Below are 41887 nucleotides of genomic sequence, written 5' to 3'. Positions count from 1 at the left end.
TTTGTCAACAGCCTCAGAGATCCGTTTGGATCTCTATTTTTTTATGATTGATTGTATTGTGGCTCTTCACTGGCAACCTGTTGTTCCCGTTCTTTTAATTGCTGCACAACGGAATCCATATTTTGTGCCAACTGGCTGTATAGCTGTTTTGCCTGCCGGTTATCCGTATCCAGCGAAAAAGAACGCAAATTTGCCGCCACACTTTCTGCGCTGGCGATAGTTTGTTTCAGCTTTGTACCAACTGTCATGGGTTACCCTCCTTTTTTAAAATGTATTTTTTTAAAAAATAACTGTTTTTATGCCAAGATATTTTACTGCCAAGATTTGAACTGGACCGGTCATTTATCACCGCCCGTTGAATATGTTGTAAAGAGAAGAAATTTAAGGAGTAGTGCGATGCAAGGTCAATGGATCGTTGAGGTGCGGGAAATGATTCACCGGATCAGCAGGGAACTGCTTGGCAGGCAAAGCCCGGAAGGAACCTGGCCGTTCTGTTTTGAAAGCGGCGTCATGACGGATGCCTATTATCTGTTGCTGCATCAGGTCTTGTCATGGCCCAAAACAGCTGCACTATCCTCAATTATTGAGCGGATTCTGGACAAACAGACAGCAGACGGCACTTGGAAAACCTTTCCCGATGAGAGGGAAGGAAGTGTTTCGGCCACACTGGATGCTTCTGTCGCCTTGTTATATGCCGGCATAAGAAAACCAACTGATCCGGCCCTCAAAAAGGCGCGTGACTTTCTCCTCGCTCATGGGGGCGTCAACCGGGCAAGTTCCCTGACCAAAGTGATGCTGGCACTGTTGGGCCATCGAAGTTGGTCCCGTTTTATAAAACTGCCTGTGGAATTTTTTTTGTTGCCTGTCTGGAGTCCGGTCAATTTTTTTGACTTTGTCGGTTATACGCGTGTTCATGTCGCTCCCATTATTTTGGTATCTGATCAGGATTTTTATGTCCGTTTGCAAGGATTTCGGGAAGTGGAAGATTGGTTGCCCGCTTCCTCCCGGGCGTATATGGAACGGATGCATCCCGATTATTTCTGGACAAAGGAAGATCTGCTGCCTGCGGTTAAAACATCGGCATTGTTCAGGGAAAAGATTCATGAGCGGGCGATTCATTGGGGAGAAAATTTTCTTTTGTCGCGCATCGAAGAAGACGGAACCCTGTACAGTTACATGACCAGTACATTTTTGCTGATCTTTGCCCTGTTGTCGTTAAAATATCCGACCGGTCACCAGGTGATTCAAAAAGCGATGGACGGACTGGCCCACTTGATTTTCCCGCTGCCCGGAGGAGCACATTTGCAGGAAACGACTTCAACCATATGGGATACGTCGCTCGTCATGACCGCATTGCAGAAAGGCGGCATATTTTTCGACCATTTCGCCATTCAGAAAGGAATGAAGTACCTCCTGTCAAAACAGCACACCAAATGGGGTGACTGGCATTTTCGCAATCCTTGCGCCATCCCGGGCGGGTGGGGATTTTCCCATTCCAATACCATCAATCCTGACGTGGATGATACGGTGCAGGTCCTGGAAGCCATTGCTCCTACTGTCCGCGCTGGTTTTGCGCAGGATGAATGGAAAAGAGGTTTGCAGTGGCTGTTAAACATGCAAAATGGGGACGGGGGCTGGCCGGCATTCGAAAAAAATACGAATAAAGCCTGGCTCAGGCTGCTGCCCTATCGGGACGGAAAGACAATTTGGGGCGATCCGTCCACGGCAGACCTGACCGGGCGCGTACTATCCTTTTTGGGGTCTGAACTTAAGTGGACCATTAACCGGCCTGAAGCAAGACGGGCCTGGAGCTGGCTGTACCATCACCAGCGGGCGGATGGCTCATGGTTTGGCCGTTGGGGAATTTCATACATTTATGGAACGTGGGCAGCTTTGAAAGGCTTGGCAGCAGTGGGAGTGCCTGCTGACAACATTTGTGTGCAAAAAGGGATTCGTTTTTTGTTAAATAAACAACGGTCGGATGGGGGATGGGGAGAATCCTGTTACAGTGATGTGGAACAAAGATTTGTTTCTCTTTCTTTTTCAACTCCGGTTCAGACAGCGTGGGCGCTGGACGCTCTGATTGCTTGTCATGACCAGCCCACTCCTGCCATTGAAAAGGGAATTCTCCGCTTGCTGGAACTGATGGAAGAGCGGGAACCGGAGGTCTGGTCCTATCCGACAGGTGCGGGTCTTGCCGGCCAGTTTTATATCAATTACCACAGTTATCCATATGTTTGGCCTTTAATCACCTTGTCTCATTATCTCGATAAATATGGCTCATAGGTTTGTTGCCCGCGATGAAAAAAACCATCCACTTCTGATTGCCAGAGGTGGATGCGATGTTTAGTCAAGCGGATAAACAACCATTCCCAACAGGCCGGGGCCGGCATGCACAGAAAGGGTTGGACCGATCGAACCGATGTATAATTGGACAACATTTTCCAGGTCTTTCAACCGTCTCTTGAGCGCTTCAGCCTCTTTTTCTGCCCTGCTGTGCAAAATGCCAATCCGGGCGCGTGTTGACGCGATTTGCTGATAAATCGGGCTGATCAGTTTTTTGAGCGCCTGCTGTTTGCCACGGGCAATCGTGTGCGGGTGCAGTTTGCCATTCTCGTCAAAGGTTATAATCGGTTTCAGGTTCAGCATGGAACCCAGTGATTTGGCCACTTTTCCAATCCGGCCGCCCGCCTGAACGTATTCCAGCGTATCAAGAATAAAATAGGCTTTGATTTTGCCTTTGATTTGGCTGATTATCGACAATATTTCCTGGTAATCGGTTTTTTCCCGTATTAACCGGGCTGCTTCCAAAACGAGAAAGCCCAGCATCCAGGAAACCCCTTTGGAATCGATCACATCGATTCTCATGCCGGGAAAATCCTGTGCGCATAAACGGAAAGCGTTATGTGTTCCACTGAGCGAAGCAGAAAGGGTCAGTACGATGCAATGGGTATAGCCCTCGTTTTGCAAGTTTCTGTACAGATTGTTTATATCTTCCAGCGAAGGCATTGATGTTTTGGGAATCTCCTCATCGAGGCGATCCATAATCTGCTCGGTAGTGATATCAATGCCGTCGCGGTATTCGCCGTTCGAATAGATGATTCGAAGCGGAACGACATGAATGTTGAATTGGCCTGTCAACTCATGGGGTAAGTCACAGGTGCTGTCTGTGACCAGTGCAATCTTCATTACATAGCCTCCTTAAATACTTACAGTATACGGTTAACCGTTTTTTGATTGCAAGGGAATTATCAATTGATAATAAAATATAACAAATTTGTAATAAATTTGTCCACCCGGCATCTTCCCGGCGATCCGGGTGGACAGCGGACAATCAGGGAGACAGCAGAGAGAAGGGAGGAGAAGGAATCTCTTCCAGCGACTGTCCATTCTTGTAATACAATGAAGGAGACAGAAGAATAAAAAAGATATGTGTATTTTTAAAACCGTTTTCATTTAAAAGCTGATTAAGTTTTTCAGCCAGCCGGTCATGTATTTTTTTACTGCGGGGAAACATCATGATCTCCAGTGAACGGGGAGAATGGGTGATTGGCTCAACTGAAAGCAGTTCAATTTTAACTTTTTCTTCAGAAACCTGTGCCATATTGGCAAAATGAGTTACAATTTGCGGTGCCAACCGTTCCAGTGCATGTTTGGGAAATCCTTTGAACCGAAGATAAGGCATGATTCATTTCCTTTCTAAAAAAAGTTTGTCCGAACATCCGGACAGATCATTTCTTTCAATAAAATTGCTGGCGAAAATATAACGATTTGAAAAGATCTGGTTGCCAAAACGGGTTTATTTCTGCTTGCTTATGATACTTCGATTTTGTTTTAACATATTTTTAAACACTTTGCCTCTACCGTAGTTGGAGAGAAACAATGAAATATCAATCCTGGCTGGCCCCAAATATCATAACATACAAGTTGTTTTTATTTTATTTTAGAATAAAAACAAACAAATTGTAAAAACTTGGAGAAACCTTCTTTTTGGACCCGCTTGCAGCTTTGTTTCCAATTGTTTCAGACACGGGCCGGAGGAAATCCAGACAACTGTTCGGTCAGCCTGGTGACACTTGCTTGATTTTTCCCGCGAAAACGTGCGAAGATTAATAGAAAGTCTGGAGGCAGACAGGAGGCTTTGTCATGTCTGATCGCAATCTTGTGCAGCCTCAACTGTTGGAAATACTGCGAAATGCATTTCGTTCCAACAGGCTGGCTCATGCCTATATTTTCTATGGTCCCAAAGATACCGGCAAGAGAGAACTGGCTTTGGAACTGGCGAAGACTGTTAACTGTGAACGGCAGGAGGGATCCGCCTGCGGTAAGTGCTCTTCCTGTATCCAGATTGAGCAGGGGAATCATCCGGATGTTGTTATGATCCGTCCCGACGGGAACGTCATCAAGATCGCCCAGCTCAGGCAATTGCAATCACGGTTTCGTTACAGCGCTCCGGAAGGGGTAACCAGAGTGGCTGTGCTGGAAGAAGCAGACAAGATGAGGGCTGAAGCGGCTAACAGTTTGTTGAAGTTTCTGGAAGAGCCGTACCCGGCCATGATGGTCATATTGATTACGGAGAGATTGGCCGACATTCTCTCTACTATCAGATCCCGTTGCCAATTGGTACGTTTTCCTGAACTTTCCCCCTCGGCCAAAGCAGCCAGGTATTTGAAAATGGGGATTCCGGAACATCTGGCGCGCCTGTTTGCCAATTTGCCGTACCGGTTTGATGTGAAGAAAGAAGAGTTGGACCGGATTGATTTGGCATATCAGAAGGTGATGGAGTGGGGAAGCCAGATCCTTTCGTCAAGCCCTGAGGCTATCATCACGCTGTCAGAACCATGGTTTGTTGAAGAAGTGCAGGCAGAGCGGACCCATTTCCTGCTGGATATTCTGCTCCTGTTTTATCGGGACTTGCTGCTCTATCCGTTAAAAGGGGAAACGGAGATTTTCCACGATTCCAGCGTGGGACCGATCAGCGCAAAGCAACCATCAGAGCGAATTGTCATGGCAATGGACAATGTCCTGATTGCCCGCCGACTTTTGGGCAAATCCCAGCTCAGTTGGCAGGGAATTCTGGAACAAATGATCCTGTCCATTCAGCAGAACCGGTTAAGCATGGAAAATGGCTGGCAGTTGATTCCTTTGTCAAAAGTCTGATCAGCAGGATCGATGATTTTTTCAGTAAAAAACCGAACTTGTAAAAAGTTCGGTTTTTGCATTTATTGAAGGTTTCCCCTTTTTTTGGAACGATTGGTCAACAATTCGGGATAAACCAGCTGGCAGGCACGCAAGGCAACTTGCAAGGTCAGCTTGTTTTCGGTTGACAGGAAATGGTCTCCCAATAATTCTTTCAGCTTCCGCAAACGGTAATACAAGGACTGGCGCACAATATACAAATGTTCCGCAGCCGCTTTCTTGGAACAGTCGTGATCCAGGTAAACTTTTAACGTATACAGCAAATCGCTGTTTTTCTGCCGGTCGTATTCGATAACCGATCCGAGATGCTGGCTGATGTATGATTTTAACTGGCTGTCTTCTTTCAGGTTCAGGATTAACTGGAATATTCCCAGTTCATCATAGAAGACAAATGCATCATCCTGACGGTCGTTGAGATCAAGCACCTGGTCGGCTTCCCTGAAACTCTGGTTAATGAAAGCGAAGCCCGTGTAGCGTTGCCCCACACCTGCGTTGAATAACGGATGGTCCTGGCGCTTTTTCCGGCTGGTACTTCGAATCTGTTCAAGCAACTGTCTGACCCTTTGTTTCCAGCTGATTTGGGAATTGAGATCGAAGGCAATGATTGCAATCTGCTCATGATTACGGGTAATCAAGGGAAAAAAACGGTACTGTTCAAATGCGGAACGGATAATAACGGGAAAATCGTACCGGATATATTCCGGCGTTTCCAGCGGAGTTTCCTGTTCTTCGCCGATCGGCCTGTTCCATTCAATCAAGGTGACAAAACTTTGCCTGTTGTTCAAGTCATTGTAATCGGCATGCAAATGTTTGCGGATTTGTGATTCATCCAGCCGATTGTGGAGCAGGTTGTTCACCCAGGCATTCTCCGAGTGCAGGCGCCGTTCTTCCATATATTTTTTGCGGATCAGGTCCTGGGCAATCGCCAGCGCTGACCAGTCCAGAATCAGGTATTCATACCGGGTCGGTTTCCGGCTGCAGATCATGCCGATATAGGCCAGAGTTTGCCCCATGGCGCGGATGGGCTGCAGGAGAACATATTGTTCTTCAAATGACCAGGAGTGGGCCGGAGTAAGTTCGGGATCTTTCTCATCAAATGTGGCCAGCCTGTTTTCAAGAAACCTGGACAAAGAAGTTTTTTCCTTTGGATGGTCATCGGGGAAAAGGGAAAGTTTTCCCTTGCCGGATATATAAATAATTGGTGAACTGGTTTTATTGTAAAGCATTTTCAAAATATTGGCAGTTCCTTTGGGCTCCAGGCTCAACCGGTGAAATTCCCGCGACAGGGTTTCCAGGTTTTGCAACAGTTGCACATGCTGGTTGATAATCACAGCGTGCAAATCCTGTGTAATATCTACAAAACGAATCTGGTTGGGAAATGCGATTAACGGGAAATCATGCTGGTTTGCGATTTGGATCAATTCATCGGGAATCTCATGAAAATAATATCCCAGTTCGAGACATAAGCAAGATGCGTTCAGGTGAATCAATTTTTTCAGATAATGGGCAGGCGACACGGAAGACGATTTAAAGTTGATGCCCGTAGCCAGGATCATTTCTTCCCCGTTAATCAGTGTATCAAATTCGGAAACCTCCAAAATATGAACCCACCTTACCCTCCGATGCAATCCGTTATGCCCGGCTATTACTTTTGCACGTGCGAATGTGGGACGGTTCAAAATTTCTTTCAAGGTAAGAAAAGATTCAAAAGCCAATGGGATTCACCTTCTGTTGTATAAAATGGTAGCTGGAGTGTAAAATAAACACAAACAATTTTTGACAAATTGTCTAATGGAAGCGCTTTATAAATACTTTATACTTAATTTGTACTAATTACAATCATTAGATAAAAAGGTGATCATCAATGATAATTGGCGTACCCAAAGAGATAAAAAACAATGAAAATCGGGTCGGAATGACACCGGCAGCTGTAGCTTCTTACGTCAGCCATGGACACGAAGTCCGGGTGGAAACCCATGCCGGTGAAGGAAGCGGATTTTTGGATCATGATTATCTGGAAGCCGGGGCCAAAATTGTAGGTTCTGCCCGGGAAGCCTGGTCTGCAGAGATGGTTGTAAAAGTAAAAGAACCGTTGCCGGAAGAATACCAATATTTCCGTGAAGGACTGATTCTGTATACCTATCTGCACCTGGCAGCAGAACCGGAGTTGACAGAAGCTTTACTCAAAAACAGGGTAACAGCCATTGCCTATGAAACCATCCAATTGGACAACCACTCCTTGCCGTTGTTAATGCCGATGAGTGAAGTTGCCGGCAGAATGTCGATTCAAATCGGGGCACAATATCTTGAAAAACAAAAAGGCGGAAAAGGTGTACTGCTGGGCGGAGTGCCAGGAGTATTGCCGGCTGAAGTCGTTGTTGTCGGCGGAGGGGTTGTCGGAACCAACGCAGCCAGAATAGCGATGGGAATGGGTGCCAACGTAACCATCCTCGATATTAATCCCGTTCGCCTGCGGGAACTGGATGACCAGTTCCGGGGCAGAATCAATACCTTGATGTCCAATCCGTATAATATTGCGGGTGCCGTTAAAAAAGCGGACTTGCTCGTCGGTGCGGTTCTTATTCCCGGTGCACGTGCTCCGCGCCTGGTAACGGAAGAAATGGTCAAGGAAATGCAGCCGGGTTCTGTAATCGTCGACGTAGCGATCGACCAGGGGGGCTCCATTGAAACGGTTGACCGCACCACTTCCCACAGTGACCCGACGTATGTCAAACACGGGATAGTTCATTATGCGGTGCCAAACATTCCAGGTTCCGTACCGCGTACGGCAACATTGGCCTTGTCCAATGTTACCGTAAATTACGGTTTGCAAATTGCAGATAAAGGTTATCGTCAGGCTGCTTTGGAAAACAGGGCACTGGCAAGGGGCATTAACACCCTGGATGGAAATATTACCTACAAAGCGGTGGCCACCGACCTTGGATATGAGTATGTCGATGTCCATGAACTGCTTGAAAAACTCCACAATTGATTTCTGACTCTTCAGGGCTGTGCAGAATGATCTGCACAGCCTTTTCACTTCATTTGTTATACGGGGACGGGAATCGATCGACCCGGGTTGAATAATCATTATGATAACGAAATCAAGGAGAGTCAGAATATTTTTGGCCAATGGCAAAAAACTGTTTTATAGAAAAATACCAATGTTTAAACCATCGCGGAGGAACAGAATGACACAACAATATCCAGCCCGGATATCTGACGGCTTTTTCATTAAATGTGGTGGAAGAACTGCAAGTGCGGTTGCCGGGCCAAACGGTATCGGAGCAATGGTTGCGCCGCTGGTGGGGTTATTTTTATACGACATTGATCCGGCAAGGCTGTATGAATTGTGCCTTCTCCTCATTTTTGCGTGGCAGTCATCGTATATGTGATCAGGCCGGGTACAAAGGAGCAAACGGAACCGTCAGCTTTTTGATGATTCCGGGCGGGAGAAAATTTTTAGAAATGTATTTACATGCAAAAAGTTCAGTGATAATATATAACATAAATGATAATGATAATCATTATCATTAGGAGGAGATAAACGGATGATATCGAGGCAAGTGCTTTCCAATCGATACTTTCTTGCGAACCAGGAACAGAGAGAATCCAATGCCCTATCTTATCCGCGACGGTTTCCGATCGCCATGAGAGAAGCATCAGGCATTTTTGTAAAAGATGTAGAGGGAAAAACCTATTTTGACTGCCTGTCCGGTGCCGGCACATTGGCCTTGGGGCATAATCACCCGGTTGTGATTGAAGCCATCAAACAGGTGATTGATGCCAAATTGCCACTACATACGCTGGATATTACGACACCGGTAAAAGATAAATTTGTTGAAGAATTGTTTGCCAGTTTGCCTGCCCGGTTTGCCGAAAAGGCAAAAATCCAGTTTTGTGGTCCTGCCGGTACCGATGCGGTTGAAGCCGCGCTGAAGATCGTGAAAACTGCAACGGGCCGCCGTAGTATTCTGGCGTTTCAGGGCGGATATCACGGCATGACTCACGGGGCTCTGGGACTGATGGGCAATACGGATCCAAAAAAGTCGATTTCCGGTTTGATGCCGGATGTCCATTTCCTGCCTTTTCCATATCATTATCGCTGTCCTTTTGGGCAAGGCGGCGAAACGGGGATGGAGATTGGAAGCCGATTCATTCAGCGGACGCTGGAAGATCCGGAAAGCGGTATTGTCCATCCTGCGGCTATGATCATGGAAATTGTGCAGGGAGAGGGAGGCGTTATTCCTGCTCCGGACAAATGGGTGCGCGACATGCGATCGCTAACCAGAAAATACGATATTCTGCTCATTGTTGATGAAATTCAGACAGGGCTGGGACGGACCGGAAAACTGTTTGCTTTTGAACATGCCGGAATTGTTCCTGATGTGGTTGTGTTATCCAAGGCGATTGGCGGTTCACTGCCTTTGGCGGTTGTTGTCTATGACCAATCACTGGATCAGTGGGCAGCCGGTGCACATGCCGGAACTTTCCGCGGGAATCAAATGGCGATGGCGACCGGAATCGCAACCATTCGTTTCATTCGGCAAAACCATATTGAACAGCATGCAGAAAAGATGGGAGAACGCCTTATGACCCGTTTGCAAGCGGTTCAACAGGATTCCCGCACGATTGGGGAAGTTCGCGGACGGGGACTGATGATCGGATTGGAAATTGTGAACAAGGAGGAATCATCTGACCATATGGGCAGCTATCCGGCAGATCCTGAAATGACCCGCCTGATACAAAAAGAATGTTTTGACAGAGGGCTGATTCTGGAATCTGGCGGCCGTCATGGAAGTGTCCTCCGTTTCCTGCCTCCGCTGATCATTACATCAGAGCAGGTGGATCAAATCAGCGAAATCTTTGCCGAAGCGGTTCAGGCCGCAGAGCGAAAAAAGAATGCCGGTTAAGGAGGAAGGATGGATCGGACATGAACAAGGTTGTGAAAACCCCTGGCAGGGAATGCTTTTTAAACTCTTCACCAGCAGGTTGGTCGGCTTACCTGCAGGCAGTAACCGCCGCCCGGGAAGTATTCTATCAGCATTATGCCACCCTTTCCCGGCCTTTTAGCGGGATCCAGGTTGGGCAGCTGAAAGCCTTGCTGGAGGAAATTCCTGTTTGTCCCGAGGAGGGCCGGCCCATTGAGGAAGTGTTGCGGGAGACAGGGGAAAAAATTGTGCGCCATTCGGTGGTGGTCCATCATCCGGCCTGTTCGGCACATCTCCATTGTCCCCCTCTCACCGCAGCCTTGGCAGCAGAGCAGTTGACCAGCGCGATGAACCAGTCCATGGATTCATGGGACCAAAGCCCGGCGGCAACGATGCTGGAAGAGAAAATGATCGGCTGGTTATGTTCCCGGTTTTTCGACAGCACTGCCGGGGACGGTATCTTTACCAGCGGCGGGACACAGTCCAATTATATGGGATTGCTTCTGGCAAGGGACTTTTATTTGCGGGAGCGGATGAATTGGGATGCCAAGCGCAAAGGCCTGCCTGCTCATGCTTCCAGAATGCGGATTCTCTGTTCGAAAGCTGCCCATTTTACGGTGAAACAGGCGGCGGCATTGCTGGGGCTGGGGGAAGAAGCAGTCATTTTGATAGATACAGACAAGCGCTATCAAATGGATTTATTGGACTTGGATAAAGAGCTTTATCAGTTGAAAAGCGTTGGTTACTTGCCTTTTGCCATCGTTGCCACCGCCGGAACCACCGATTTCGGAAGCATCGATCCACTTGGAGAAATCGTCAGACGGGCTGAAGCGGAAAAGATTTGGTTGCACGTTGATGCCGCCTATGGCGGAGCTTTGCTGATGAGTGACCGTTACAAACAGCAATTGGCAGGGATCGAGAAGGCCGATTCTGTGGTGGTTGATTTTCATAAACTATTTTACCAGCCGATCAGCTGCGGAGCTTTTTTGCTGAGGAATAAGGAGCATTTTGAACTGATCCGGCGACACGCCGACTATTTGAACTCTGAAGAAGATGAGTGGCTGGGCATTCCGCATCTGGTTGGCAAGTCGGTGCAGACCACGCGCCGTTTTGATGCTCTGAAGCTGTTTGTTTCCTTACAGGCGACCGGGAGAATCCGGTTTGCCGAAATGATTGAACACACACTGGAGATAGCGCAGGAGGCGGCACAGTTGATCCGCCGGGATGAGCATTTTCAACTCATCAATGATCCTCCGGCTTTAAACGCGGTTGTTTTCCGTTACCGGCCAACGATGAGGAAAGTGGAAAGCGATCAGCTCAACCGGAATATCCGTGACGTTCTGTTTCACCAGGGGAAAGCGGTCATTGCCCAAACCAGGGTGGACGGGATGACCTGCCTGAAGTTGACATTGCTCAACCCGTTGTTGACTTCGGAAGAGCTGGTCAACCTTTTGCAAGCAGTCAAACAGACGGGATTGAAACTGGAAATGGAGAGAGGAGGGAATCAGACAGCATGCAGGCCAAAAAAATAGCTGAACGGGCAAGTATGTTGGCATTTTTCAACTGTTACCTCAGAGAAACAAATCACTACAAGCGATCGACCAAAGATCAGCTGTTGGACGACCCCTTGCTGGATGGCGGCAAAATTGCAGATGTGCCGGCAGCAGAGTTTGTCCGAATTGATTTGGAGTACCATCAGATAGAAATTATCGCTCCCGTCAAATACTGGTCGCTCACCGACAGGCATTTGTTTTATTTTCCGTTTTATTACCGGGCGGGAGAAGCCAGGCATCTGAAAGAGCTGGACTATGTCACACTGGTAACTGTCATCATCAAAGAGCTGGCTTTGAAGCGGGATCTGTCGTCTTTCCCCGATGAGTTGGTCTATCGGGTGATTCAGAGTTGCCAGCAGATCGAGTCTTATGTAATGACCAGAGGACGGGACGCCGGGGAACTGTACCAAACCCGTTTTGAGTATTTGGACTCCGAACAGTCACTTGTTTTCGGCCATTTGCTCCATCCGACCCCCAAAAGCCGCCAGGGCCTGTCGGATCTTGGACAAAAGATTTATTCGCCCGAGCTGAAAGGCCGGTTTTCGCTGCATTATTTCCGGGCTCACCATTCCATTGTCAGCGAGCGGTCCCATTTGCCGGAATCGGCCACCAGGCTGATCAAAAATGAACTGATGGCCGATCCGGAAGTAGATGAACCATTTAAGAAAATGTATCTCAAAAAAGATGAATATTCCCTGATTCCGCTCCATCCGGTGCAGGCAAAACATTTACTTATGGATAAACGGGTGAGGCAGCTCATGCAAAAGGGGTTGCTGGAAGACCTGGGGCTTGTGGGAAAAGCCTATTATCCGACGTCTTCCTTCAGAACTGTTTATCATCCTGAATCATCGTTCATGCTGAAGTTTTCTGTCAAGGTCAAGATTACCAATTCGGTTCGCATGAACAAATACAAGGAACTGGAAAGGGGGGTTGAGGTTACCCGCATTTTGGACAGTGAAATCGGAAACAACCTGAAACTCTGCTATCCCGGATTTTACATAATTCAAGATCCTGCCTTTATCACAATTCAACTCCCCGGCTCGGAGGAATCGGGATTTGAAGTAGTATTGCGGGAGAATCCTTTCAAAGGGGGTGATAAGGAGAACGTGACAGTGGTGGCCGGACTGTGCCAGGATGCAATTCCCGGTTACAGACCGCGCCTGGCCAATATCATCCATGAACTGTCCGCCAAAGAGGGAAGAGATCCGGAAGAAGTAAGCCTGGACTGGTTTAAAAGATATCTGTCGATTTCTTTGCATCCGATGATGTGGCTGTACCTGAAACATGGAATCGCGCTGGAGGCTCATCAGCAAAACAGTCTGGTTCAACTGAAAAACGGGTATCCCTGCCGTTTCTTCTACCGGGATAACCAGGGTTATTACTACTGTGAATCCACTTTTCCCTTTCTTGAACGCCTGTTGCCGGGCGTGAATAAAAAAAGCCATTCCCTGTGCGCGGATCATGTAGCCGATGAACGGTTCAGGTACTATTTCTTTATCAATCACCTGTTTGGCCTGATCAATGCCTTTGGCGTATGCGGGCTGATCCGGGAAGAGGTATTGCTGGAAGAACTGAGACAGCACCTGGTTCAGTGGAAACCGAGGAGCCGTGCCTCTTCCCGCCTGATTGAAAGCCTGCTTCATGACAAATGGCTGTCGGGAAAGGCCAATTTGCTGACCCGTTTTTATGATATGGATGAACTGACAGGCCCGATGGAAAGCCAATCGGTGTATGTCAAAATTGCCAATCCTCTTCTGAAAGGGGGAATCGTGGTCGATGGTGTACCCGGTCACTGCTGAAACGTTTACTTGTCATGACCCAAGCATTGATAAAACCATTACATTTCGCAAGGTTGACCTGGAACAGGATTTTGGCAGGCTTCATCAATGGATGCATGAACCTCACGTGATTCCGTTTTGGAACCTGAATATTTCCCGCGAGAAATACCGTGAACATTTGCAAAGCTTTTTGGCAGATCCCCATCAGACCCTTCACATCGGATCACTGGATGGTACCCCGATGAGTTATTGGGAGACGTATTGGATACGGGGAGATATATTGGGAAACTTTTATGATTTCCATCCGGAAGACCAAGGCATTCATTTATTGATTGGCCCGCCTTCTTTCCTGGGAAAAGGATATGCTCTGCCCCTGTTGCGGGCAATGACCTGCTGCCTGTTTCAACATAAAAGTACACAGAAAGTGGTAGCTGAACCGGATGTTCGCAATGAAAAAATGATTCATATTTTTGAAAAATGCGGATTTGAATTTCAAAAAGAGACCGACCTGCCGGATAAACGGGCGGCATTAATGTTTTGCAACCGGGATTCATTTAAAAGGAGATGGGAATATGACGACTTATGAACATAAAGAGATGTTTGATATCATTGGAGTCGGTTTGGGGCCGTTTAATCTGGGTCTGGCTGCCTTGTTGGACCCCGTGCCGGATGTGCGGGCCCTGTTTTTTGAACAGAAACCGCAATTTGACTGGCATTCCGGGATGATTCTTGAAGGGACAACTTTGCAGGTTCCCTTTTTCGCCGACCTTGTTACGATGGCTGACCCGACAAGCCGGTATACCTTTTTGAATTATTTGCGGGAGCACGACCGGCTTTACCATTTTTACTTTCTGGAAAGGTTCCTGATCCCGCGTGAGGAGTACAATCTTTATGGCAGATGGGTTTCCGGGCAGTTGGAAATCTGCAGGTTCAGGCATAAAGTGACCCGGATTGATCATGTGGAAGAAAACGGGATATCGTATTTTCGTGTGGAAGTGGTGTCGGCAGCGACGAAACAGTCATCGGTTTACCATGCCAAAGACCTGGTGCTGGGAGTAGGAAGTGTTCCCGATTTCGGGCCGCAATTTCAGGGCTTCCCGGAAGAAGACATTTTCCATTCTGCCCGGTTTAAAGACAGGCTGGACCGCTGCCGGAAAGCCAAATCCATTACAGTGATCGGTTCCGGGCAAAGTGCTGGCGAGGTATTCTACAAACTGCTGCAGGAACAAAAAGATTACGGATACCGGCTGGATTGGTTTACCCGCTCCGGCGGCTTTTTCCCGATGGAATATTCCAAGCTGGGTCTGGAACATTTCTCTCCGGACTATATCTACTATTTTTACTCCCTGCCGCAGGAAAAACGGGACGACCGGCTGAAAACGCAGGATCTGTGGTACAAAGGCATGGCCAGCAAATGGATTGCCGACATCTATGATCTCCTTTATGAGCGGACAATTGGAAATCGGGAAGTTCCTTTCAGTATGCTGGCCCATACCGAAGTGCAGAAAATTGAACAAGTCGAGGGTAAACGGAAATATCGCCTGTCCTGTTTCCATCGCGAACAGGAAAAAGGATTCACCCATGAAAGCGAGGTTGTGATTTTTGCGACCGGGTATGAACACCGGATTCCGTCCTGTGTAAAAAATCTTTCCTCCCTCATTCAGTGGGATGAGAAAAAACGGTACAGGGTGGAACTGGACTACCGGCTGAAACTGACCAAAGAGATCGATAACCGGATCTTTGTGCAAAATGCGGAGTTACATACCCATGGAGTAGGTTCGCCTGACCTGGGGCTGGGTTGCTACCGGAATTCAGTCATTATTAATCAACTGGCCGGAAAAGAAGTTTACCCGGTTCGAAAACGGAATGTTTTCCAACAGTTCGGAGTGTCGGAATCAGATGAAAATGCGGGAGTGAAGCAACCGGCCGAACCGTTGTCCGTCTCATCGTCGTAAAGGAGTGTCAGCGTATGGAGCAAATCAAAACTTTCCGGAAAGAAACGTGGGAGGAAGCTTCCCGCCGTTTACTGACCAAAATGATTGCCGAATTCATGTATGAGGATATTCTTTCTCCGGAAGAACTTGAGACAGGGGATGAGGGGGTTCATTCCTACCGGCTGGTGCTGGAAAACGGGGTGATTTACACTTACCAGGCGAAAAAGCGTTTGTTTGACAGTTATCATGTATTAAGCGACACGATTTACCGTGAGCAGGATGGAGAAGTACATCCTGCCATCAATCCGATCCGGTTTCTGCTGGACATACAGGGTACGGTTGGAATCCATCCGGTCACTGCCGGGCATCTGATTCGTGAATATACCAACACCCTGATTGCAGATGTCCACATTCTGGAGAAGAAGCAAAACCAGTCTTTCGATTTGACGGAACTGGACTATGCGGAGCTGGAGGGGGAAATGGAAGGCCACCCGTGGATTACCTATAACAAGGGACGAATCGGGTTCAGCTATGAGGATTATCTGGAATATGCCCCCGAACGAAAAAAACCGGTGCAGCTCTCCTGGATTGCCGTTCATAAGGACAAAGCCGATTTTCATGCGGTGAAAGGGCTCGATTACCTGGAACTGGCCAGGCAGGAACTGGGAGAGAAACAGCTTGAAAACTTTGGGCTGGCCTTGCGCCAGCAGCATTTAAATGTGTCCGATTATTTGTTTATGCCGGTTCACAAGTGGCAGTGGGATCACTTTATCGTGCCATTTTTTGCGGAAGAAATCGCATACAAGCGGATTGTTCCCCTGGGGAAAGGCGAGGATTGGTATTTGCCGCAGCAATCGATTCGCACCTTTGTGAATATCAGCCACAAACGGAAAAATCATGTCAAATTGCCGATGAGCATTTTAAACACCTTGGTTTATCGCGGGTTGCCCGGGGAAAGGACCGTGCTTGCCCCGAAAATTACGGAATATATCACGAACATTCGGGAAAAAGATGCATTTTTGCGCGATGAGTGCCGTGTCATTTTACCGGGGGAAATTGCCAGCATTAACTATGATCATGTTTATTATTCACAATTGAAAGGAGCGCCTTATCAATATCTGGAGATGCTGGGCTGTATCTGGCGGGAAAGTATCTATCAGAACATGGAAGAAGGGGAAAAACCGGTTACCCTGGCTTCACTGCTGCATGTTGATGGAACAGGCAAACCGTTTGTTTCCCGGCTGGTTGAAAAATCGGGTCTTTGCCTGGACGATTGGCTGAATCGTCTGTTTGAAGTGATCCTTCCGCCTTTGTTGCATTATCTTTATCGCTATGGAGTTGTATTTTCGCCACATGGGCAAAATACGATTCTGGTGTTGAAAAATCATATTCCTCACCGGCTGTCCATCAAGGATTTTGTTGATGATGTGAATGTCAGCCGGATACCGTTGCCGGAACTGGAAGAATTGCCCGGGGATTTGAAACAGGTGCTTCGCAGTGAAGAACCGGAAGGCCTTTGCCAGTTTGTTTTTACTGGTCTGTTTATCTGCCATTTTCGTTATCTGGCCGATTTGTTGGAAAACCACCATCAGTATCACGAAACAGATTTCTGGAGAAAAGTGCGGAAAACCGTCCTGTCCTATCAAAAACGCTTTCCGGAGATGAAAGGGCGCTATGAACTGTTCGATTTGTTAAAGCCTTCATTTACCAAGCTTTGTCTCAATCGCAACCGGATGATTGATTACGGATATGAAGATGATGTGGACCGTCCGCATGCTTCCGAATATGGCCAGGTAACCAACGCATTGTCCCTGGTGTCTGTGTAAGCCAAATACCCGTAAGGCTGCCTCCTGGCCTGTACAAGACAGGTTTTATGGATACGAGTTACAGTTACCCGATGCCACCTCTCAAATATTGTTTCTCCCAATCATGTCTGATGAATAACGCACATATCAGGTTGCCCGATATGTGCGCCTCTTTTTGCAGTATTTACCATTTTTCGCCAGTTAGCAGAGTTCCTCTGCCTTTGAACAAATGATCAAAGGGACTGTTTTATCCGGTCATTCAGCTGTCTTGCTTCCGCCAGTGCCTGTTCATCGCGGACAATTCCACCGGGTTTGCCACCATAACCCAACAGATATCCGTTGAAGTCCATCGACATAAACTCAAAGATCAATGTAAATTGCTGAATCAGCGGGAGGGCTTTCAGGCGGACGTCCTCACCGCCCGTAACGATAACGTATGCCTGTTTTCCGCGCATGGCTTCCTTGAAATCATACCGGGGATCGCGCAAACTCTGTGTCCAGCGGTCAATGAAGTTTTTCATCAAGCCGCTCATTCCATACCAGTACAAGGGAGTGGTGAAGAGGATCGTGTCGTGCAGGATCACTTTTTCAATCAGTTTGTCGTAATCGTCATCCACAGGTGTAAAGCCATGCGGATCATGTCGCTCGTCCGTGATGGGGTTGATTACATACTGCCTCAGATAGAGATGGGTTGCCGGCACGTCTTTCAGTACGATCTGGGTCAGTGTTTCCGTATTTCCCTGTTCGCGCGAGCTTCCGTGGATTGCCATCAGGTTCATGGGTCAGCTGACTTCCTTTCTTTGGTTTTCATTTTCGATGCGACAAGATCATGAATGTTTTGCTACCACCAGGTATTGCGGCTTTTTCCGTCACGGCGGGCCTGTTCTTCATGAAGCCGGTGAATATGCTCTTCCTCGATCGATTTGGCCAGTTTTCGTTCAGTGTGAATCAGGTCACGAATGGAGTGGCGCAGTTTCCGTTCCCATTTCAGCTGTTCCTGTCGGTGATGCCGTTCTATTTGCCCTTCCCCCTGGTGATAGGCGCGCTGCATCTCATCCAGATGATAGGCAATCTGCCTTTCGCATTCTTCGATGTCCCGCTTGATTTCCTCAATCATGAATCGGAATCGTCTGACTGACATATTATACCCCTTTTACTCTGGGATAGATATAAGGATTTACTTCTCTCTGTGCAATAAACATCCCTGCACAGGGCTGAATTTGAATCTCGTCAAGCGAAAAACCGGCCAATGTGTCGTTTTTGGAAGAATGATCACGAGTCCAGCAATCCAGTTTGGGAAGATGTCCGGATTGCCAGAGCAGAAGCAACTCCCATTTTGTATAAAGATATAAGATGAGTGACTGATTCTTTTTTCTTTTTCGTATAATAAATATACCATGATCTGTCATTTCGCCAATCAATTCAAGACCAAATTCAACCATTACATCAAAATCACCGGCATGCTCCTCAGTCCATGCCGGAATTGCCTGACGATGCACATGCCAGGCGTTCAGGTGATCCCAGGTCGTAAACAATAAAAGTTTGCTCATTCGATTTTGTCCCGTCCCATCTGTGAAGGATAATCTCCCTATTATTTTAATTGATAATCTTGGGATTATTCAATTTTATCTTAACAAATGCGGGAAAAAGATCGGTTATAATTGGGATAGGATTGGAGGAAAATTGGAGACGCTATGAAAGAAAGTTATCTGTTACGCAAAGTCGCGATTTCGGATCGGGAAGTTCCTTTTTTGTATGGTCAGTTGATCTATGATTATCACGAATGTTCAGGGCATATCGAGCTAATCCTGGCGCCGGTTCCTGAACGATTGCGCGATACGTTAAAACCGGAGGAAAAATTCAAGATTCCGGTTGCCTGCCTGACACAGGAATTTTATCAAATTCAGGGGTTGGCCCGTTGTTTTCAGGTGTTTGAAAACCGGTTCCAGTTGCAGTTTCCCTTGGAGACCCCGTTAAAAAAAGAGGCGTTTTCAATGAAACAATTATTAAAACCTTATGAATTCGTGGAAATAGAATACAAGGGGCAAAATTATCGGGGATATTTGGTAAACTGGTCACATGACGGGCAAATGGTTGCGTTAAAAGAACGTGAAACGATGCAAATTCAACTTTTTCCTTTATCCAGGGTGAAAATTACCCTGTTGGACAGCGGGTTAAAGGGATAAGTATTTTGCAGACCAACGTCTTGTGAAACCATTATCCATGATGACTGATATTTCGGACGAGAGGAATGATTGACAGAACGAGGAGTTGTTGCCAGAATGAACTGGTTGGACATTTCCATGCCTCTGCACGATCAAATTCCCGTCTGGCCGGGAGATGCGCCCTTTTTGTACCGGAGAACATGGACAAAAGCGGAAAGCGGAACGGCCAATGTAGGGGAATTGCATATGAGTACGCATGCCGGAACCCATATCGATGCTCCGTTTCATATTGATGAAAGCGGGCAAAAAGTGCATGAACTGGATTTGGATGTTTATATCGGAAAGGCACGGGTGATTCACTTGTTGGGAAAGAAAAAAATTACGGCAGGTGATTTATCCCGTTTTGATTTGGGCAGGGAAAGCCGCTTGCTCATCCGAACCGGTTCCTGGGTGGATCGGTCTCAATTTCCCGGGAAATTTTGTTATCTTGATGCAGATATTGCTCCATTTCTTCAAGAGCGGGAAATCCGGCTGGTCGGTTTGGATGTTCCGTCGGCAGATTCAGCAGACAGCCGGGAATTGCCAGTTCATCACGCCTTTTTAAAAGCGGGAATCCATCTCCTGGAGAATGCGGTACTGGACAAAATAGAAGAAGGGATTTATGAGATGATTGCTCTGCCGCTTCCGATCAGAGGCGGAGATGCAAGTCCGGTGCGGGCTGTCATAAGGCCTGCCGGCCATGATTCATAATTTGAATGAAAAAGGCGCAAACTTCCATGGGTTGCGCCTTTGAACGCTTAAAAATATTCATTGACGAGTACAACCTTTCCGATTGCCTGGCCTGACTCCAACCGTTTATGGGCTTCGGAAACCTCATTGAATGAATAGGTTTTTTCGTCAAGCAGGGGTTTGATTTTTCCTTCATCGGCCCACTGACTGATACGCCGCAAAATTTGCCCGTATCGGGAAAGCCCTTTGCCGGTCAAAAACGGGATGATCATGAAGACAACATGCAACGTCAGCCCTTTATTGTGCATGGGGGTCAAATCGTGAGCAGATCGGCTGGCAATGGTGACCACGGTTCCGTTCATTTTTGCCGCCTGAAAGGAACGGTCGATATTGGCGCCGCCGACAGTGTCGATCACCACATCAAATCCTTCACCGTTCGTATATTTTTTCACATACGCTGCCACTTCTGTTTCCCGGTAGTTGATCGTGTGGTCGGCTCCCAGTTGTCCGGCAAGTTCCGCCTTGTGCCTGCCGGAAACGGTGGTATATATGTTTGCTTCAGCCGTTTTTGCCAGTTGCAGGGCCATGTGGCCGACGCCGCCTGTTCCGGCATGAATCAGAACGTTTTGCTGTTTCTGTACCCGGCCCCGGTCAAATACGGCTTCCCACGCTGTGATGGCTACGAGCGGGATGGCTGCCGCTTCCTGAAAAGAAAGGGAACGGGGTTTGGGTGCTACCAGGGAAGCATCAGCAAGCAAGTAATCAGCCAGTGCCCCGCCATGTGTGTTCCGGATGCCGCCCGCACAGGCAAACACTTCGTCTCCCGCCTGAAACGAATCGACACCTTCCCCCACTTCTTCAATCACCCCGGCAACATCTCCATGCAAGATGGCGGGAAGATCCGGTGTCACATTGGGAACGGCCCCGTTTCTGATCCTGATGTCAATCGGATTCACACTGGTCGCGGCGACGCGGATTAACACATGTCCCGGCAAAATGGCGGGACGCTCTGTTTCGGCCGGTTCAAATACATCAGCGGAGCCAAACTGGCGAATGATCTGTGCATGCATTTTTTCTCCTCCCACGCTGTTTTTCCTCAATATAACATACCTTCGTTGAAGGAAGAGGTTTTTCAGTTATTTTTTTATTTTTACACCATAGTTTCTGATTTTCAAGTCCGCATGAACCTCAATCGGTACGTCGGCGAACATTTCATCCCAGTTTTGTTTAACCTTTTGAAATGTTTGCGGATACTTGATCCGGAGAGCTTCTCCAAAACCAACCACATCAGCCCGGAATTGTTTCTGCAGTTTGTATAAAACGGATCGCATCTGATATACAATTTTTTGTTCAGCTTCTTTTTCAAGTTTTTGAAGGAACCGGTTATCGGCAGCATCCGCATTTTCGATCCAGTCTTCAATCAAGGTGCCTTCACCATATACGTTTACATCGAAGGAAATTTGATTCCCGCGGACGTGAGGAATAATTTCACTTGACATATGAAAAATCTGGATTGTAAAGATCAGGTTGTTTTTCCTGTTGAATATGTTTAACCGGCCTCCCCCTTTCTTGCCGACAAGCCATCTGAAACCGTTGACTTCTTCAGAATTGATAAGGCCGACCATTTTTTTTGTTTTACCGCTGATCACCGCTGCATCTTCAAGAACAATCTCATTTCCTTTTTTTTGAACGCGTGGAAGAAGAAAACTTTGCTCACTTGCCAGACGGTCTCCTACGATCGCCAAAGTAGCCGGTTTTAATAAACGCAAGGAGAAGTCATCATTGTCTATGATACGAAGGATTTTAAGAGCGGGAATTGCGTTTCCCTTTTCTCCCAGGTTTTTCTCGAACACCGATTTTGCATTACCTTTTGCGATCAGTATATTGGTGCTTATGCGGGTGTTAATATTACGCTGGAAGTCATTTAACAGGTTTTCAAGATTCATGTGCCGCGCGAGATTCTCGGAAATGGCAATCGTTTTCAGGTGTTGCGAAATTATAGTCCCCGGATTTAGCAAAGCCAATTCGGTGGAAATTTTGCTGATCGTATTGCCGGTAATGGAAATGTTATCAAAATCTATTTCAGCCTGACCGCTGATCGTTACCTTTGGGGCCAGATTCTGGAAGGTTGCCGTAATCACAGGAGGCTCTCCTTCCAGTTTTATGTCACCGTCTGCCTGATCCAGGGCTATACCAAGATTGAACGATACCTCTTCAATGTCGCGGTTATCCCAGCAACCTGTCAGCAATGCCAGGCTTAAAATCAGGTAGATAATGAAAATGTTACGTTTCCGTTTCAGGAACCATCGCATGCTTTCCCTCCAATGTTCTTATTTTTTCCAGGATGAAGACAAGCGCTTTTTAAGCCAGGCGACCCCTAAAGCTGCAGGTACGGCAACGAGAACGACAAATAGTTCAATGCAGGAATAAATGTCTCCCAGCTTAAAGACCTCATTAAGGTTATTCGGGATTGCCGAAATCAGGAAATGAAGCGGGGCAAGCCCATAGATGAAATATTGGATATTTTTCCCGGTCATTTGGGAGAATCCCAGACTGGCAAAATAATGGACACCGACATAAGTGGTGAAAATCTGCATAATCCAGACAGCCAGCATAAAAGATTCATATCTTTCAAACAGGATGCCGGTTATTTCATAAGAGCGAAGCAATTCAAGGGTCGGAAAGGCGAGCGTCAGGACCTGGTCCATTCCCAATCCCCCGATCGTTGCGACATAGATGACAATGTAAAAAACCGACGGAATTGCAATGCTGGCAACCATGACTTTCCAGGCCTGCTTTTTTTGTTCCATATAGGCATTTAAAATCAACATCATTTCAAATCCGGTGATGGCGAGAACCGCTCCCGGTGTTCCTTTCAAAACCGGTTCGATTCCCAAACCCATAACCGGACGGATATGTTGCGGGTCAAATACTCTGAAACTGAGCAACAGTACAAAGGCAAAGACGATTAAAGTAATTGGAAGCAAGATTTCACAAATGCGGGCAATAGGAATAATTCCTCCGTTTATCAAATAAATGGCAACAAAGATGAAAATGAGTATTTTCACCATGTCTGGTGTAGTTGGAAGCAAATAGAGAAATGTCACTGCGGATAATCCCCGTAACTGGTAACTGGCCGTAAGGATCATGTACAAGATAAAGATGAGATTGACCAGGTTGCCAAGCCATTTTCCCAGAATGAGCGGCATGTATTGAAAAAAGGTGAGATCCGGATAATACCGGTTTAAAAGGATGATAAGTCTTCCCCATACAAGAAAAATGATTCCGGCCAGAATGACGGAAATCCAGCCGTCGGGTGTCTGTGTCCCTTCTGTAATGGTTCGCGGCAGGGTTAACACCCCCATTCCCAAAATAATCGATATGGTGAAAAAGGCTGTCTGGATTGTGGTGAGTTGTCTCTTTTGCCTTTGGATCAATTGAACTCACGTCCCTCTTTGTCGAACCTGATCTTCCGGTTTTAACAGTTGTGGCCGTCGCTTCATGCGGAATAACGGGGCCCGGAACAGAAGATCCTTCAGATCCTGCACTCGAACAGGAGCGGCTGGTGCCAGATAAGGATAGCCAAAGCTTTCCAAACGAACCAGGTGAATTGTCATAAGCAGGAAAAACAGAACCAGGCCATATAATCCGATGAGCGCTGCAAATGACATGACGGCAAAACGCAAATACCTCAGCGAAATCCCGGCACTGTATTGGGGGATGGCAAATGAACAAATGGCAGTAATCGCAACCACAATGACCATGATCGGGCTGGCGATCCCGGCCCGTACCGCGGATTCGCCGATGACCAACCCGCCGACAATGCTCACTGTCTGGCCGACCGTCTTTGGAAGACGAAGTCCGGCCTCCCGCAATATTTCAACCGCAAACTCCATAAACAGTGCTTCAATGAAAGCCGGAAAAGGGACTCCTTCGCGGGTGGCTGTGATAGAAATGGCCAGCTCGGTCGGGATCAAGCCATAGTGAAATGATGTAAATGCAATATAGATGGACGGCAGAAAGAGTGAAATAAAGGCAGCCAGATAGCGCAGCCAGCGGATGAGCGTACCGGGAATCCAGCGTTCATAGTAATCCTCCGGAGATTGCAGAAACATCCAGAAGGCGACCGGAGCAATCAGTACATACGGGCTTCCGTCAACCAGAATGGCAACCCGCCCTTCGTTTAACGCGGCAATCACGCGGTCGGGCCGTTCTGTATTTTGAAGTTGCGGGAAAGGGGAGAGCGGATTGTCTTCAATAAATTGTTCGAGGTAGCCCGAATCCAGGATCTGGTCGGTATCGATTTTTCTGATCCGGTTTTTGACCTCTTCTACCAGCCGGGGATTAGCCAGTCCATTCAAGTAGGCAATGATTACCCGGCATTGGGTGCGCCTTCCCACGTTTAATTCAAAAAAAGTCAGATCCGGATTCACCAGATTCTGGCGGAGCAAAGCCATATTGTCTTCCAGCGTATCGATAAAAGCGGTATTGGAACCGCGCACAACCACTTCGGAAAACGAACCGCCCAATGCCTTCTTCTTTTTATTGACGGTATCCAGTATCAATGCGGTATTGATCCCATCGATCATTAAAACTGTAGATCCTCTTAATACAGCTAGCAGAAGTTCTGAATAGCTTTGGCCTTCTTTGACATTGTTCACGGCCAGAATATGGTCATGGGTAAAGTCAAACAGGGCGGCAGGAGAAATGGAGTCTGCGTTTTCGGTTGAATAAGCTTCAGGCCAGTCTACCATAAGCATTTTTAAAATATGGTTGTTGATAACCTGTTTATCCACCAGTTCGTTCATATAAACGACACAAGCATTCTTATCAGTTCCGCCAATTTTAAACTTTCGGATGACCAGATCGGCATGATGTTCTTTTAATCTTTTAAAGTATTTCAGGTTTGTTTGCAGGTCACGGGCGATCATCCCGTTTTCGGCAGCCTGTTTTTCTTCATTTTTTGATTTCCTTTTCCTGCGATAAAGATGGCGTTTGATCATGTTTGGCCGACCCCCTTTCATGAACGAATCCAGACAAACAGCTTACTCATGCCATAAGGGACGACGAAGGCTGCTAATGTACCGACAAGTTCAGCTTTATTCGGGAGATGTTCCAATACAAAATTCCACATCGGTATCACCTTTTTATAGTGTGGATGATCAGTTAAAATTTCATGCAAAAAATGTTTATTGTTCAGGGGGATTTTTCAGGATTGTCCGGACCCGTTCCACTCTTTGTGCCGGTTTGTGTGGAAAGAAAAAACGTTTATGTGCGGAAAGCGGAAGGTCAGTCATAAAGAGGAATATAGAGGATGGGGGAAGAAATATACGAAAATTCAACAAATAATGTTCGCGAAGAAGGCAGGTACACTTTCGGTTTCCGATTGATGGTTCAGTTTCGGATGAACCCAAAGGCACCTGCCTTCACCTTGTGCTCTGTACTCTGTTCAGTACCCAAAGATACATCAACCTCGATTCATCTTGAATTTAAAGGCCTAAAATGATTTTGGCAATCGTCATATAGATGATCAGTCCGGTACCATCGACAAGGGTGCTGATCAGCGGACCGGAAACTACGGCCGGGTCTGCATGCAGACGGTCCAGAATGAGAGGCAATGCAGCCGCAACCAGTGATGACCACAGCACGATAAACATGGCGGCAAACGCGACCACATATGCGATATCAAAGCTGACTCCCATCACATATGCCCGCAGGAACCCGATCAGCCCGAGCGAAATACCCAACAGCAAACCCGCGATCAATTCTTTCCGAATCACGCGAAACAGGTCATGGAATTTTACCTCCCCAACCCCCAGGGCCCTGATCAGGGTGGTGACGATCTGTGAACCGGTATTTCCGCCAGTTCCGATCAATAAGGGAATGAAAAATGACAGGGCAACGACTTTGTCCAGCGTGTTCTGGTAACTTTCCAGTACCGTTGCCGTATAGGCTCCTCCAATAAACAGAACAAGCAGCCACAAAATCCGTTTCCGGTACAGGCTCCAGACCGAAGTTTTAAAATATGGCTCTGTCAGGGGTTGGCTGCCCCCGATTTTCTGGATATCTTCTGTCGCTTCATCCTGAATGACCTCAACCAGATCGTCGTACGTAATAATTCCAATCAGCCGGGTCTGCCTGTCAACTACGGGGACGGCGTAAAAACCGTAACGGGACAAGATCGAGGCCACGTCTTCCTGTTCCATCTCGGCCGGAACCGAAATAATGTCCGTTTTGGCGATGTTCGCGATTTGTGTTTGCGGATCTGCCAGAATTATTTCCTTTAACGAGACTACACCGAACAGTTTTCCACGTTTGTCTGTCACATAGATGTAAGAGATAATCTCTGCTTCGTACCCGACTTTCCGGATATGCCGGATTGTCTGTTCGCCGGTCCAGTAAGCGCGTGCGGAAACATAGTCCACCGTCATCAGACTGCCTGCGGTATATTCGGGATAGTTCATCAAATCATTGATTTTCTGCCGGTAATCTTCGGGCAGAAGCTGAAGCAGTTTCTTGGCCTGCAGCGGATGGATGGCAAGTAACAGGTCGACAACCATGTCACTCGACATTTGCTTCAACAGCGGAGAAGCAAGCGAATGATCCAGCCGGTTCAAGAGGTGGTATTGAAGTTCCGGTTCGAGATATTCAAGCATTTCCGCGGCATTTACCAGAGACAGGCTGGAGATCAGTTCCAGTTGCTCACTTTCATCCATATCACGCAAAATTTCAGACAAATCATAGGGTTGCATTTTGTTCAGGAGTTCATTTAACCTTTTGGTTTCCCTGTTTGAGAAGATAAGGGTTTGCAATTCCTCCTTTTGTACAGCTTGATTCATCCTTTTCCCCCCTTTTGAAAAATAAAAAATCCACTCTGTTTTTAGAGGGGAGACATTGCAAATAAGCTCATGACCATGAGCAAATTGTTTATCTCCCTCATTGAGCTTTGGCACTGAACGGCATAGGTTGTAAAAAAACCAGCTACATTAGAAAAGACCTTCGTTCCGATCTTTCCTGCTGACCCATTGGCGTCTCTCGACATTTTTGGGCAGTAGCATGTCTCCGTACAGGAGCCTCACCTAACAGAGATAAGGACAATTGGTATATGTTTTCAGAATCGTAGTCAGTATAACGCTTGATTTTGTGACTTGTCAATTCATTTTATGTTGAAATTAAATAAAGTGTGTACGAAATAACTTTCCATAGAATGGCAGCCATTGAATTTTTATAGAAAATTCAGTATAATATACTTATATTTATTTTATTAAATTAGGTGTGATTTGATGAAAGCAGTCGTGCCAGTTCTGTCCCGGTCTGATTGTTATAGAAGTAAATTCCTTTTTGGAAAGGGGATGCCTGGATGAACGGGAACCACAAACAGTTAGAACGGGCGATTGCCGAGATTACCGAGATTGCAAAAGGTTTTGGCCTTGACTTTTATCCCATGCGTTATGAAATCTGTCCGGCTGATATCATATATACTTTTGGCGCATACGGCATGCCAACACGCTTTTCCCATTGGAGTTTCGGGAAAGCCTTTCATAAGATGAAACTCCAGTACGATCTGAACCTGAGCAAAATCTATGAACTGGTAATCAACTCCAATCCCTGTTATGCCTTTTTGCTGAAAGGAAACAGTTTGACACAAAACAAGCTGATTGTTGCCCATGTTTTGGCGCACTGCGATTTTTTCAAAAACAATGTCCGCTTCTCGGCCACCTCGAGGGATATGGTGGAAACCATGGCTGCCAGCGCCGAACGGATCCGCCAGTATGAAATGAAATATGGAAAAGAAGCGGTGGAAGAATTTCTGGATCATGTGCTTGCAATTCAGGAGCATATCAATCCCAGCCTCCTCGACCTGAAGAACAGCAAACGGCGTCAGATACCGAGAGTGCCGCCGGCTTCACCGAAACGTTCCACTCCTTATGATGACCTGTGGGAACTGGATCACCTCAAAAATCCTCCAAAACCTCCTGTACCCAAAAAGAAACGTTTTCCCGAACAGCCTGAAAAAGACCTGCTCATGTTTCTGATGGAAAACAGCCGGATCATGGAAGACTGGCATCAGGATATCCTGACCATCGTACGCAATGAAATGTTATATTTCTGGCCGCAGCTGGAAACCAAAATTATGAATGAGGGCTGGGCCTCTTACTGGCACATCCGGATTATGCGGGAACTGGATCTGGATGAGGAAGAAACGATTGAATTTGCCCGTTTGAATGCATCTGTCCTGCAGCCGTCGAAAACATCGATCAACCCGTATTACCTTGGTTTGAAAATATTTGAAGATATTGAACGGAGATGGAACAAGAGGGCGGAGAAAGAAAGAAAAGAACAAGGCATTTCAGCGAGTGACGGCCGGCAAAAGATTTTTGAGGTGAGGGAGCTGGACTCTGACATTTCATTTTTGCGCAATTACCTGACAAAAGAGCTGGTGGAAGAGCTGGATTTGTATGTGTTCCAGCGGCAGGGAAATGAATGGAAGGTGACCGACAAGAATTGGGAATCGGTCAGGGATGAACTGGTCAGGAGCCGGGTTAACGGCGGCCATCCCGTGATTGTGGTCGAAGACGGGGACTATTTGCAAAACGGGGAGTTATATCTGGTTCACCGCTATGAAGGAATTGAACTGGATATCAAATATCTGGAGAAAACGCTTCCGCATGTTTACGCATTATGGGGGCGCTCCGTTCACCTGGAAACGGTGATTGAGGGGCGGAAAGTCGTTTTCTGTTACAACGGGAAAAAATGTACCCGCCGGTTTTTGTGAAAAAAAGGTCCGCTTCGCCGGAAAGATGCTGAAGCGGACCTTTTTTTAATCAACGGGATTTTTGTTTTTCTGCTCATCCCCGTAATCAGGCTCTTCATGATTCTCCCGGCTCTCTTTATGCAAAGGCATGTTTGTGGAAGCGATGATCAATTGGTGTTCTTCTTCATGTTCACCACGGTTCTCAACAGTTTCCGGTTCGTCTGCATGAAGCGGGGTGTGATCAGCATGCTTGGTGTTTATCAGGGGAAATGCAGGAATTGAAGCAGCGCCCTGATCCGCGGAAGTTTCGGATTCTTCAGCCGGTTCGGTTGCCGGAATGGCCGAAGCGATATTTTCAGAATCGACGGATTGAATCATCCAATGAATGATTCCCTGGATGTGTTCGTCTGAAGGTTGTAGTCGATTGATCTGAATCAGGAAATATTCTTTGCTGTTTTGGGCCAGGCTTGCAAAACAGGCTGGATGATTGGTGACAGCTACAACGGCATAAGGTGATTTGACCGGTTGGTCCAGCAAAATCTTAAAAATCTGTTTGTCAAGATTTTCATCCAGCTCAAACTGTGCCAGGCCCGAGCAGATCACCGGCTGTTCGCTCACAAGAACGGGACGGAAATTCAGTTTCTCCAGTCCGATGGAATGATCGGCGATTTTCCCGGAGGTAACGGCATGATCCTGCAACAGTTCGGAAGAAATTGTATCAGGTTCAATATGGTTTTCCTGAATTTGCCGTTTGGCAATATGGCAGGATAAAATTCCATCATCCGCAATATGGCGCGGCAACACGGATTGATTGGCAATCTTGTCGGATGTGACGGCATTTTCCTGGATCAGCTCACTGGAAATGGTGTCGTGTTCCATATGAATTCCCTGGATTTGCCGTTTGGCAATGTGCCACGACCTGACCGAATCGTCGACAATGTGGCGCGGCAATACCGAATGGGAAGCCAGTTTATCCGACCCGACAAGATCGTTTTGCAGATGGTCTGCCGAAATCGCCTCTTCTGCGATATGTTGGCCGGAGATGGCATTTTCGGCAATATGTGCGCCTGCAATCTGCTGTACCCCGATATGACGGGACTCAATTGCATCCGTTGCTATATGCGGTGCCTGGACGGCGCCTTGCGCCAGCTTGCGAGCCTGAATCGCCTCGTCCTGGATCAGTTCGCTTGAAATGGCCTGATCCTGGAGATGGTGTCGGCCGATTTGCTTTTGGGCAATGTGTTCCGCCTTGACCGCCTCATCGGCAAGGTGGCGGGACTCAACCTGATCACTGGCAATTTTTTCACTGGTAATCGCCTGATCTTTCAGATGGCGGGTCTGAATTTGCTCACTTTTGAGATGGTGTGCCTCGATGGCCTGATCTGCAATATGCTGTCTTTCGATCACGGCATGATCCAGCTTGTTTTTTGTAATCGCTCCGTCAACGATATGATTGGACTGAACTGCAAATGGAGCGATATGGTGTCCAAGGACAGCTTCGGAAGTGATATGTTTTCCCTGAATGCTTTCATTGGTCAATTTTTCCCCACTGATCGTTTCATTGGCGATATGCCCACCCTTGATTTGCTCCTGTTCGATGTGTTTTCCCAGAATGATCTGTTCATCCAGATGTTCTTTCTTGATGGTGTGGTGTCCGATTTTTTCGGATGTGACACAGCCATTGGCCAGTTTGTCGGAAGTGATGGCATAATCATTGATTTTATCTGAAGATACCGATTCGGGGGCCAGCTTGGAGGTTGAAATGGAATGGTCGATCAGCTTGGAACCGGAAATGGAATGGTTGGCAAGATGCTGCTCGTTGATGCTCGCATCCTGGATATGGCGCTGATTGATGCAATTTTCCTGTAAATGCTGCTCCCCGATGATTTTTTTATTCAGGTGTTTTGCCTGAATTGCCTGTTCCTGAATGCTTTCGGAGCCAATGCTGTTTGGCATGATCTGTTGGTTACCGACGGAACCGGGAGCCAGATGTTCATTAGTGATGATATTTGGATTCAAATGTTCCTGGAGGATGGACTGTTTTTGCAAATGTTGGCTGGTAACGGAATCAAAAGTCAGCTTTTCTCCCGGAATGGACTGCTCTTTCAAATGTTGCGGGCTGATGGTGCGTTCCTGAAGATGAGCACTTTGTATTGCTCCAGGGCGAATATGTCTGGAATCGATCGACTGGGGAGCAATTTTTTCACTGGTGATGGCATCGTTCTGGATTTTGTTTCCAGAAACCGATTCATCTGCCAGTTTTGCCTGGTTGACCACTTCATTCTCCAGATGAATGGTGCGGATGGAACCGCTCTTCAATTTTTCCCCGCTGATGGCTTGGTCGGCCAGATGTTCATTCTGAATATGGCCGATTGCCAAATGTTTCCCCTGGATGGTCCGGTTTCTGATCTTGCTTTCCGTAATGCTGTGATCCAGCAATTTGCTGCCGGGAATTTCATTATCCTTGATGTGTTTGGCCTCAATAGCCTCTTTTTTAATGTGCTTCTGGTCGATGGCATCATGATCCAGATGGAAGTCCCGAATAGCCCGTTTCGCAATTTTCTGGGATGTCACCGCTTCATTTTTCAGTTTTGACTCTGTGACGGCTGCCTGTTCCAGATGGTCTGTATTAATGCTTTCCGGTTTGATCTTGTCTCCATTAATGGACCGGTTGGCGATTTTTTCGCCTGTAACCGCAGAGTCTGCGATGTCATTGGTATAAATGGGGGAAGTTGCCTGGCGAAGTTCACGGTTTGGCGCAGGTTTGCTTCTGTTTTCTTTCGACGGTGCGGCTGATTCCCCGGGTTTTTCTTCCTGACCGTTACCACCCCATTTTTTTTCGATTTCTGCCTGTTCAAGCCTGATCAGTTCCTCCAGAATCCTTTCATCCATATAGGGGGAAGGTTTTTCTCTTTTTCTGGCCGGATAGGACTTTTTCCTTTTCAACGGTCGAACCCCTTTCTGTCAACATTTTGCGCTCTCTTACAGGTATATGCATGAGGCGGAAAAGTGGAAACCTGTCAATGTAAAAAAATGGGATACTTTTATTTGATAGGGTTTTCAGCGATAACCATTTATTGCCTATTAAAACAAAAAAAATCTGTGTTAACATGTGTCTAGCTTATGGAGTGGCAAAAATGGAAGAGGAGGATATGATGCCAAACAGTAAGAAATTGAAAAAATGGGGAATTACTGTCGTAGCATCTCTCGTTATTTCTGTGGGCTTTCCAGCAGGGATTACCCATGCGGCAACTCTTGACACGAAAAATGTTCAATCAATTATCACTCAAATCTTCAGTCAGTTTGGCTGGAAATGGGATGCAGGCAAAATTGCCAATGCCCAACCAGTAAATACGCAAACATCGCAATCTGGAAAATCTTTGAATCAAACAGAAACTTCTGATCATGAGACAAATACAGAAAACAATGACGCAACTGCAAAAGAAACAAAGCAGGAACAATCAAATGAACTACAGGCAGCATTAGCAGACAAAATTATTGCTACCGGTGAAAAATACCTTGGAACCCCCTATGAATTTGGAGCAAAATCCGGACAAACCAATACGTTTGATTGTTCATCCTTTGTTCAGCATGTATATAAAGAAAATGGAATTGATTTGCCGCGCAACTCCCGCCAACAATCACAGGTAGGACAAACAGTAAGCAAATCGGAAATTCAAAAAGGGGATTTGTTGTTCTTCGAACTACGCAGCAACCCCGGACGGATTGGTCATGTAGGCATTTATGCCGGAAACAACAAAATTTTGCATACCTGGGGACCAGGCGGTGTCCGGTATGATGATCTGTCCGATGGCTGGTTAAAAGAAGGCTTTGTAAAAGCTAAACGTGTGATTCAGTAAGCGACAATTGGGATTGAAAATACGTTGCCGCTCCAAAATATAAAGTGACTGTCCAGCATGATTCTGGGCAGTCGCTTTATTTTTGCCGTGATATCTAGCTTTGTCCAATTTCCAGTGAATGGGCTTCATTTGTGGCAGAAGTTCCCTTTTTAAGTACGTCGTCAGGATTGAAGTTTCCGCCTCCCAACCAGAAAGTGGGCTTGCCGGTTGGCCCTTTGGAAAGGAAAAAGGCCACCAGCCCGCAAGTAAAGCAAAGTTTCAGACTGGCAATGTTATCCAGGGCGACGCGGGCATATACTTTTCCCAGCGAAGCCATGGCCTGCTTCAGTAACTTTTCTCCAACCCCTTTTTGCCGGTAATCGGGATGAACGGCAATAAAGGATTCTTCAATGCCATAGTTTCCAAATACGATGATGCCGGCTACTTTTTTGCCATCATAGGCAGCGGCGATATAAGAGTTTTCCTTGAAATTTTCAGCCGTTTGCTGGTTGAACCATCTCATCGCCCGATAGGTGATTCTTCCGTCACCATAACATTTCATAAAGCGGAGGATCGGTTTTTTGATGCGATGGAGTGCCTGTGGCGGAAATGGATGGATTTTCATGTTGCCGTCCCCTCCGACTGGTGTGAAAACCCGCTCAAATAGAGAGAATATTCAATGATGCGCTGCAAGGAACGTTTGCGAATTTCCGGTTCATCAAACTTCATCGGTTTGGAATTGGCTTCAAAAATCCAGAGGGTTCCATCTGATTCAATTCCCAGATCCATTGACATTTCGCCAAGCAGGGATTGCTGCTGGGCTTCAATGAATTGCGCGGTGCCAATTCCTATATTTTCTATTTTTTTCTTGATCCGGTTCTTTTCTTTTCCAAAAACCTTGTCAAGAACGGTATCAAACTTTTCAATCCGCCCGCCCATGGGTACATGGGTGGAGATTGCTTCTGACCCGGCAATGCGGATTCCCATACCGGTCAATTTCCATTGCCCGTGGATGTTTTTTTGCAAAAGGATCCGAATATCAAAGGGATTGCCGTGATATTTGGCCAAGGGGATTCCCTGCTGCAAAATATAGTCGCTTTTCAGTTTCAGCCGGTTGAACAGCAGCCAGACTTCTTTCAGTGTCCGGATCTGAAAACGCCTTTTCCGGGACTTGGTCTGGAAGGACAGTTCATAGTTTTTCCTCTGTTTCACCAGCCGCATTATCCGGATTCCCGCTTTTCCCTCGATTGGTTTGAGATAAAGGACCGGATGTCTGGAGATCATCTGCGCCAGTTGCATCGGGCTGTGAAGTTTTACGGTTTCCGGCAAGAAACCGCTCAGTGATGGAGACTGGGAAAGCTGTCTGAACAAGGTCCATTTATCAAAAAAGCCGGGATTAAACAAATAAACGCCGGGAGTTTGTTGAATTCGTCTGATGGCCTGCTGGACTTCGGGAGATTTTTCAACCATTCGATTGGGAACGCGATTGTATACCACATTGGGAAACGGGAGCTTGGCTGTGCGCCACCTCAATCGGGGCGAATGATGATCCAGTAAATATCCGGTGACGGTTGTCCCGTTGTCCATTCCCTGTGGGGTGAGTACATACACGGTGACGCCCATGCTTCGCCCAGTCCGGATCAAATCCGCAAAATTTTGCTGGTTTCCCCCAAACGGTTTTTTGTTGTCGGATGTCAGGATGGCAATAAAAGGTCCCACTTTGTAAGTTTTTCGGGATAAGTGTTTAATGCGGGCAGGAGCGTATAAAGCCTTGTCGTATTTTACGGAAGGGTTGAATCTGATTTTGGCCCGCGTGTTATGGCCGATAATCGCAGGGACCATGCCAGGAAAAAAATTTCGTTGATAACGTTTCAGCGGAACAAATTCCAGGGGCTGTCTTTTGGGCCCGATCGATAACCAGCCAGTTTTGGGTATATTCAAGGATTCGCCCCCCTTTTAAATGAAATTGGTCAAATTCAAACAATAATCAGTTATATATTTGGCAGATCTGCGTCCGGCTTCGCGCAGACTCGGGTGCAGGAAAATGTGTCTTCCCGGTTTTGCATTCACTTCAAAGAGCCAGACGCGGCCATTACGGTCCACGCCCATATCCAGTCCCAATTCTCCCAGAGGCCCGTCAATTTTTTCTTCCAGAGTTCGAGCGATCAGAATCGCAGAACGCACGATCATTTTTTTCACTTCAAAAGCGTGGTGGCGGAACGTTTTACCAAGCAGCTGATCGGTGCTGATGACAGATCCCCCGGTTCTTACGTGGGTTGTGATACTGCCAAATCCCGCCGCTTTCGAACCGATCGCCACAACATTCCAGTTGCCCCCGGCATCTTTATGCATATGGACGCGAAAATCAACAGGGCGATTGTTATGCCGGATCAATCGGATTCCTTGCTGGACAAGATACTTTTTGAACCGGGGAGAGTCGATACTTCCGAAATAATGTTGGATCAACGCTTCCAATGACCGGAACAAATGGAGAACATTCCTGTTTCCCTGATGGAACCGGCAATAGTATCCTTTCCCCGGATGGTGGGTGATTCGGAAGATGCCGAGCCCCAGGCTGCCTCCACTGGGCTTGAGATAAACCATCTGGTATTCGTCCAGCATGGATTTGAGCACCTGCAAAGTGGGAGGCAAAAAGGTTTCCGGCATAAACGTTGATGTCAACGGGTGGGTGCTCAGCATTTTATGAATGGACCATTTGTTAAAGAATCCCTGATTAAATACTTTGCAATTGGTCGTTTGTTTAAAGCGCCTTAGGCAAGATTGCACCTGGGCAAGAGACTCTGCCCGGCGGTTGGGCACCCGTTCATAAATGACGTCAGGGAACGGAGACTGGAATCGCTGCCACCGGTTTTGAATAAAATACCATCCCCATACCGTCTGGTTGTTCCAATTTACCATTTCCGGAGTAAATACATAGAAAAGGGGTTTTTCGTGAGCACCTGCCTGGATGAAGCTGCGGAACAGTTGTGAACGCCTGCCGAATGGCTGGTCCTGATTACCACAGAATCCGGTAGTCAGAATGCCGATCACCGGACCGAATTTCAAGGTCTTGTCGGAATAAAGAGCGCGAATTGTTCCCGGATATGGAAAAGAAAGCTGTTTGGCCACATCCGATGAAAGAAAAATTTTGTGTCCGGTCACGCTGGCAGTCAAAATACGGGCAATCACCGTTTTATTGCCAAGTTGCACTTTAATGGACTGTCCGTTTTTGCACCCCCAATGCTTCCACAGTGTTTGACTGATCACGATTGCTTTGGCCGGAGTTTTGGAGTGAATCCGTATTTGACAAAGGATTGAATTCATACTGACCCTCCTAGCTGTTCAATAAAGCGTAAGCATATTGAATGGGAAACTGGACTGCGCGCCGACGTACTTCCAGTTCTCCCGTTTTCAGGAAAATGGATCGCCCGGGCTTTGAATTGACTTCAAGAATCCAGACATGCCCCTGCTGGTCAATGCCCAGATCCAGTCCGAGTTCTACCAGGGGACCGTGATTTTGTTCAATAAACGGGGGAACCGTTTCACTCAGGAACCGAATAATCGAGGTGATTTTTTCTGCTTCAGAGAAGGGATAATGTTGGTGAAGAAAATTCTTGAATGATACCGCCTGCCCTCCCCCGTGCAAATTGGAAGTGACAGAGTTTGGCTTGCCGACGCGAATCGCAAGTCCGGTTGTTTCCCATTCTTTCCGGTAGTTTTTCTGTACCAGGATCCGAACATCAAAAGGTCTGTGATCCGGCGTGAATAATGACAGGAGCGGCTGCATGATATAGCGCGTGTGTCTGATGGTTTGTTCAATCCATCGCATCAATTCAACTGGTGAGTGAATCCTCAAGGAGAAGGGTTCATTCAGTCGCGTGCGGCCTTTTAACAGAAAATGTGATGGCGTCCGGGTTATGGCAATAACACCTCTTCCATGGCTTCCTCCGTTTGGTTTGATCAGTATATTTGTGTATTTGCGAAGAAAAGGCCAAATATCCTGTGCGTGAACAAGCCGCTTCGTTTCGGGCAGATAGGACCGGATTTCAGGATGTTCATTCAGGATCAGGTACGTCTGGTATTTTCCACCCAGAGCCCTGCCCAGCAATCGGATCCGTGGGTCATTGATGATTTTTGACACATAGGGTTTATACTTCAGGTAATGATTGCCGTTGATATAATAGCAACGGTCATAGACCAGCACCGGCACGGGCACGGTTGCTTTTTCCCAGAAATTCTGCCTGCATTGCCATGCCGGGACCGTTCTTGTTTTCCAATTCACTTTGGCCGGATTAAATACACAAACTTCTAATCCCCATTTTCTTCCTTCGATTGCAAGCTGTGCAAAAAAACCGGCTTCGCCAAACGGAGGAGACCTTTTCACATTTTCATAACAGACCATGATTCCAAGAGTATTTATTTTATTATTTTCTGTCATCTTTGAATCCGCCTCCTCTTGATCCAGGAAATGGTGGAAGGCGCGGGAGGAGGAAAACTGTTTCCTTTATTTGTGAGATGCAGGACATATTCAATCAGGTGCAAAACCGACGGGCGGAAATGACTGGTTGGATTAATCACCGTATCATCCGTCTTGGAAGGTTTTGAATTGATTTCGATAAGCCATATTTTTCCGCTGGTATCAATCGCCAGATCGATGCCGAGTTCCGCAAAATGGCCATCCGCTGACTGTTCAAAAGACTTTGCGATATCCAAAGCGGTCATTCGCAGTTTGGCAAGTGACGGTTTGTACGGATAAGGCAATTCCCTCAGTACATCACCTGCTTTGCGAACCGTTCCTCCACGGGCCAGATTGGAAACAATATGCTGGCTGTTGGCGATCCGGGCAACTGCAGACGTGATTTTCCAAACTCCTTCCTTTCTTTTCTGTACCAAAATGCGGAAGTCGACGGGGCGATTCTCAAATTTCATCAGTTTCAGGCCTTGCTGGGCGATATACGGTTTTTTCCCGATCTTCTGCTGGAGGAATTGGATCATCTTGTAATTTGATCCCAGGGTGCGCCGGATGGTGCCGATCGATGTCGATGCCTGATAAATCCAGCCTTCCCTGGTTCTCGTCATCTTAATGATCCCGCTCCCCAGACTGCCATTGTTAGGTTTCAGATATACGGTCGGATATCGTTTGAAAAGAGAGAGAGATCTTTTGTCACGGAACAGGAACGTTTCGGGCAATTTGTGGCTGATCCGTTCATTTGTTGCCAGGATTTGGTACACCTGGTATTTATCTAAAAACCGTTCGTTAAACAAAGGGATTCTAAAATGATTTTTTATCAGGGAAAGTTTTCTTTGCAGGGTTTCTTGCTGCTCAACCCGTCTGGAAGTAATGCGGTTATAAATGACATCCGGAAGCGGATATGTGAACCTGCACCACTTTCTTTTCTGTTTGATCCAGGCAGTTGTCTCATTTTGGTTCAAATCCAGGTGTTCCGGCACAAATACGGCTATGCGGATTCCCCTGGACTGTCCGGCGGCAGTACATTCATCAAGAAATCTGGTCATCTGTCCAAATGGTTGGGCATGCTGCTCCTGAGGGTGGGTATTGATTAAAATGCCTAAAATCGGGCCGAATCGCAAGCGGAGAGAATGTGTGTCAAAGTGGGCTCGAATCAATGGCTGCTGGTTCATTTTCAATTGTTCGGCAAGATGAGAGCTGATTCGGATTAGTTTACTATTCATTTGGCCGAAAGCTACACGACCTTTGGCAACGGATGAACCAAACGCAATCCAGATCAAGGGGGTCCGGATTTCCAGTTTTTTGGCCAAAGCCTGACTCATCACCAGATCATAGTGGTGAGGAAACTGTTGTAGTGGTACGATTTGAATTTGGACTTTTGCCAGCCCCATGACAATCCCCTTCCGCCTGTAAAATACTAATTTATGGTATGTTGGGGAAAAGGGCGTGGTGAAAAAATCAGGCTTGGACGGGAAAAGGAGGTATGGAAAAATAAAAAGAAAATGGTAGGATGAAAAAAGGGAGGGATTTGAGATGGAGAATCCATATGATCTGGCGCATGAACTGGCGCGCAGTCTGCAGGCATCTTCTGTCTGTCGTGATGTAAAAAAAGCGCAGGACAGGCTGGACGAAAATCCCAAATATAAAGAAATGCTGCAAACTTTTGCCCGGAAAAGAATGGAGATGGAAACGCTCTATTTGCAGGGAAAGGAACCAACAGACGAGCAGAAAGAAGAAATGAAAACGTTAATGACGGCGATCCAGGGAGTTCCGGCAATAACGGAATACCTTGCTGCGGAAGAGCGGCTCAGGGTGATGCTCATGGATCTGGATCACATCATTTTTGAACCGGTCAAGCAAATATTGGGATCATTCCTGAAAAAGGAGGAGTCATGATGAAAATTACATATCATGGGCATTCTTGCTTTGCAATTGAAACCGGCGGGTATCATTTGTTGATCGATCCTTTTCTGACTGGAAATCCTTTGAGCCGGGTCCGGCCTGAGGAATTGAAAGCGGACTGGATCATCCTCACGCACGGCCACAATGACCACGTGGGAGATACAGTAGAGATCGCGAAACGAAATGATGCAACAGTTATTGCGCCCCATGAACTGTCAGTCTGGTTAGGCTGGCAAGGGTTAAAAACCCACGGCATGGCTGTTGGCGGAGGCTGTTATTTTGAATTTGGACACGTGAAACTGGTCAATGCCCTGCACGGTTCCGGATTTACCAATGATGGAGACAAACAGATCATTTATTTGGGTCCGGCCACCGGATTTGTTTTGACGGTCGAGGGAAAAACAATTTATCATGCAGGTGATACGGGGCTGTTTTCGGATATGAAACAAATCGGGAATGAAAAAGAAATTGATCTGGCCCTGTTGCCAATCGGCGATAACTTTACAATGGGACCGGATGACGCCCTGATCGCTGCAGAATGGATCAGGGCCAGACAGGTGATTCCGATGCATTACAATACATTCCCGCTCATTGAACAGGATGCCCGCGATTTTGTGAAGCGCCTGTCAGAAAAAGGAATTAAAGGGTATATCCTGGATATAGGGGAAAGTACTGACTTGTAAGATATCAATTTGTTAATTCATTGTAATCGGTTTGTAATATTTATCATCTAAAATAAATGAAGGATGAAAACCCCCTTTGGTAGAGATGGTTATGAAAGCCGTCTCTTTTTTTTGTGTTCATTTTGACCCGGGAAGTGATACTTGAGAGAAATGAAGAATAAGAATTGATAAATATTTTTTCGGGAGTGGTGTAAGTTGGGAAGCAAACAAAGTCTGGTTTTGCTGTGCTGTATCTCTCTCTTTTTGGTTGCTGCACCCCGGCTTCCCTATTTTGACGGGGGGAAAGAAACCCTGTTTTCTTTGTTGTGGTTGGCGGGGATTGTTCTGCATCTGGTTGCAAACATGCGCCAGATGAAAATGATGTTTCTTGTCCAGCGGAAAAAAGCCATGCAACAACGCTTTCGGATGGTGAAGATGAATGAAGTTGTGAAACATCGGAAGAAACAATGGCAGAAAGCCTGATCTGTTACTTTCTGACGGATGAGGCTGTTTTCATTTCGGCTTGAAGGAGCTTTTCATGAAAAGCTCTTTTTTTCTGTGTCTTATTTTATAATATAATATTTATAACAGAACAGACACAGATATCGGGAGAAGGAAGGGAAGTTTCGTGCCAACTAAACACGAACAGATTCTTCAGTACATTGAAAATTTGGATGTCGGGCATAAAATTTCGGTTCGTCAGATTGCCAAAGAGTTGCAGGTCAGCGATGGAACCGCTTACAGAGCGATTAAGGAAGCGGAGAAACAGGGCCTGGTCAATACCATTGAGCGCGTGGGTACCGTACGTATTGAAAAAAAGCATCGTTCTGATATTGAAAAGTTAACTTTTGCAGAAGTTGTAAACATTGTGGACGGGACAGTCCTGGGAGGCCGGGCCGGATTGTATAAAACGCTGAACCGTCTGGTGATCGGGGCAATGAAACTGGATGCCATGATCCGTTATGTTGAACCGGGAAATCTGCTTATTGTGGGGAATCGGGACAAAGCACATCTGCTTTCGCTCAACAGAGGTTCCGGTATACTCATCACAGGCGGGTTTGATGCTACAAGTGAAGTGAAAGAGTTGGCCGACAAACTGGAATTGCCTGTTATTTCCAGCAGTTATGATACCTTTACCGTGGCAACGATGATCAATCGCGCCATTTACGACCGGCTCATCAAAAAGGAAATCCTGATGGTGGAAGATGTTCTTAATAAAGACAAGCTTCCGTATCATTTGCGAGTGGGAGATACTATTTCCCGTTTTCATGAATTGTTGCTGGAAACCTCCCATAGCCGCTATCCTGTGACCGATGAACAGGGACGGGTGGTAGGAATTGTTACGGCCAAAGACGTAATGGGTTATTCACAGGACGAAAAAGTGCAAAAAGTGATGACGAAAAATCCGATTACGGTCCAGTTGAAAACTTCGTTGGCTTCGGCGGCCCATGAAATGGTCTGGGAAGGGATTGAACTGCTGCCGGTGGTCGATGAAGGACAGAAATTGCTTGGAGTGCTGAGCCGCCAGGATGTAATCAAATCTCTCCAGTACATGCAAAAACAACCGCAAGTTGGAGAAACGATCCAGGAACTGAGTTTCCGCGGCTTTACTGAATATGAAAAAAATGGGAAAACCGGATTTTTCGGGCGTGTGACTCCGCAAATGACTGACAGTTTGGGAACGCTGTGTACCGGGGTTTGCACGACGATATTTACCCAGGCGGCAATCCGGACACTTCGCCGAAAGCGGCGCGGAGATCTGGCGATTCACAATTTAACGCTTTATTTCCTGAAACCTGTTCCCATTGAGAGTGAAGTGGAAGTCTATTCCGAGATCCTGGATCTGGGACGAAAACAAGCCAGAATGGAAGTGGAGATGACCTCAGACAACCAGGTTGTGGCCAAGGCCCTGATTACCGCGCACCGGATTGATCGATAGAAAAAACGGGAGACATGGAATCAAACCATGTTTCTGAGGCTGTTGACAAAAGAAGGTCAACAGCCTTTTTTGTTGAATTAAAATATAAAAGCATCCCGAAGGAAGGTTTTACTATGTTCAGAACGAACACATCCAGAGAATTTCAACAAGAAATCGTCAACATAGAGGACCTTGTCCCTCAAGATCATCTGTTAAGAAAAATTAATGAAACGATTGACTTTTCTT

Annotated in this window: 37 protein-coding genes and 1 riboswitch; of the genes, 19 read left to right on the top strand and 18 right to left on the bottom strand. The window is 46.8% G+C overall.

Going from position 1 to position 41887, the window contains the following annotated elements; all coding sequences use genetic code 11:
• Positions 1–41: 41 nt before the first annotated feature.
• Entirely contained in the window at positions 42–248 is a 207-nt protein-coding gene (locus tag H2C83_RS11240; RefSeq protein WP_181740770.1) for a DUF1657 domain-containing protein, read from the bottom strand.
• A gap of 148 nt (positions 249–396) precedes the next feature.
• On the opposite strand from H2C83_RS11240, the gene H2C83_RS11235 reads away from it, so the two are divergent.
• Positions 397–2286 carry a terpene cyclase/mutase family protein gene (locus H2C83_RS11235; protein ID WP_181740768.1) on the top strand — a complete coding sequence of 630 codons (1890 nt, stop codon included), beginning with the start codon at positions 397–399 and terminating at the stop codon, positions 2284–2286.
• 60 nt (positions 2287–2346) lie between these two features.
• Here the strand turns inward: H2C83_RS11235 and H2C83_RS11230 are convergent, their stop codons facing one another.
• Positions 2347–3189, bottom strand: a complete 843-nt coding sequence (locus H2C83_RS11230) for a DegV family protein (protein ID WP_181740766.1) — start codon at positions 3187–3189, stop codon at positions 2347–2349.
• Positions 3190–3334: 145 nt separating this feature from the next.
• Complete coding sequence (locus H2C83_RS11225; RefSeq protein ID WP_181740764.1) at positions 3335–3685, bottom strand: DUF1904 family protein; 351 nt, start codon at positions 3683–3685, stop codon at positions 3335–3337.
• A gap of 461 nt (positions 3686–4146) precedes the next feature.
• Between H2C83_RS11225 and holB the strand changes: the two genes are divergently transcribed.
• Positions 4147–5160 carry a DNA polymerase III subunit delta' gene (holB, locus tag H2C83_RS11220; RefSeq protein WP_181740762.1) on the top strand — a complete coding sequence of 338 codons (1014 nt, stop codon included), beginning with the start codon at positions 4147–4149 and terminating at the stop codon, positions 5158–5160.
• Positions 5161–5222: 62 nt separating this feature from the next.
• Here holB and H2C83_RS11215 read toward each other — a convergent pair whose 3' ends face one another.
• Positions 5223–6914, bottom strand: coding sequence for a PucR family transcriptional regulator (locus H2C83_RS11215; protein WP_181740760.1), 1692 nt, complete (start codon positions 6912–6914; stop codon positions 5223–5225).
• A 149-nt stretch (positions 6915–7063) separates the two neighbouring features.
• On the opposite strand from H2C83_RS11215, the gene ald reads away from it, so the two are divergent.
• The 8 genes from ald to H2C83_RS11175 all read left to right on the top strand — a co-directional run bounded on the left by ald (position 7064) and on the right by H2C83_RS11175 (position 17221).
• Complete coding sequence (gene ald, locus H2C83_RS11210; RefSeq protein ID WP_181740758.1) at positions 7064–8191, top strand: alanine dehydrogenase; 1128 nt, start codon at positions 7064–7066, stop codon at positions 8189–8191.
• Positions 8192–8390: 199 nt separating this feature from the next.
• Positions 8391–8594: a hypothetical protein gene (locus tag H2C83_RS11205; protein ID WP_181740756.1), complete on the top strand. Its 204-nt coding sequence runs from the start codon at positions 8391–8393 to the stop codon at positions 8592–8594.
• Between the two features lie 156 nt (positions 8595–8750).
• The gene (locus H2C83_RS11200; RefSeq protein ID WP_181740754.1) at positions 8751–10112 is read left to right on the top strand and encodes an aspartate aminotransferase family protein; all 1362 of its coding nucleotides are present in this window, start codon (positions 8751–8753) and stop codon (positions 10110–10112) included.
• Positions 10113–10132: 20 nt separating this feature from the next.
• Positions 10133–11662, top strand: coding sequence for a pyridoxal phosphate-dependent decarboxylase family protein (locus tag H2C83_RS11195; protein WP_181740752.1), 1530 nt, complete (start codon positions 10133–10135; stop codon positions 11660–11662).
• On the top strand, positions 11644–13482 hold the full coding sequence (locus H2C83_RS11190) for an IucA/IucC family protein (RefSeq protein WP_181740750.1): 1839 nt from the start codon (positions 11644–11646) through the stop codon (positions 13480–13482). The genes H2C83_RS11195 and H2C83_RS11190 overlap by 19 nt, the downstream gene beginning before the upstream one ends.
• Positions 13460–14047, top strand: coding sequence for a GNAT family N-acetyltransferase (locus H2C83_RS11185; RefSeq protein ID WP_181740748.1), 588 nt, complete (start codon positions 13460–13462; stop codon positions 14045–14047). The genes H2C83_RS11190 and H2C83_RS11185 overlap by 23 nt, the downstream gene beginning before the upstream one ends.
• Positions 14034–15416, top strand: a complete 1383-nt coding sequence (locus tag H2C83_RS11180) for a lysine N(6)-hydroxylase/L-ornithine N(5)-oxygenase family protein (RefSeq protein WP_181740746.1) — start codon at positions 14034–14036, stop codon at positions 15414–15416. Before H2C83_RS11185 ends, H2C83_RS11180 begins: the two co-directional genes overlap by 14 nt.
• A gap of 14 nt (positions 15417–15430) precedes the next feature.
• Entirely contained in the window at positions 15431–17221 is a 1791-nt protein-coding gene (locus H2C83_RS11175) for an IucA/IucC family protein (protein WP_181740744.1), read from the top strand.
• 212 nt (positions 17222–17433) lie between these two features.
• On the opposite strand, the gene H2C83_RS11170 is transcribed toward H2C83_RS11175, so the two are convergent.
• The 3 genes from H2C83_RS11170 to H2C83_RS11160 form a co-directional block, all read right to left on the bottom strand.
• Complete coding sequence (locus H2C83_RS11170; protein WP_376766360.1) at positions 17434–17973, bottom strand: flavodoxin family protein; 540 nt, start codon at positions 17971–17973, stop codon at positions 17434–17436.
• A 68-nt stretch (positions 17974–18041) separates the two neighbouring features.
• Entirely contained in the window at positions 18042–18341 is a 300-nt protein-coding gene (locus H2C83_RS11165; protein ID WP_181740740.1) for a hypothetical protein, read from the bottom strand.
• 1 nt (position 18342) lies between these two features.
• Complete coding sequence (locus H2C83_RS11160; RefSeq protein ID WP_181740738.1) at positions 18343–18750, bottom strand: hypothetical protein; 408 nt, start codon at positions 18748–18750, stop codon at positions 18343–18345.
• Positions 18751–18894: 144 nt separating this feature from the next.
• Here H2C83_RS11160 and H2C83_RS11155 point away from each other — a divergent pair, with 144 nt between their 5' ends.
• Together H2C83_RS11155 and kynB are read left to right on the top strand one after the other, a co-directional pair.
• Entirely contained in the window at positions 18895–19386 is a 492-nt protein-coding gene (locus H2C83_RS11155) for a hypothetical protein (RefSeq protein ID WP_181740736.1), read from the top strand.
• A gap of 96 nt (positions 19387–19482) precedes the next feature.
• Positions 19483–20115, top strand: a complete 633-nt coding sequence (gene kynB, locus H2C83_RS11150; RefSeq protein WP_181740734.1) for an arylformamidase — start codon at positions 19483–19485, stop codon at positions 20113–20115.
• A 47-nt stretch (positions 20116–20162) separates the two neighbouring features.
• Here kynB and H2C83_RS11145 read toward each other — a convergent pair whose 3' ends face one another.
• The 5 genes from H2C83_RS11145 to mgtE all read right to left on the bottom strand — a co-directional run bounded on the left by H2C83_RS11145 (position 20163) and on the right by mgtE (position 26933).
• Complete coding sequence (locus H2C83_RS11145) at positions 20163–21164, bottom strand: zinc-dependent alcohol dehydrogenase family protein (protein ID WP_181740732.1); 1002 nt, start codon at positions 21162–21164, stop codon at positions 20163–20165.
• Positions 21165–21230: 66 nt separating this feature from the next.
• The gene (locus tag H2C83_RS11140; protein ID WP_181740730.1) at positions 21231–22406 is read right to left on the bottom strand and encodes a Ger(x)C family spore germination protein; all 1176 of its coding nucleotides are present in this window, start codon (positions 22404–22406) and stop codon (positions 21231–21233) included.
• 18 nt (positions 22407–22424) lie between these two features.
• On the bottom strand, positions 22425–23531 hold the full coding sequence (locus H2C83_RS11135; RefSeq protein WP_181740728.1) for a GerAB/ArcD/ProY family transporter: 1107 nt from the start codon (positions 23529–23531) through the stop codon (positions 22425–22427).
• A 6-nt stretch (positions 23532–23537) separates the two neighbouring features.
• Positions 23538–25097 carry a spore germination protein gene (locus H2C83_RS11130; RefSeq protein ID WP_246333868.1) on the bottom strand — a complete coding sequence of 520 codons (1560 nt, stop codon included), beginning with the start codon at positions 25095–25097 and terminating at the stop codon, positions 23538–23540.
• Positions 25098–25583: 486 nt separating this feature from the next.
• Positions 25584–26933, bottom strand: coding sequence for a magnesium transporter (gene mgtE / locus H2C83_RS11125; protein ID WP_181740724.1), 1350 nt, complete (start codon positions 26931–26933; stop codon positions 25584–25586).
• A gap of 86 nt (positions 26934–27019) precedes the next feature.
• Positions 27020–27188, bottom strand: a riboswitch (M-box (ykoK) riboswitch).
• A gap of 266 nt (positions 27189–27454) precedes the next feature.
• On the opposite strand from mgtE, the gene H2C83_RS11120 reads away from it, so the two are divergent.
• A complete protein-coding gene (locus H2C83_RS11120; protein ID WP_181740722.1) occupies positions 27455–28870 on the top strand; it encodes a SpoVR family protein in 1416 nt (471 codons plus the stop codon).
• 45 nt (positions 28871–28915) lie between these two features.
• Here the strand turns inward: H2C83_RS11120 and H2C83_RS11115 are convergent, their stop codons facing one another.
• Positions 28916–31795: a WIAG-tail domain gene (locus H2C83_RS11115; protein ID WP_181740720.1), complete on the bottom strand. Its 2880-nt coding sequence runs from the start codon at positions 31793–31795 to the stop codon at positions 28916–28918.
• Positions 31796–31986: 191 nt separating this feature from the next.
• Between H2C83_RS11115 and H2C83_RS11110 the strand changes: the two genes are divergently transcribed.
• Entirely contained in the window at positions 31987–32709 is a 723-nt protein-coding gene (locus H2C83_RS11110) for a C40 family peptidase (RefSeq protein WP_246333867.1), read from the top strand.
• Between the two features lie 94 nt (positions 32710–32803).
• On the opposite strand, the gene H2C83_RS11105 is transcribed toward H2C83_RS11110, so the two are convergent.
• From H2C83_RS11105 to H2C83_RS11085, 5 genes are read right to left on the bottom strand one after another with little or no spacing between them, the layout of a single operon-like run.
• A complete protein-coding gene (locus H2C83_RS11105; RefSeq protein ID WP_181740716.1) occupies positions 32804–33313 on the bottom strand; it encodes a GNAT family N-acetyltransferase in 510 nt (169 codons plus the stop codon).
• Positions 33310–34629, bottom strand: coding sequence for a YheC/YheD family endospore coat-associated protein (locus H2C83_RS11100; protein ID WP_181740714.1), 1320 nt, complete (start codon positions 34627–34629; stop codon positions 33310–33312). The genes H2C83_RS11105 and H2C83_RS11100 overlap by 4 nt, the downstream gene beginning before the upstream one ends.
• A gap of 15 nt (positions 34630–34644) precedes the next feature.
• The gene (locus tag H2C83_RS11095; RefSeq protein ID WP_181740712.1) at positions 34645–36012 is read right to left on the bottom strand and encodes a YheC/YheD family endospore coat-associated protein; all 1368 of its coding nucleotides are present in this window, start codon (positions 36010–36012) and stop codon (positions 34645–34647) included.
• A gap of 10 nt (positions 36013–36022) precedes the next feature.
• Complete coding sequence (locus H2C83_RS11090; RefSeq protein ID WP_181740710.1) at positions 36023–37126, bottom strand: YheC/YheD family endospore coat-associated protein; 1104 nt, start codon at positions 37124–37126, stop codon at positions 36023–36025.
• Complete coding sequence (locus tag H2C83_RS11085) at positions 37123–38550, bottom strand: YheC/YheD family endospore coat-associated protein (RefSeq protein ID WP_181740708.1); 1428 nt, start codon at positions 38548–38550, stop codon at positions 37123–37125. The genes H2C83_RS11090 and H2C83_RS11085 overlap by 4 nt, the downstream gene beginning before the upstream one ends.
• 142 nt (positions 38551–38692) lie before the next feature.
• Here H2C83_RS11085 and H2C83_RS11080 point away from each other — a divergent pair, with 142 nt between their 5' ends.
• The 5 genes from H2C83_RS11080 to H2C83_RS17390 form a co-directional block, all read left to right on the top strand.
• The gene (locus tag H2C83_RS11080; RefSeq protein WP_181740705.1) at positions 38693–39055 is read left to right on the top strand and encodes a YlbF/YmcA family competence regulator; all 363 of its coding nucleotides are present in this window, start codon (positions 38693–38695) and stop codon (positions 39053–39055) included.
• Positions 39055–39744 (top strand): metal-dependent hydrolase, encoded by a 690-nt coding sequence (locus H2C83_RS11075; protein ID WP_181740772.1) that lies wholly within the window; start codon positions 39055–39057, stop codon positions 39742–39744. The genes H2C83_RS11080 and H2C83_RS11075 overlap by 1 nt, the downstream gene beginning before the upstream one ends.
• A gap of 195 nt (positions 39745–39939) precedes the next feature.
• A complete protein-coding gene (locus H2C83_RS11070; RefSeq protein WP_181740703.1) occupies positions 39940–40206 on the top strand; it encodes a hypothetical protein in 267 nt (88 codons plus the stop codon).
• Positions 40207–40351: 145 nt separating this feature from the next.
• The gene (locus H2C83_RS11065) at positions 40352–41662 is read left to right on the top strand and encodes a DRTGG domain-containing protein (RefSeq protein WP_181740701.1); all 1311 of its coding nucleotides are present in this window, start codon (positions 40352–40354) and stop codon (positions 41660–41662) included.
• A 14-nt stretch (positions 41663–41676) separates the two neighbouring features.
• The coding region (locus H2C83_RS17390; protein ID WP_220184117.1) for a hypothetical protein at positions 41677–41887 on the top strand (211 nt) is incomplete at its 3' end.

It is taken from the genome of Thermoactinomyces mirandus (genome assembly GCF_013868055.1).
Lineage (GTDB): Bacteria > Bacillota > Bacilli > Thermoactinomycetales > Thermoactinomycetaceae > Thermoactinomyces > Thermoactinomyces mirandus.
Note: the sequence above shows the minus strand (reverse complement) of the source record. Positions and strands in the feature narration are given on the sequence as shown.

Bases quoted from the DNA above. Each gene is read 5' to 3' on its own strand.
- H2C83_RS11155 (WP_181740736.1), top strand. From the start codon at position 18,895: ATGAAAGAAAGTTATCTGTTACGCAAAGTCGCGATTTCGGATCGGGAA.
- H2C83_RS11230 (WP_181740766.1), bottom strand. From the start codon at position 3,189: ATGAAGATTGCACTGGTCACAGACAGCACCTGTGACTTACCCCATGAG.
- H2C83_RS11195 (WP_181740752.1), top strand. From the start codon at position 10,133: ATGAACAAGGTTGTGAAAACCCCTGGCAGGGAATGCTTTTTAAACTCT.
- H2C83_RS11225 (WP_181740764.1), bottom strand. From the start codon at position 3,685: ATGCCTTATCTTCGGTTCAAAGGATTTCCCAAACATGCACTGGAACGG.
- H2C83_RS11110 (WP_246333867.1), top strand. From the start codon at position 31,987: ATGGAAGAGGAGGATATGATGCCAAACAGTAAGAAATTGAAAAAATGG.
- H2C83_RS11080 (WP_181740705.1), top strand. From the start codon at position 38,693: ATGGAGAATCCATATGATCTGGCGCATGAACTGGCGCGCAGTCTGCAG.
- H2C83_RS11185 (WP_181740748.1), top strand. From the start codon at position 13,460: ATGGTGTACCCGGTCACTGCTGAAACGTTTACTTGTCATGACCCAAGC.
- H2C83_RS11175 (WP_181740744.1), top strand. From the start codon at position 15,431: ATGGAGCAAATCAAAACTTTCCGGAAAGAAACGTGGGAGGAAGCTTCC.
- H2C83_RS11240 (WP_181740770.1), bottom strand. From the start codon at position 248: ATGACAGTTGGTACAAAGCTGAAACAAACTATCGCCAGCGCAGAAAGT.
- holB (WP_181740762.1), top strand. From the start codon at position 4,147: ATGTCTGATCGCAATCTTGTGCAGCCTCAACTGTTGGAAATACTGCGA.
- mgtE (WP_181740724.1), bottom strand. From the start codon at position 26,933: ATGAATCAAGCTGTACAAAAGGAGGAATTGCAAACCCTTATCTTCTCA.
- H2C83_RS11085 (WP_181740708.1), bottom strand. From the start codon at position 38,550: ATGGGGCTGGCAAAAGTCCAAATTCAAATCGTACCACTACAACAGTTT.
- H2C83_RS11105 (WP_181740716.1), bottom strand. From the start codon at position 33,313: ATGAAAATCCATCCATTTCCGCCACAGGCACTCCATCGCATCAAAAAA.
- H2C83_RS11075 (WP_181740772.1), top strand. From the start codon at position 39,055: ATGAAAATTACATATCATGGGCATTCTTGCTTTGCAATTGAAACCGGC.
- H2C83_RS11095 (WP_181740712.1), bottom strand. From the start codon at position 36,012: ATGAATTCAATCCTTTGTCAAATACGGATTCACTCCAAAACTCCGGCC.
- kynB (WP_181740734.1), top strand. From the start codon at position 19,483: ATGAACTGGTTGGACATTTCCATGCCTCTGCACGATCAAATTCCCGTC.
- H2C83_RS11190 (WP_181740750.1), top strand. From the start codon at position 11,644: ATGCAGGCCAAAAAAATAGCTGAACGGGCAAGTATGTTGGCATTTTTC.
- H2C83_RS11165 (WP_181740740.1), bottom strand. From the start codon at position 18,341: ATGTCAGTCAGACGATTCCGATTCATGATTGAGGAAATCAAGCGGGAC.
- H2C83_RS11235 (WP_181740768.1), top strand. From the start codon at position 397: ATGCAAGGTCAATGGATCGTTGAGGTGCGGGAAATGATTCACCGGATC.
- H2C83_RS11180 (WP_181740746.1), top strand. From the start codon at position 14,034: ATGACGACTTATGAACATAAAGAGATGTTTGATATCATTGGAGTCGGT.
- ald (WP_181740758.1), top strand. From the start codon at position 7,064: ATGATAATTGGCGTACCCAAAGAGATAAAAAACAATGAAAATCGGGTC.
- H2C83_RS11120 (WP_181740722.1), top strand. From the start codon at position 27,455: ATGAACGGGAACCACAAACAGTTAGAACGGGCGATTGCCGAGATTACC.
- H2C83_RS11160 (WP_181740738.1), bottom strand. From the start codon at position 18,750: ATGAGCAAACTTTTATTGTTTACGACCTGGGATCACCTGAACGCCTGG.
- H2C83_RS11130 (WP_246333868.1), bottom strand. From the start codon at position 25,097: ATGATCAAACGCCATCTTTATCGCAGGAAAAGGAAATCAAAAAATGAA.
- H2C83_RS11200 (WP_181740754.1), top strand. From the start codon at position 8,751: ATGATATCGAGGCAAGTGCTTTCCAATCGATACTTTCTTGCGAACCAG.
- H2C83_RS11090 (WP_181740710.1), bottom strand. From the start codon at position 37,126: ATGACAGAAAATAATAAAATAAATACTCTTGGAATCATGGTCTGTTAT.
- H2C83_RS11205 (WP_181740756.1), top strand. From the start codon at position 8,391: ATGACACAACAATATCCAGCCCGGATATCTGACGGCTTTTTCATTAAA.
- H2C83_RS11145 (WP_181740732.1), bottom strand. From the start codon at position 21,164: ATGCATGCACAGATCATTCGCCAGTTTGGCTCCGCTGATGTATTTGAA.
- H2C83_RS11140 (WP_181740730.1), bottom strand. From the start codon at position 22,406: ATGCGATGGTTCCTGAAACGGAAACGTAACATTTTCATTATCTACCTG.